Below are 57671 nucleotides of genomic sequence, written 5' to 3'. Positions count from 1 at the left end.
CCTAAAAAATCAGCTTTCAGTTGAATAACTGTTTCATTTTTATTCCCGGTATTACTATCAGTAAACCCACAATGGGGTAAATTGCTGCCGATTAATATTAGATCCCCATCTGTATAATAAGAAATGTGGCTACCAATTTGTCGTTTTCCAGCACCACCATTTACAAAAACAATTTCAATTTCGGGGTGATAATGCCAAACATGCGCTTTGTTATTAGCATTTTCGATATATTTTGAATAGTAAAAGGAGCTTCCGAAAGAGGGTTCGACGATTTCGAAGCTAGGTTTAATTTTCTTCATTGCCATAAAAATACAAAATATTTATGCTTTTTTAGCCTATTTAATGTGTATTATCTTTTTCAGGGTTAATATAGCATATAAATTAGCAAATATTCAATAAAAATAGACTTTAAATCACCCGTATTTTTGGGTATTACTATTTATTAACTCTTTAAATCCAGGCACATATGAAAAATTTCTTAAAAATCGGTTTCCTAGCGACAGCATTATTTACCTCTTTAGGAGCTATTGCAAATGAAGATTCGTTTGTAGTTAAAACTAACAACGAGGACGAAAAATCAATTGTTTTCTTGGTTAATGAAGCACAAAACATCAAATTATCTATTGTGGCTCAAGATGATGAAATTGTTTATGAGCAAAACATCCATACTACAAAGGCAGAAAAGAAAGTATATAATTTAAATGCTTTTCCTGATGGAAATTATACACTTAAATTAGAATCTGCGTTGAAGTTAACTTCTTACCAAATTCTAATCGAAAACGGTAAAGCTATTTTGTCTAGCCCAACTATTAAAACGTTCTTTAAACCGGTTATTGTTAGGGAAAAAGGCATGTTGATTTTAGATTTAAAAACGCCAATTGAAGGCGCGGTAGATATCGTTGTTTTAAATGAGTACAATGATGAACTATTCAAAAAGGAGTTTTTACAGGCGAAATCTATTCATAAATTTGATGTGACTAATACTAATGCAAGAGAACTTACTTTTGTTGTTAAGCATAAAGATCAAGAGTATATCGAGACAATTCGTCTCTATTAATTATTACATAGGTTCTATATAGATAGGATAGAGGTTGACCGAATGAATGGTCAACCTTTTTTATGATCAAATGGGCAGGCTCATTAACACTTTGATTTTTAAAAATATATCACTACATTTGCAACCCGTTTTAGTGACGGAATTAAAATATTAAACAACAATTAAATAACAAAGATGAATCAGTACGAAACTGTTATCGTTCTTACCCCATTGTTATCAGAAGATGTTGCGAAAGAGGCATTAGCTAAATTCAAAAGCATTATTACTGATAGCGGAGCCGAAATTGTCGCAGAAGACAATTGGGGTCTGAGAAAATTAGCGTATCCGATTGAAAAAAAAGCAAGCGGATTTTTCCACCTTACAGAGTATAAATCTGACGGGGAATTTATTAACAAGTTTGAATTAGCGTTAAAACGTGATGAGCGTGTTTTACGTTTCTTAACTGTAAGATTAGATCGTCATGCGATTGCTTATAGCGAGAAAAAACGTAGTGGAGCTTTCAACAAAAAACCTAAGAAAGAGGAGGCTGGAGCATAATGGCAAAGGATCAAATACAATATGTTACCGCTCCAAAAGTGGACGATAACAGAAAAAAATATTGTCGTTTTAGAAAAAATGGTATTAAATATATCGATTATAAAGACGCAAACTTCTTATTGAAATTCATCAATGATCAAGGTAAAATTTTACCTCGTCGTTTAACTGGTACTTCATTAAAGTTTCAACGTAAAATAGCTCAAGCTGTTAAACGTGCTCGTCATATCGGTTTATTACCTTTCGTAACTGACCAATTAAAATAAGCGCAGAGAAATGGAAATTATTTTAAAGCAAGATATCAAATCACTAGGTGAGAAAGATGATATCGTTACAGTAAAACCAGGTTACGGTCGTAATTATCTAATTCCTCAAGGATTTGGACAATTGGCTACACCATCTGCTAAAAAAGTATTGGCAGAAAATTTAAAGCAAGCTGCTTTTAAACAAGATAAAATTAAGAAAGATGCTGAAGGTATTGCTGAGCGTTTAACTGATGTGAAATTAAGCATTGGTGCTAAAGCTGGCGAAACTGGAAAAATCTTTGGTGCTGTAAATACAATTATGATCGCTGATGCATTAAAAGCTAAAGGTTTTGAGGTAGATCGTCGTCGTATTACTTTCGAAACAGAACCTAAAATGGTTGGCGAATACGTAGCTAACTTAAACTTGCACAAAGAAGTGAAAGTTAAGGTTCCTTTCGAAGTTGTAGCAGAATAATATCAAAAACTTGTCACCCAACGCTCAAGTGAAGGGTCTGATGATAAATACTAGCCGTTCTTGAATTTCAAGAACGGCTTTTTTATGGACGTTCGTTGTTACGAGCTAATCTATCATTGCGAACTAATCTATCATTGCGAGGTAATCCCGTCATTGCGAGGTACGAAGCAATCTTAACCAAGTCTTAATTACCTGCTGCAAATCTTTTTCTTTTGCTTTTATATCCTCCAGATCGGTAAAAACAACAATCTTTCTTTCATCTGTAAACTTTCCATCCAATAAACCGCTAGTGTCATTCACCTTCGCACCAGAGGGAAAGACAAGCATAATCTTCCCTTTGTGTAAGTTGAAAACAATCATATCCCGTTTATATTCTTTGGGATCAAAAGCTTTCATCTCTCCCGAATAATAAAAACTTGGATTATTCCATTTAATTTGTTCACCAATTTCCGGATCGACTTGTAAAATGAACTGCCTCAAATATTCAATCGATTCTTTAAGAGGACTACCCAGCTTGGTTATATATTCATTTACTTGTTCTTTGTCACTTAACTTTGCCACTTACTTTTTATTTGGAGTTAAATCTTTGATCTCTATATTTTTAAAATCTATTGGCTGCCCTTCACTCTGTAGTGCGATAAAACCACTTTTTAGCATTTTACCATCTATTTTAATCTTAGGGTCATACCTGTTGGCAATATCACCGCCAATTTGAGGTTTCGAATACTTTAATACGGTATCACCATTAATAATGTGTGTGATGAGCGAATCTCCTAATACGATCAGTTCCGCTTTTACCCACTGGTCGCCCTCATAGGTTTTGGAAATAGAGTTGATGCAGTGAGTAGCGGCAATTTTGCCTTGATAAACAACGTGAGTACCCGGTGAGCACATATTGCCCGTTGGTCTCGGTTTGCCATCACCTAGACCAGCTAAAAATTGCATTTCAATAGAAATAGGCCAATCTTGCTCTTTCGGCATTGTTTTAGGGTCTTGCGAGTGGAACATCACCCCGCTATTAAGTAAAGTATAATCTGGTGCTCCTTTTTGTAATTTGCCAACAAACCGGTATTCCAGTTTAAGGTGGTAGTAAGAAAATGGAGTTTTGTAGTATAAATGCCCGAACTGATCATTAAAGTCATCATACTGATCATACCTCACTTTAATCAGACCGTCTTCCACCCTAAATGTATTACCGAAATTTACATTATAGTCGTGGTGATGAATTTTGACATTCCAATCTTTTATATCCTTGCCGTTAAATAAAGGTTTCCATTGAGGCTTATTTGGGTCTTCGGGTAACGCGGCCGCTACACAAAACATTAAAACAGTAATTGCAAGTAAATAGGATATGTTTCTCAGCATTGGGATATTATTTATACCAAAATAGATAAAATTTTAAATTAACTGCACTTAAATTCGTGCATACTAATGATTCGGCAGCTCGAAAAGGTTAAAATAATTTCCTTTCGTTGCGTTTAAGGTACGTGAGATCAGTTCAAAATTGTGCTGATTTGGCTTCAAATCAACGAATTTTGCTACAATTTTTCTATGCTTATACATAACAAAGGTATTCGATACATCGGGATTAATCTTGTTAAGGTGAGCTTCACTTTTAGTATCAGCAAATGATGGTACAAAAGTGAGCGCAAGCTGGGTTAGCCCAAGCTCTTTACCTATTTTTTCAAGCATCGCCTGCACGGTCGCCTTATGATAGTGTAGTTCGTTTCCGTAGATAAAATAAACCTTTAAATATTGTTTTCGACTTAAGCTTTCCTGCTCTAAAAAACGCAACCATTTCTTTATTTCCTCCCAGTTAGGTAAATTTCCTACAAAATAAAGTAATCCATGATAGCGACCATATTTACAAACTGGGCAGGTTGTAGAACCTTTGTCAGGCCCCCATGCGTGAAAGGGCATAAAAGAGGGGCTATCTTCTCCAATTGCTAAACCAGATAGATTTGGCTTTTCGCTTGGATAGTTTGGGATGTTTAACCCTAATATAATATTATGTTCGGCAATTTGTAAGCTGCCTTGTTGTAAAACTCTGAGTATACCGCTTCCGCCCCTGTTCTTTGGTTTAGTGTTTCTCATTTTTTTCAATAATATTATATCATCATCAAATACCAAATCGTCGATGTAATACGCAGTGGCAATATTGGGCTCCTTAATTGAAATATGAATATGGGCAGGTTCCGATCCGTCGGGATAGGCAGTTGGCCTGTTCGTGTAAATAGTATATTTTCCATCTGCATTTGTTTTTACCCAACCCCGAACATGTCCGTGACGTGAGGCCTTTTCTGGCACATCTTTACGAGGAGAGTAGTACCCCTTGGTGTCGGTTTGCCAATAGTATAGAATTACGTTTTTTGCTGGTGTCTTGCCATCTAATTTTAATACTTTTCCAGTAACCATTAATTGTTGCCCATACTCCTTCCAACCACTACTTGTATCTATCGAGGTAATATTTTGGGGTATGCCGATGTACATGAGTTCACAGCCATCACAAAAGCCGCCGACTACTTTTCTTTCAGGACTATCAGGTCTTGTGTTCGTGGTATTTTTGTGCTGACCGCTGCACGAGTTCAAGAAAGCAACATAAATGAATAAGCGAAAAAGGGTAAGTTTATTTAGGTTCATAAGAATTAAATTTCTTCAAACCTTGAATAAAATAATGAGCAGCGCAAATTCAATAGGTTAACCCGTGTGAATTTTATGCTAAGCTGTGTTAATGCTAAAATAGGCTTTAAACTCAGCACTATAATTTCTACTTAATCTTACTATCGTACCATCGATTAATGATATATCGTAATCACCGTTCGACCTAGATTTATAGGAAATAACCTTTTGTAGGTTGATGATCGTAGATTTATGCACCCTGATGAACTGCTTGTTTGCTAATTTTTTGCCAAAAGACTTTAAGGTTTCATTATGAAGATATTGACCCCCATCAATATGCACGAGAATATATGGCGCTGATGTTTTAATATAAATGATTTCGTCCACCGAAATGGTTACATACTTTTTCCCTGTATTGAAAGTCAATTTTTTGGGCAGCTCATTAGATGGTTGTTTAGACTGGGACCTTAAATTTTGAAGATAATAATTGACAAATGCTCCCAGACTATATATAGCTATATACTTATAAAAATCTTCAGCTATAGTATAGCCAAATGTTCTGCTGTAATAATAGGTATGATCGAAAAATGACTTTGAAAGCAACCAGATGCACAAGGGGAATAGTGCTAAATGCAGTATTGTCGGCGTTAAAATAGAAATTAAGCCAGTTAAGATTTTATTTTGCCAAGAAAGTAAATCCTCCATTAAATAATGTTGGAATAATAAGATTGGGAGAAAGAGTAGCCAAAATGTTTTGAACAGCAATGATTCTGAAAGGAAAAATGAATAGCCATTAATATGGGACTCCAAAAAATCTTGAAATACCGTAAAAGCAATGAAAAGAGCAAAAACTAGGGCTAAATACCTAACCCTTTTATGCGAAGCAATAGAATGGAAACTGTTTGCTGTCATAAAGTAAAGTTACAAACTTTATATACCTTTGCCATCATGACAAAAAGAAAAGCGAAGCCCACCCAGCAAAAGCAACTCTTATTTAAGCGCATTAGCATTATTACCGGAAAGGTTATCCTGTGGTTTATACTGGTGAGCGTAATTTGGGTGTTAGCTTACCGCTTCATTAATCCGCCAATAACCTTATTAATGGTAAAACGAAATTGGGAGCGTAAGGCTGATGATAAGAAAGGAAAAATTGAGAAAAAATGGGTAAAGTTTGAGGATATTGCTGATAATATGAAACGGGCTGCAGTTGCTGCCGAAGATCAATTGTTTTTAAAGCATATCGGTTTTGATATCAAAGCCATAGAAAAAGCCTATCAAAGTAATGCGAAAGGTAAAAAAGTAAAGGGTGGGAGCACCATTTCTCAACAAACAGCGAAGAATGTTTTTTTATGGCCAGGAAGGTCTTACATCCGAAAAGGCTTCGAAGCTTATTTTACCTTGTTAATAGAATTGCTGTGGAGTAAGGAGCGCATTTTAGAAGTTTACCTGAATGTAATTGAAATGGGCGATGGAATTTACGGTGCCGAGGCCGCAGCACTGGCTTATTATGGTAAATCATGCAAAAATCTTTCGCGCGCTGAAGCATCTTTAATTGTAGCCTGCTTTCCAAATCCAAGACGCTGGACCCCTAAGAAAGCAACAAGCTATATTTATCACAGACAATATCTTATTATGAAAAATATGAGAAGATTGGGGCCGTTGGATTTTTAGTCTCTATTTCTATTCCATCTTACTTTTATACCTCCTTTGCCATCGTCAATTGCTCTAAGATGGAGTACAATACCCTTCATCCTGGCAAGTTTAAGCTCTTCTTTGTCTGTTATTCCCTCGTTCTTCTTTGGGTTTCGTAGCGGAACATCTAATGCGATATCTGTGCCATCACTCAAACCATAAATACCTTTCATGTTAAAGTTTAACACACTGGTGTTAATTTGCATCGGACTAATGGCTATTCTATCTCCATTTAAGGTCATCGTGCCGTCTAAATTGTTGATGATAATGTTAGAAAAATCTCTGTTAGGAAATGCGAATTTCTGAACTTTTTGAAGTGGCTCAAAACCTATCAACGCTGCATTGTTGAGATTGAATATTACCTGGCCATACATTGCCCGCGAAACTATGTTTCCTTTATCGGTAATGCTGCCTGTTGTGTTTACTTTAGCCGATAAATAGCCTCTTAGGTTTTGACTGGTAATAGAGGTTTGTCCGAAGTTTTCAAAGGCATAGAAAAACTCTTTAACATTTACCCGCCTAATAATTGCATTGAGAACAAATTTATTAACTGAACCCGATTGCTTAATGTTTCCGGTTAAGTTTAAGTTTCCACCCGCATGGCTGATGTTAATTTTATTGAAATAGATTCCGTTCCCTATCATTGAAACATTAGCGTTTAAATTATTTGCCGTAAATCGTTTGTAGATGGCTTTATTAACGTTGAGCTTAATATTTACTTTCGATGCTTCTAGAACGGCTGCTAATTGATCAGAAACTTCTTTAGGAGCGTTTTTTATTGCCGGCTTTTTAACCGTTGTTTTTCTCGGCCCTAAAAAGGACATGAATTCGCTCAATGATAAAGTGGGACTGCTTAGATTAAGGTCGACCACTATCTTTTCTGGGTCTGTATAATAGAAATTCAGGAAGTTGGCAATGGAACAGTTCATGTTCAGGATGCTTTTTCCAAGCTGAAATCTACTATTAGTGATGTTTAAGTCTTTATGGTTAAAATTTAACGTTAGGTTACTGTTTACTAAATTCATATTCCGAGGTATATAGGTAATATCAGCCTCTTTTATCACGATGTTACCGGAAAGCACTGGTTTGGTAAATCTAAAATTATCAATATCTGTTTTACAGTAAAGCCTTACATCGGCTGTTCCATTCTTAAAATTAAAGGTTTCTCCGCCAAAAGAACTGTTTAGCTTTGCTAATGGGAATTCTGAGGTTATGAAACCTGCAGCAATAGGCCTTTCCAAATTAGTAACTGCAAATGTGTCAATTTTTAACGGGGCATTATAGTAATCGCCCCTCAATGCGAAGAACCGGATAGCGGAGTTGCGGTCGCCTATTGGTTTATCTACCGTATCTCTGTTGGTAAATGTACCAGTAAAACTACATTTTGTTAACCGTCCCGACGGAATGGTTATCCCATTATCTTTTACCTGTATTCGTACGTCAATTAGGGGATCCCTATTGGCTTTAGTGCCATCATCGATAATGTGGCCAACAACTGAAATGGGTTTGTCGATTACAAACTTTAAAAGTTTAGTTGAGATGTTTGGTGAAAGGAGCAAGGCAATGTTCTGGTATAAGATTTTGTCGGCCCGTACATCTATAGCGAAGGCTGATTCATTTTTTGCCAGGCTAATTTTTGCCCCAATTAGAAATTCATCGCCACCAATATTGAGCTTCTTCTGCTCAATAGTTATTTCTTTTCGAGCATTATTATAGTGGGTCACTAAAGTTCCTGTTAATGTTTTTCCTTCCAAAAAGCTACCTTTTTTGGTGTTGAAGGCAAAACTTTTGATTTTGGTTTTTACCTTAAGGCTACCATTCCAGCCAGAATCAGGATAATCTATTTTGCCTTTTAATTCATCCACTAAAAAATTGAAAAGTTTAAACCTTCTGCGATTATCTACAATAAGATCAACCTTGTTAAAGTCTATCCGTTTTATTTCAAAAGCTTGCTGATCTTTTTTGTTCACTGGAGCTTTGGTCTTACGTGCAAACATACTCGTGTTGCTATAACCAGTGCTATCTGTATAAAGGTAAATACGTGCATTGTTAATGCCAATTTTGCTAATAGCGACGTTTCCCGTAATGAGTGAAAAGATGTTTAGTGAAACGGCTATATCGTTCGCATTTAATAAATCGTTATGGTGTTGTTGCCATAAACTATCTCTTAATATGACCTTTTTTAGGGAAACTGAAACTCCCGGGAACCCTTTAAGTAAGGTAGTCTCCATTTTTGCGACTTCAATTTTTCCATTTACGTTGGCATTAAGTTGCTTAAGGATCGTATTTAGGATAGCTTTATTATTATGATTAATATAGTAGGCAGCACAAAGCCACACTACTACAACCAAAGTAAAAAATATAGCCAGTATTTTAAGGGAGATTTTGAGCCAGCGTTTCATGGTTAGTTGTTTGGATAACAAACAAACTAACTATTCAATTGTTCAGCGAATATCATATTATGCCAACTTTGAACCAATGGTACTTCCCATTTAGTCTCGTATTCTGCTAAGGTTTGAACCAGGTTATTGAATACGATCGTTTCTGAAGTAACATTTTTAATGCTAATTAGGGTTTCAAAGTCTTCTTTTGAATTTACATAAACTTCATCGTTAATTTTGTAGGCCACATTAAACCGGTCAAATAAATCCACATTATAGGTTTGTTCGATTTCTTTGATCACCCTTACCGATGAATCGATAGAACAACCTGTGGCATTCGCCGATTCTTGATCTACAATTAAAACAATGAAAAAGTTATAGCGGATCTCGGCTTTGGCTTTTAATTGATGCCCATGAGCCGTCCATTGCGCAGTAAATTCATCCAGTTTTTGCTGGATTTCTATCACCTCGTTAGCGGTAAAGGCACGATTGCTTTGATAGATCCAAATTTTAGATTGTGGAGAAAAAATCATATTCAAATTTATCAATTTATTTAATTTACATTTACTTAAAATTGTAAATCATGCAAAAGTTTACACTATCCTTAAAAAAGTCGGTTTTCTTTTCCATTTGTTTAGTTTTTTTAATCTGTGTCGGGTTCCAAGGTACTGAGGAAAGCATTCAAAACACTTTAACGAAATATTATGATTCCACAAGTGATGGGAATGCTTTAAAGCGCTATGAGTTTAATGTTACTAACACTGGTTTCTGTAAGTGTAAGAAAGTTTACACCAATGGAAAGACGGAGTTTTTTTCGTTTAATTTATCACGATTTAAGTCGATCGAGTATTACGGCAACGATAGGCGTGGAGAACTACATTTATATACCAATGGTGATGATGTGATTGTTCAAACACATAACGATCGTAAAGGGGATATAGACTCCATGGCCACAAAAATGGTAATTCCGTTAAAAGAAGTTGATCAGTATATATTAAATAACTTAGCTGATCAATTTAAACAGGTTAATATTGCGTTAGCAAAGAAGTAAGGATTTTCCAATAAATCCCTAAAGTCCATTAGCACGCGCAGTAATCTCTGCAATATCCAACACTTTTATTTCCTGTTCTTTGTCCTTTAGCTTAACGCCGTCACTTAGCATCGTCATACAAAACGGACAACCGGCTGCAATTACCTGTGGCTGCGTGGCTAGGGCTTCTTCAATTCGTTCAATGTTGATGTCTTTATCTCCTCTTTCAGGTTCTTTAAACATTTGTGCCCCACCAGCTCCACAGCACAGCCCATTGCTTTTGCAACGTTTCATCTCTACTAATTGCGCATCTAGTACTTCCAATGCCTTACGAGGTGCTTCGTAAACATTATTTCCTCTACCTAAATAACAAGGGTCGTGGAAAGTAATTTTCTTACCTTTAAAGCTTTCCCCGCCTTCGGCTTTAAGTTTACCCTCGTTTATGAGGTCTTGTATAAGTTGGCTATGATGAATCACTTCATACGTACCGCCCAACCCTGGATATTCGTTTTTTATGGTATTAAAGCAATGTGGACAGCCTGTTACAATTTTTTTGATATTGTATCCGTTCAACACTTCGATATTCGTCATAGCCTGCATCTGAAATAGAAATTCATTGCCTGCTCTCTTAGCGGGATCTCCAGTACAACTCTCTTCGGTGCCTAAAACAGCGTATTTAATACCTACATGATGTAAGATTTTACAGATGTCACGGGTAATTTTTTGTGCGCGTTCATCGTAACTCCCTGCACAACCAACCCAAAACAAGATCTCTGGCTCTTCGCCCATAGCCATCAGTTCGGCCATCGTAGGTACTTTAAATTCCATTTTCTTTCAATATTTAGTAATTAGTATGTAGTAACTATCAACTCCCTTCTACCCAATTAAATCTATCAGCAGGAGCATATTTCCAGGGAGCGCCATTGTTCTCTACATTACCTAACATAGCATTGATGCTTGAAGGAGCATTAGATTCTTCCATTATTGCAAATCTGCGGAGCTCTACAATAATAGCCAACGGATCAATATTAATTGGACAAGCTTCTGTACAGGCATTGCAGCTTGTGCATGCCCATATTTCTTCTCTGGTAATATAATCATCTAATAATGCCTTGCCATCTTGGTGATCAATACCATGTTTATCTACGTTCTTGCCAACCTCTTCCATTCTATCGCGTGTATCCATCATAATTTTACGGGGAGACAGTAATTTGCCTGTTATATTAGCCGGACAAACAGAGGTACACCTGCCGCATTCAGTACAGGTGTAGGCATTCATCAAATTAATCCAACTCAGATCGTTGATGTCTTTAGCTCCAAATTTGCCTGGAGCTGCCTCTAAGGGAACAAAAGCCGGATCAAGCATTGCCTTTACCTCATTTGTTACACTGGCCATATTGGTAAATTCGCCTTTTGGTTCTAGGTTCGAGAAATAGGTATTAGGAAAAGCAAACAAGATATGGAAATGTTTAGAGTAGGGTAGGTAATTTAAAAAAGCAAAGATGCCTACGATGTGAAACCACCAACAAATTCTTTCAATCATTACCAAACTACCTGCGTCTGCAGGCAATAAGCCTTGTAGCCATGCGCTAACTGGAAATGCGCCTGCATTAATGTAATGCGCTTGTCCGAGTGCCTGTAACTTAGCATCAGCTGCATTCATTAATAAAAAGGCTGTCATTAAAAGTATTTCCGTAATTAAAATGTAGTTGGCGTCTGATTTTGGCCAGGATTTCATTTCTACCCCACTAAAGCGTTTAAGTTTTAAAACGTTTCTTCTGATTAAGAAAATGGCGCAACCTAACCATACCCCTAAGGCTAAGAGTTCGAAAGAACCGATTAAGAAATTATACAAGCCGCCGAGTCCGGCAAATACGCGATGAGTACCGAAAATACCATCGATCATGATCTCTAAAACCTCGATGTTAATGATGACAAAACCAAGGTAAACCACCAAATGTAATAAGAATGGAATAGGTCTGGCAGCCATTTTTGTCTGACCAAAAGCCACTTTAAGCATGGTAAGCCATCTTTTGGCGGGTTGATCATTTCGACTTTCAGGTTTTCCTAACTTAATGTTACGGATTACTTTGCGCGCATTTAGGCTAAATAGTGCAATACCTGCAAGGCAAAGTATGATAAATATAATTTGAGAAGCCATAGTTCTGGGTTAATGGTTAGGCTAAGGTAAAAGTTTTAGCATTAAAAATTATTATTATGCATGCATAAAATTAAAAATTTAGAATGGATATGAATAGAAGTCATTTATTTTTGATTGTAAATGGTTGATTTATAGCGGAAATTATGGCTTTGACTACGATTTAGAAAAGAAAAATTAAAAAATGTTCGTAATTAAAAAAAGAAAAACTACATTTGCAATCCCAAACGGGAAGTAGGTACGGTAGCTCAGTCGGTAGAGCAATGGACTGAAAATCCATGTGTCGCCGGTTCGATCCCGGCCCATACCACTTAAAAACCTCAGAGCAATCTGGGGTTTTTTATTTTAAAATGAATTTTGACAATAGCGCGGTGCAAGCGGTTTCAATCAGTAATTTTTATCGAATTATTGGTTAAAAAAATTCTCCATAATGGCAATGAAAAGATCTTGAACCAGAGAGGTGGAAAGTCAAATCATTGGCTCGATTTCGCTTTTGTATTTCGAAGTAAAAGCTCCAAAGAACATTTCCCGATAAGATTGCCTTCGTATGTTACACCAACCGATTTCATGAAATGTGAATATTTTTGTAAGGAATTAAGGTAATTTACGACTAAGCTCATAAAACAGTATGAAGAACTCTTATAACAGACGCTCAGTTTTCAGGAAATTTTTATTCGCTTTGCCGGTTTTAGGCCTTTTTGTGCTTAATGACTATTCCATTGTTGTAGCACAGCCTTTACCGCCCAATGAAAAGGGGTTATCGAAGCCCAATGATACGATAAAGATGATTGCTGGGGTGCCTTTGAAAGCTGAAGATATCAGCCCATTGCTAGCCGGAGAGCAAATCCCAGTTGTGAAGTTGCCTACATCAAGCGGGAAAATGTTCGATTTGAACCTGTCGGTTTCCCAGACTCCAACCATTCTGGTGTTTTATCGTGGAGGCTGGTGCCCGTATTGCTCTAAACAACTTTCGGGCTTACAGGAGATTGAAAAGGAACTCAAAGATTTAGGTTATCAACTTATTGCTATTAGCACGGATAGTCCGGAAAACTTAAGTAAAACCATGGATAAGGGAAAACTTGGCTATACACTGCTTTCGGATGCAGACCTGAAAGTAGCAAAAGATTTTGGAATCGCATTCAAAGGGCCGAAAAGCTATGATAAATTTCTGCCGGGAACTTCTGGAGGAAAAAACGTCGATAAGTTGCTGCCTGTCCCTTCGGTGTTTATCCTGAACAGAAAGGGCCGCATCCTTTTCGAATATATTAATCCTGATATTACCCAGAGGCTTAGTGCGCCATTGATGAAGGCAGCAGCAGCAGCAGCACTCAGGTCAGAAATCTGAGGCAATTGGCAAAAGTAACATGGTAAGATAGAAAAAGCTTAAGATAGTGTCAATGAATATTAAAACGATAAAAATTATAAAATATCAGTCCTTGTTATTTGGAGTGCTCCTGTGCTTAAGCGCATTTTCGTACCCGGACAAGATGAGTGAGCTACCTAAACACAATCCAGTGGTTGGTAACCGATCAATAGCCTTTATTAAAAATGACTATGTCACTGCCTTAAAAAAAGCTAAGGCGGAAGGTAAATACCTGTTTGTTGATGCTTATGCGAGCTGGTGCGGACCCTGTAAGCAACTGAAGCAAACGACATTTAATCACAGCCCGACAGCAGATTTTTTCAATAAAAGTTTTGTTAATTTGTCTGTGGATATGGAAAGAGGACAAGGACCGGGCTTGGCTTCAAAATGGCGAGTGGAAGAGTATCCAACGCTCTTAATCATTGACATGAATGGAAAGATTCTAAGTCGAGCGATAGGTTATCTCAATGCAGACCAACTCACCGCTTTTGGGAAACAAGGTTTACAAGAAAAGTAAACAGAACGTTAAATTTACCTATGCTACAAAAAGATTCTGAATCTGATATTGTTGATAAGAAGGCAATTGACCCGCATCATTGGGTGAGCAGGTACGCTGATTATCTTTACTCCTATGCTGCTTCCCGTATCAAAGATCAAAATCTGGCAAGAGATCTGGTTCAGGATACCTTTCTGGCGGCGCTGGAACGCCGCGAAAAATTTGAAGGGAGAAGCTCTGAGAAAACATGGCTTACCTCAATCTTAAGAAACAAGCTGATCGATGTATACCGTTCCAGATCGTCGGGGTTCGATACACATGGCGTTCATACGGATATCAATGTGCCGGATGAAGACTTTTTTAACCAGGATAATGGCCACTGGAATGATCGGCACAGACCAGCAGAATTAGGGATCGAGACACACGATGCTTTGGAAAATAAAGAATTTGAAAGGATATTGAAGGCCTGTATGAATAAGCTTCCCGCCTTATGGCTATCCGTCTTCTCTATGAAACACATTGATGAAGAGCGAAGCGAGCTGATTTGCAAGCAGCTCAAAATCAGTTCATCGAATTTTTGGGTAATTATTCACAGAAGCAAGGTGAGCCTGAGGTCCTGTCTTCAAAAAAACTGGATTTAATTAGAAAGAGATGAAAGAGCTAAGTAAAACAGATTTAACAAAAATAGCTTACGATTGCCGGAAGGCGACTTTTCTAATCGAAAAGCAGCAAATTTACAAAATCACGTTAAGAGAAAAAATGGAACTGAAATTACACTTGACGGGATGTTCGATTTGCGTCACTTTCATGAAGCAAAGTGCTATAATTAATCAAATGGCAAGAAAACTGGTGAATGCTGATTCCAATGCATTAAAGCTGGATGAAGGATTTAAGGCGCAGCTTCAAAAGCAAGTCGACAATTACCTGAACAAAATTTAATGCGCCCAGTATCAGCATCTGTGCTGATTACTGCTTTCCTTCTTTTGAGCAATCGCTCACTTTAAATGGCAATGACCTCGCTGCTAAGTCGTTTCAATAACCTTTATCAATCAAGTTCTTTCGAACAAAGGAATCTATTGTTAACACTTTATCATTTTTTTTACTAAATTGAACATAATTACCCAAATTCAGTCTAACTATGCAATCTACCTCACATAGTGGCAGTTCTGGTGGTCAAGGTTATGAAAACGTTCCAAATTACAGATATCACCTTGCGCTATCTCAAAAGATGGCAAAGATTGGAAGCTGGGAATTGGATTTATCTGTTGATGATCCTGACGCACCACAATATTGGTCGGAAGAGACTTTTCGAATCCTTGGTTATGAGCCAGGTGAAATCGTTCCTTCTTTCACTGCGTTTATTAACTCCGTCCATCCTGATGACAGAGAAGTTGTAATGGCAGCAGCACAAATTTCTATAAAGGAGGGAAGAGAATATGACCTAGAACAGCGGCATATTTTACCAAACGGACATATCATAGTGACAAGAAGCATCGCTGAGGTTGTAAGGGACATCAATACCGGTCTGCCCTTGAAGCTATGCGGCGCGATGAAAGATATTACCGAAAACAAAGAAGCCAGCGAGGCGTTAGACAGGGTAAATAGAGAGATGGCTATATTTTTCGAAAAAATAGACGAAGTTTTGTACTCGGTAAACATGCAGGAGTATCGATTACTGCAGATGTCTCCGGCCTGTGAAAAGGTATATGGTTATACAGCTGATGAATTTTACCAGGACAACTACTTATGGATGGACGTGATTTTAGAGGAAGACAAACACATTATTCACCAAAGCGACCCCATAATGAGACGCGGAGAGGTAGTAACGAACGAATACCGCATACGCCATAAGGATGGTAGTATCCGTTGGCTTGGTGGCACGCTAACGCCTACACTAGATCAAGATGGGAATTTACTACGTATTGATGGCGTATGTTCTGATATTACTGCCCGAAAGGATGCGGAACTAGCTTTAATAACCAGCGAGCAAAAGTTCCGGACGCTGATTGAAAATTCCTCAGATGGTATCGCTGTCACTAGCCTAGATAGAAACCTTTTATTTGCATCAAACTCCATGTTACGTATCACTGGATATAGCCCTGAGGAGTTACATTACGTGGACATGCCGTTTTTGTTTCATTCCGACGATCAAAGCGCGCTGATAGCGGTGCGGGAGAAAATATTGGAAAAGCCAGGCAACATCGCGAGGTTTGTCGCCAGGTTCCGAAGGAAAGAAGGAGACTGGATATGGTTGGAAGGGGTGAGCCAGAACCTTTTGCATGAACCTGCCGTAAATGGACTTATTACCAATTTCCGTGACGTGAGCGAAAGGATTACATACGAGGAAGCATTAAGTTCTGCAAATAAGCATTTAAAGAAAACCAATACTGAACTAGACCGCTTTGTGTATAGCGTTTCCCATGATCTGAGGGCGCCGCTCGCATCAATCCTGGGTGTTATAGAGTTTACGGAAGCAGAAACTGACCAAAGTGATGTGGTCAAAAATCTCTCAATGATAAAAGACAGTGTGAAAAAGCTGGACGGATTCATCTTGGACATCTTGGACTATTCGAGAAATGCGCGTTCAGATATCAAGAGCGAAATTATTGACTTTAACCAGATGTTGACTGATTCGGCCAGCAATCTTAAATTTATGAGCGGAGAGAATGGAAAGGTAGCCATCAAATTTAATGTCATTGAAAATAGCAGTTTCCATTCCGATTGGAGCCGATTGTATATTATCCTTAGTAACCTCATATCAAATGCTATAAGATACTATAATCCGGATGTAGAAACTCCCTATGTATCAGTAACTATTGAAATTTGTGCGTCCGAGGCGATCATTGTTGTTAAGGACAATGGGATAGGTATTGATGAGAAATTCCATGAAAGAATTTTCGACATGTTCTATCGGGTGTCCAAAAAATCAGTTGGCTCGGGACTAGGCCTGTATATTGTTAAAGAGGCTGTTTATAAGTTGGGGGGAACCATTCACTTGGCATCCATACCTGGAAATGGGACTGAATTTAAATTAAGAATACCAAATCTATTGAAATAGAATCTATGACCTCTAAAGTTATGAAATATAGAAAAGTATTGATTATAGACGATGCTCAAATAGATCGCTACATGGCTGAAAAGATGATGAAAAAGTACGAATTTTCAAATGAAATAATCACTGTAGAATCGGCTATGGACGCACTGGAATTGCTTGAGAGTTTTAAAACTAATCCTGAGGCCTTGCCTGATCTGATTTTTTTAGATATCAATATGCCTCAAATGAATGGCTTCGATTTCCTTGATGAGTATGAGAAATTACCAGAGCTAATAAGGAAAAAATGTATCATTATTATGTTATCATCTTCTCTGCACCCCGAAGATAGACAGCGGGCGTTGCAAAACCCGCATGTTTTTACCTTTCTCAGTAAGCCTATAAATGCGGAAAAACTTAGGGAATTATGTGAGATGACCTCAACGGGATCCAATAATTTAATGTAGAAAATTAGCAATGTCGAATCGCCCAATTCAATCATATAACAATTTAATTGACAATATATTAGATTATATTAAAGAAGCCTATATCCAGGTAAATCGTGAATGGATCATTACCGGATGGAATACATCTGCCGCGCGAGTTTTTAGCATAACAAATAAGGCCCCAATGGGTACACATTTAATGGAGAATTGGCCAGGGGTTTTCTCGGCAATCTATGCCGAACTTGATGTCTATTTGCTAGCAGATACAGATATTAACCAAGAAAAAGTATTTGAATCAAAGTTCGAAGACGAGGACCTTATATTAGAAATTAAAGCAATTCTTAATCCCGCGGGTATTTCACTACTTGTAAATAAGCTTAGTCGATCCAAACAAACTGAATGGAATGATGAAAACGAACGCTTGAAGTGTGAAGCTGCATTTGAAAAAAGCCCCCTCCCAAAATGGATCTATGATTTGGAGACATTACAATTTCTTGATGTAAACCAAGCCGCAGTTGACTTATATGGTTATTCAAAGGAAGAGTTCCTGAAAATGAAGCTAAAGGATATTCGGACAGATGAGGAAAAAGTTGTTCTGGACGATATTATACAAAATCAAATTAAAAAAGACATGACCAACCAGTCGCTGGTTATCCACAAAAGGAAAAACGGTGAAGAGCTCTTTGTCTCTGTGAAGGGCACGTCAATGTATTATAACGATAAAGCTGCCCGAATGGTATTCGTTGTAGACCTTACCGGGTTACACACCATCGCTGGAGCACTTGCCTCTAGCGAGCAGCGGTTCAAACTACTTGTACAAGATGGCTCAGATCTGGTTACCATCTTCGATCAGCAAGGAGTTTATAAATTTGCTAGCCCTACAGCTGCCAGGGTGCTCGGAGTAGAACCCGAATTGCTGATAGGAAAGAATGTGTTTGATTTTGTACATCCTGAGGACCGGGAAACAGCAAGATTGCAGTTTAAGCTCGTGGAAACTCAAAACCGGGTTATTATGCCGCCATTTAGATATCGTCATTTTAATGGTGAAACAAGGTGGATGGAAACCATTATTACCAACCGCTTGAACGATCCGGTTATTAAAGGTATTATTACGAATTCCAGGGATGTTACCGAACGAATTCTGCAGGAGATAGAAAGGAAAAAAATCCTGGACAGGTTCAATACAGTGTCGAAAGCTACGAGTGATACGATTTGGGACCTGAACCTCACTACGAGTTCCATTACTTGGAACAAAGGCTTGCAGGGATTGTTTGGTTACAAACTCGATTTTACAACATTGGATTGGTGGAAAAGTAAAGTACACCCTGATGACCTTGAGCGAATCCTGGCACATTTCGTTAGTATGATAAAGCAGGGATTGGCGAAGTCTAAATTGGAATATCGGTTCCAATGTGCAAACGGTAAATACAAAGCGGTTTTCGATCGGTCGTATATACAATATGATGAGCATGGGCGCGGTAACCGGATAATAGGCTCAATGCAGGATGTCACTGAACAAAAAAGGTATATTGCAGAAATTGAAGTTCAAAATGCAAAGTTGCGCGAAATCTCTTTTATTCAATCTCACAAGCTCCGCGCACCCTTAGCCGCCTTTATGGGTTTGATTTCCTTAATAGATACCAAAGATAAAGATCCGGAAACTTTTTATGAGATACATCCAATGCTTTTACAAACAGCAAAAGAAATCGATATAGTAATCCGGACCATCACAGAGGAAGCAGAAAGGTAGAAAAGGAGTCAGCGCTTACGTTACTCAAATTAATAACAGGACTTTACTTCATGCTTATCACGTTATTACCTGCTCTGAGATTGAACAACCATGCAACACTATTGAAACTAGAAAAACTCCTAGTTGAGTCCCAGTTTAATGCAAAAAACTGTGACTCAAGTGGGACTCAAGTGGGACTCAACTGGGACTCACCCTATCTTAGATACCTATAAGGGCAGGAGTTGGTATCTCACTTTACCGAGCCAAACAGGAACCAAGAAATTCTACTGATTTTTTGCAGAGGGGTAGTTATGCAACAAATGGAGTACTAATATAGCTAAATTTCTTTATGGATTACTTATATTTAAACCATGGATCATTCAATACTTACTTTCTTACAAATTCTTGTCGGCTTATTTTTTGGCATTCTATTCCTGCAATCTGGGTTAGATAAAGTTTTTGATTATGATGGAAACAAGGGGTACATTAACAGTGTTTTCGAGAAAACTTTTTTAAAAAACTTCTCGCCCTTGCTCTTTATATTGATTACGTTGTTAGAAGTTGCAGCGGGGTTGTTAAGTTTTGGAGGTAGTGTTTACTATTTTTTTACCCAAGAAAGCATGCTGTTGTTACTCGGTTTGCAATTATCTGCTGTTAGTTTGCTGAGTTTATTTTTAGGGCAACGCATTGCCAAAGATTATGCAGGAGCAGGCGGGTTAGTTGCTTATTTTTTGTTGGCAGCGTTCGGAATTTTGTTATTTGCGCTATAGGTAATAGCATTACCAAACAATAAAACATAGCTTATCTTGCTTTAAAAACTATTTCTTAAGTTAAGAAACTTTTACTATTATTACATATAAAACTAATAGGTATGCATGGGCGTTGGATGCTGTTAATCAAAGTATTTTGTGTGGTTTTTTTTTGCATAAATCCTCTTTATGCCCAAACATCAAAAGAAGCACAACCGAATGGAAGTCCAATTGATAGAGTGGAGGCACTTTTTAAAACAGCCATTAAGCAACATTCCAGACTTTATAACGGGCCATCTTTTCAGAACTACGGTGCAAATGTAATCGGATCGCCCAATTTTCAGGATCAAACAGCTTTCGTAAATGGTTATGTGAAATATGATGGGGTAGGTTTTGATGATATCCCGCTTATGTACAATATTTACGAGGATAAGGTGATCACTTTGTATGGGAAATATGCGATGTTTAGCCTAATTAGCGAGAAGGTGTCTGATTTTTATATTAACAATCACCATTTCAAGTATATAGACGTTACTGACACAACGCGATCTATTATAAAGCCGGGTTTTTTTGATTACATTTTTGACGGCAACATCAAAATATTTGTAAAACGCTATAAAAAGCAACAGATAGGTTTAAAGGATAAAGAAGTGACTTATTATTTCATGCCAAAAACAAATTATTATATAGAAAAAGAGGGAAAATATTATGCGATTGAAAGTGAAAATTCATTCTTAAATCTATTTCCAGATAAAAAGAATGAACTAAAAAAGTATTTAAAAGAGCATAAAATTAAATTTAAGCAAAAGCCCGAGGAAGCCATGGTAGTTTTAGCAACTTATTATGAGAGTTTACACAATTGATCGGCGCCTAAGCTGCATCTTCATTTATTGCTTTCTGTTATTGAATTTTGCAACAGTCTTTGCACAAAATAATGCTAGTCGTAAGCTGGATGTAGATTTTAATCAAGCAACAATTAAAACCATTGTGAACGAGCTAGAATTTAAAAGCGGTTTCCAATTTTACTATGATGCTGCAAGTTTGGATAGTATGCGGTTCACTGCAAAAATAGCACAAAGAACCTTATCGGATGTTTTAAAAAGAATTTTTGAAAACACAGCCGTTAACTTCGTTATCTATAAGAATGAGGTATTTTTGATAAAGGATAAACTGATTAGCCTTGAAATGGGGGAAGGATATTATCCCAACAATGCAAAAGCATCCGATAGTGAGCCGAACAGCCGAAAGCCAATACGTATTGCCACTATAGAGGAAGTGGATAAAATTCTAGAGGCAGTTACACCCAATAAAATTTATGAAATTGGCATTAAAACCAATGAAATAAAAAAGGGAATAGCAACGATCGCTGGTTATATTAGAGATTTAAATACTGGTGCGCCAATTTTTGGGGCAACTATTCATACAGCCGATCTAAAGTATAGCGCTCGTACCAATGAAGCTGGTCTCTATTCCTTAAGCTTACCGAATGGTGCCCATACCTTAATGATAAAAGCAGGGGCGAACAGAGACTCCAAACGCCAAATTATGCTATATGCCGATGGAAGATTGAATATCAATCTTAAAGAACAATATATCGCATTAAAGGAAGTAAAGATTGTTTCCGATAAAACATCTAACACCAAAAGTTTAGAGATGGGAGTAAACAGATTGGACATTAAAACAATTAAAAAAGTTCCAGCTGTTTTTGGAGAGCCCGATATTTTAAGAGTGGTACTTACTTTACCAGGAGTACAATCTGTTGGAGAGGCGACCACTGGATTTAATGTTCGTGGTGGTTCGGCAGATCAAAACCTTATCCTATTAAATGACGCAACGATTTACAATCCCACACACTTTTTTGGATTTTTCTCAGCATTTAACCCTGAGCTAGTTAAAGAGGTGCAACTGTATAAAAGCTCAATTCCCGAGAGGTTTGGTGGACGATTAGCATCGGTATTAGAAGTAGTAAATAGAGACGGAGACAAGAATAAAATAACTGGAAGTGCTGGCATTGGATTGATAACCAGTAGGTTAAATATAGAAGGTCCCATTGATAGTGGAAAGACTTCATTTATTTTTGGTGGACGGGGTACTTATACGAATTGGCTACTTAAATTATTGCCAGACGCCTATAAGAATAGCAGTGCAGACTTTTACGATTTCAATTTAGGCCTAAGCCATAAAATAAATGACAAAAACGAGCTTTCTTTTTCTGGCTATTATAGTAAGGATAACTTTAAATTAAATAGTGATACGGGTTATAATTACAGTAATCGGAACTTCTCGCTAAAATGGAAAAACGCTATTAACCAAAAACTAAATAGTGCGCTAACAGTAGCGACTGATTTTTATGAATATAATATTAGGAGCGATGTAAATCCTGTGAATGCCTATAAACTCAACTTTAACATTAACCAATCAAGTGTTAAGTATGATTTTACCTATGGAGTAGCTGAAAAACATACCCTTAATTTTGGTTTGTCATCCATCTACTATCAACTTCAGCCTGGGAATTTTAATCCTGTGGGTAATGGATCATTGGTTACACCGAATTTGGTTCCAGCGGAACAAGCTTTAGAAAGCGCCCTATTCGTGGGCGATCAGTTCAACCTAAATGCTAATTTTTCGATTACGGCAGGCCTACGTTATTCCCTTTATAATTATCTGGGTCCTCAAAGCGTTAATAACTATGCGCCTGGGTTACCTATAACCGAAGCTAATTTGGTGAATGTTACAACGTATGGAAAAAATAAGTTGATCAAAACCTATCAAGGACCCGAATTTAGGGTGTCTGCTAGATATAATTTTAAGCCAGACCTTTCCATTAAAGCTGCATACAATACGCTGCGGCAATACATCCACCTCTTGTCAAATACCACCGCAATTGCCCCAACAGATGTATGGAAATTGAGTGATCCTAATATTAAGCCTCAGCTTGGCAATCAAATTTCTTTGGGAGTGTATAAAAACTTCGAATCTCAAATGTATGAGACTTCGGTGGAAGTGTACTATAAAACATTGAAAGACTACTTAGATTATAAAAGTGGTGCGAACCTCGTGCTAAACCATCATATTGAAACTGATGTAGTTAATACGAGGGGAAAAGCTTATGGACTAGAGTTTTTCGTGAAAAAGAATATCGGCAAACTAAATGGCTGGATGAGCTATGCATATTCCCGTACACTGTTAAAAATGGATGATTTAACAAATGGGGTGTCTATCAATGGTGGTAATTTTTATCCGGCTAATTATGATAAACCTCATGCGTTTAATTTCATTGGAAACTATAGGCTTAAACATCGGTATAATCTCTCGTTGACCTTGACTTATAGCACGGGTAGACCCATAACTTTACCTGTTGGGAAATATTATTATGCTGGTAGCGAGCGCGTTTATTACTCTGATAGGAACGCTTATCGAATTCCCGATTATTTCCGCTCAGATATTTCTTTCAACATTGAAGGAAACCATAAAGTTAACCAGTTGGCACATAACTCTTTCACTATTGGTTTTTATAACTTAACTGGAAGAAAGAATGCTTATTCAACCTATTTTACACAGGAAGGTGGAGTAATTAATGGATACAAACTCTCCATTTTTGCCTCAACCATACCTTTCATTAATTATAATATAAAGTTTTAACAACATATACGAATATAAAATGAGATTAAGCTATATATTGAAATTTGTGCTGATTGCGGCAGTTTTAAGTAGTTGCAAGGAAAGGTTTAAACCTGATGTTTTGCAGACGAATAGCAATTTGCTGGTTGTTGAGGGCTTTATTAATACTGGAAATGATTCTACTATTATTACATTAAGCAGAACGGTTTTTTTAGATGATAAGCAAGCTATTAAACCCGAAGCAGGTGCGACTGTTATGGTGGAAAGCGAAACAAATGAAACCTATGCATTAATAGAAAAGGGGAACGGCGTTTATGGTGCTCCTTCGCTAAATTTATCGGCTAGTAAGAAATATAGATTAAAGATTAAAACTTCCACTAACACAAATTACTTATCTGATTTTGTGTCGGCTAAAGAATCTCCCCCAATTGATGACGTGACTTGGAAAATTGGAGCTAATGGTCTGCAAATTGCAGTTAATACGCATGACGAAACTCAAAATAGCCGTTATTATCGTTGGGAGTATACAGACACTTGGATCTTCTATGCGCCGTTTCAGTCGGTTTTAATGTTTAACGGGGTTGAGGTTGTAGAGCGGAACTTAACCACGCATCAGATTTTTCAGTGTTGGGGCAATTATAATTCAAGTACCATTCTTTTGGGCTCTACTGCTAAACTTGAAAAGGATGTTATTTTTGAAAGCCCGATCACTTTAATCGACCATCATGCGGAAAGGTTGGGTGAAAAATATAGCATTTTGGTTAAACAATATGCGTTAACAAAGGAAGCTTATCAATTCTATGAGCAACTCAAAAAGAATACGGAAACGCTAGGCTCTATTTTTGATGCTCAACCCTCTGAGATTAAAGGAAATATACACAATGAAAATGTACCGGATGAACCTGTCCTGGGGTACATTAGTGCTGGCACGGTGCAACAAAAACGAATCTTCATAGTAAAGAAAGATTTACCCCCCTCTTTTTTTCTGAAGAAAAATCCAAGGTGTGTGAGACCTCCCTTTGTTGTGATACCTAAAAGCCAAGCCGAACTTGTCGGATTTTTTGCGTCTGGAATTAATATTCCAATAGATTATGCCCCGGAAGGAGGATATTACTCTTCGGGTAGAGAATGCGCTGATTGCACTTTAACGGGGACAAATAAAAGGCCATCATTTTGGCAGTAATAGCTTGATATATGAAGAGAATTTATCCAAAGTTGATTTTACTAAGTGTATTAATGGTTGTTAAGCTATCAGCCAGTGGGCAGGTATTAGAAAAAGTGCAAAGTGCTTTTAACAACTATCAGGATACTTTCCAGGAGAAGATTTTTATACAAACCGATAAGGAACAATACATAACGGGAGAGTTGCTTTGGTTTAAAGTCTATAATGTAGATGCCTTAACCAACAAAACGGTTGATTTAAGTAAACTCGTTTACATAGAAATAACCGATCGTAACAATGTTGCTGTTGCGCAAACAAAGGTGGAACTTAAAAGTGGTATGGCAAGTGGGTCGATGGTAATTCCATCCACGATTGGTAGTGGAAATTATAAATTTAGAGCGTATACAAAGTGGATGCAGAATTATGGGGTTAGCCATTTTTTCGAGAAACAGCTTACTTTGATAAATCCGCTTGTTGCTCCGGAACAGAAAAAGAATGGAAAAGCTGAATATGTAATGCAGTTTTTTCCAGAAGGAGGAGATCTGGTAGAGGGTGTAGCCAATAGTATTGGTTTTAAGGTAGTCGGATTGGACGGAAAGGGAGCTGAGATCAAGGGCGTAATTGTTAACCAGAAAAATGATACGGTAGCTCGTTTCCAATCTTTAAAATTCGGACTTGGTAAGTTTATTTTTACGCCGCTGGCTGATCAAACTTATAAAGCCATAGCGGGTGCGACGAAAAAGGAAATCATCATTAAGGATTTGCCTATTGCAAAGAAACAAGGCTATAATATAATGCTAACAGATGATGACCCTGATTTTCTAAGCCTTACTGTAGCGACTAATGTAAACGCCAATCAAGTATATCTTTTTGCTCATAATGGTAAAAAAACACTATCTGCATCAACGGGTAAACTGAGCAGTGGAAAAGTGATGTTTAAAATTGAAAAAGCCCAATTAAATGACGGGATTTCGCATCTAACTATTTTCAATGAGAATGGGCAAGCCGTAAGTGAACGTTTATATTTTAAAAGACCGGCACAACAACTAAAAATTGAAAGCAAAACAGATTTAACTACATATAGCACTAGGAAAAAAGTGACTGTAGATCTTAGCTTGAAGAACGAAAAGAATGAGCCTTCAAATGCAGATTTATCCATTTCAGTAAGGCAAATTGATTCTCTACAAGGAATCGATCAACAAGATATCTTAAGTTATCTCTGGTTAAGTTCTGAATTAAAAGGGCAGATCGAATCTCCTGCCTATTATTTTTCAAACAATGAGGAAGAAACGAAGAGGGCCTTAGATCATCTTTTGCTCACCCAGGGTTGGAGACGGTTTGCCTGGAATGAGGTTTTAAACAGCAATCCTCCCGTTGTAAAGTTTTTGCCAGAAGTAAGAGGACATTTAATAAATGGTGTATTGAAGGGAGTAAACGGCAAACGAAGAATTAATGAACATGTGTATTTGGGAGTTCCTGGTACCCGACTTCAATTTTTCACCTCTGTAACGGATACCCTTGGTCAGTTCTTTTTTAATACGAAGGACTTCTATGGTACGAATGAGATTGTTATACAAACCAATACAAGAAGTGATACTGTTTCAATCATCGATGTTGAAAGTCCATTTTCTGACCAATCCAGTAAATTTGAATATCCAGAGCTGGTTATCAAACCAAGTTTGTTGAATGATATTCAAACCCATAGTTTGAGTTCGCAAGTTCAAAACGCTTATTTTGCCAATGAGCGGAAGCGATTTAACACTCCGAGAGTGGATACTACGAACTTTTTTGGAAAACCTTATAAAACTTATAGACTTGATGACTATACACGGTTCGATCTTATGGAAGATGTGCTTCGGGAATATGTAAGCGAGGTATTTATCGCTAAACCGCAAAAAGATTATACCATTCGGGTTTTAGGGAAAGCAGACTTTTTAGATGGAACACCTTTGGTTTTGTTGGATGGAGTACCCTATTTTAACATGAACAAGGTAATGGAAATTGATCCTAAAAAGGTTAAGAAGTTGGACATTGTACGCGAGCGCTATTATTATGGCACTGCGGTATTTGATGGGATATTAAACTTCACCAGCTTTAAACCTAACTTTGGAAGTAGCTATATTAACCCGAATGCGGTGGTATTAGATTATGAAGGGATGCAATTACAGCGCGAGTTTTATAGTCCCACTTATGAAACAGATCTTCAGGTAAATAGCCGGTTACCCGATTTTAGAAATGTATTATATTGGTCTCCCACTATAAAAACAGATGCCAGCGGGAAAGGCAGTTTTAGTTTCTTTACTTCCGATCTACCTGGAACTTATATGGGAGTTATCAATGGGTTGTCTGCTAATGGCGTGCCAGGAACGAGGATTTTTACTTTTGAGGTCAGAAAATAAGGCAGATTTTCCAAATGGAAAATCTGCCTGCCAATTTAAATTATTTTAATACTGATTCCCTTCAAGGTTTGCCACCCTTCTTTGTCGGTCAGTTTAATTAGAAAATGATAATCGCCAGCATCAATATCTGCAGGAATTGTGAGCTGATTATTCGCTTCATACATTGTTTGTCCCGCCGGAATTTGAAAAGTTTTAATCAATAAAAAAGGTTTGATAGGAGTTTTTACAGCTTCGGCGGTGCAATTTGATACCTCTGTACTATGAGAATGGTGGTCGAAATTGTGATGAATGTCTAAACTGTAAGACCCGAGTGCTGCGTTATCGGTAAATTTTGCTTTAAATGTAATTGTTTGCCCCCGTGTAAATGTGCTACACTGAATGGGAAAAGCATCTGCAAAAGCAATATCAATTATCGGATATTCGATATCTACCTCGCCTTCATCTTTTTTACACCCAACTGCAAAAATGCCAATGAGATAAAATAAAACAACTAGTTTTTTAAATTTTTTCATGTTATGAAGTCGTTTTTTAGTTTTTGTCGAAGTGTTGTTCGAATTCGTTTTCTTTACCTGCCTGGTCTACAATCTTAAGATGAACATGGTAGTGGCCTTTTGGTGCATCCGTTACATTAACGTGTTTGTGTAAATTGTAAGTAGTTGAACCAACCATTGCGGCATCAGTGTACTCGACTTCTTTTTCATAAGTACCTCCATGAACCTCGACAATGATTTTGGCAATTTTGTTCACAGCGGTAATGTTCGCTTCCAGGTGCAAATCGTTACCGGCGGTATTTAGACCAACCTCAAAATTGGTAGCTTGTGGTAGTGTTGGGTCATATTTTAATTCTAGTTCTGATTCTGAAGTGGTAACCTGTCCTTTTTGATCGGTTAACGTTAAAACTATCCGATATTTTCCAAGCTCAGCATCAGTAGGAATATCTACATGTTCGTGGAATTCTGAGTTTTTGCTGCCAATATAGCCTGCTGTGAATTCCTCGTTAAGTGTCCATCCTGTTGCTGAGATAGGGGTAATGGCAAGCTTTACGCTGGAGATCGTTTCTTTAGCATCGAGTTTAGCTTCAATATGTAAATCGGTGCCTGGAAAAGCTACCTTGCTGTTGGCGGTACCAACTTCCATGTCAGTAATGGTTGGCATTTCAAGAATTTTGTCTTTCTTGCAAGCCGTAAATAGTGCTGCTATTGTAGCCAGCATTAAAAAGAATTTAGTGATTTTCATAGTGGTTGTTTTTGTGTTAATAATTTGCATAATGGATTTTTTAATTTTAATGATGATATATTAATTGTGATTGTGTTTAACTAATTTGAAAGGGATTTTCAAGGACAGTACAATGTCCCTCCCTGCCTCGGGTAGTGCGATTAAGCGGTAAAAGCTGGTATGGTTCATGTATTTTTTATTCGTCAGGTTTTGGGCTTGCAGACTTACCCTAAGCGGTTGATTATAAAAATGTAGGCTCGTTCCAATTTGCAGGTTGATAACTTGATAGCCTTCGGTTTTTTTCTCCGGTGGGACAATGTGGTGCTGCTTGCCAGTTATTCGATAATCTGCAGAGAAATAAGAATCTTTAAATAGTTTAGTGTCTTTTGGAGAATAAGTGAGATTTAACAATAGCGATGGAGGGGGAGAAAAAGGGAGGGTAAATCCTTTTTTGACCCCAGATATTTGCATTGCATAAAGGTATTCACCCAATATTTCGGCGTTTAGGAAGCTTGTTAATTTGTAATTGAATTCAAGTTCTCCACCATAGCGGATCACCTTACTTTGTGCGTACTCAAAAACCTGATTTCCGGCGCCATAGAAGTAATCATAGTTAGCCGTGGGGTTTAGATAGATGTAATTCGGAAAGTAATTGTAAAAAGGACTGATATTTAGCGACCAGCTCCTCTCTTTCCATCCTAAAGTTGCATCCAACTGATATGATTTTTCCGGAGAAAGACCAGGGTCTCCTTTTTCGTAGCTGAAATAATGATAATTTACCCCGTTTGCGCCGAGTTCTTTTGCAATGGGTATTCTGAAGCTTTTGCCAATATTTGCTTTGAAAAATAACTTTGACGGGTTGTAATTTACACCGAGCGACCAAACTAAACTATTGAAATTACGGGTAAGATTCTCTGCCCGAACCAGTTTTTGGGAATCGTTAGATTCAAACCAATCGGTATATTTTGCGAGTTTCATTTTCCCGTAATCGTAACGAATTGCACCCTGGAGTATAAGTGTTTCATTCAGTTTTAATTGGTCGTAGATAAATATGCCAGCAGTATATTGCTTAAATGATGGCACAAGAAAAGTCCACCCGTTTATGAGGTTGTCCTGGAATTCTAGGTTTGTTCCAATGGTGAATTGATGTGCATTTAAAATGAATTTATTGCGGAGGTTCGCTGAGAGTACTTTCTTATCGAACTCACGCTCAAGATCTTTTGGGATTTGGAGGTTGCTAGGGTAATTGGCAGGCATATAGCCATGGTTTACATACTGATTAAATTCTTGCCTAAAATTTCGTTGAAAGCCTAGCTCTAGCTCAATTTTGTGCTGCTCAAATTGGTAAGCCGTTCTATTGATAAGTTTTAGGTGATTTACTTCCTGACTTGGCAATTGGATGTCGCTATTCGAACGATCATGAAATTCAGCAGCTACTTTTCTGGGTTCTAATCCATGAGCATTGGCAAAGAAGCCACTTTTACTATGAACATTACTGAAGTAAAAAACAGTATTTGATTTTTCACCAATTACTCCAGCACTCCAATGTATTCCAGTTTCTTTTCCTGCTGTATTTCTCAGGTAGTTGTTGGTTATCGGTACTTCAAAGTCATAAACGTATACCCGATCTGTCGGTACCCGATAGTCGTCATAATCCTGATAGGTAAACCTGGTGTCAAAGAAGAATTTATCATTTCTTCCGAGTAAGTTGACCGAGGTTCCGTATAAATTGTTGTTGGTTTTCCCAATCAAATCTACATTACCGGCAATTGTATGTTTTAAAGGGGGCCGGGAGGGTTTTACATTTATTACACCAGCAATGGCATCAGATCCATACATAAATGAAGTTGCCCCTTTTAATATTTCAACCTCTCCGGCAGCAAATTGATCAAGCTCGAGGCCGTGATCGGCTCCCCATTGTTGTCCTTCATGTTTGATGCCTTTGTCTACCGCCACCACTCTGTTAAAGCCCAGCCCCCTGATAAGCGGTTTCGACTGACCTGACCCAATACCAATGGTTTTTATACCGGGTAACCGCTCCAGCGTTTTCATTAAGCTTCCCCCTAGGTTACGCTGAATGAAATCCGAGTTAACTACTGCTACATTTAACACTTCCTCTCCTTTTCTAATCAAATTCCGGTTCTCTTTAACAAGTACTTCATCTAGTTGATGGCTTAACGTAGCCAGACTAATGGTTAACGATTGATTTTTGGACTCTAACTTTATTTGTCTGTTTTCATTGAGATATCCTTGTTTGCTAATACGAAGGGAGTAAGTGGCGCCTACGATGCCGCTGAGCACGAATTGACCAATTGAGTCTGTATAAATTTGTCGAGTGCCATTAATCGTCACCCTCGCATCATTGATAGCAAAACCACGGGCACCTGTTACGTGTACGGTGAGCTGAGCTTGCTGGGCAAAAACAAAGGTCTGCAAAAACAGCATGAAGCTGAGGATACTGAATTTCTTCATTATCATAAAAACATAAACTTGCTAACGAAAGAAATAGCCTTTAAAGGAGTTTCTTAGCCATAGCAGGGAAAAAGAAAAGATGTGTGAATTATCAGTAGGTTCGGGCTATGCCGAAATACCGGAGGAGAGATTAGCAGAGAGGGGTTGGGGGACCCTTATTTGTAAAACCGTTTAAGGTAAAAGTGTAATTGCCCGAAATTAAGTTTGTGCAAGTTTTAACAGGCTGTACAATTGGGACAACTAATTCAATTGAGTTCGACATATGAAACTCTTTGAGCTGTTTATGTGCCAGAAAGTCACAAATTTTGCATTGTTCAGCGATGTTGTCTATCACTAACTTGCTATCATTATGAGTGGTGATTTTGGAAGCGTGCGCATGCCAATGGACAACTTGAACAATAGGAAAGGCAAGAAAAAGCAATACCATAAAATAGCTAACCAACTTATGAAGGGCATTGAGTGTATGTTTTTCCTTGTCTTTCATTAATGCATCAAAGTTGCATTTAATTTTTTTAAAATCCAAATTAACCTACCAGCTAGTAAAGCTTAAAACAATGAACGCAATGTTACAAAACGAGATCACCACGGTATAAAAAGAATATTCTTTTAACCTAAAACTATCTTTTATCCAATAAATTAAAGCCGCAACACAGAGGCCGAATTGAGCAAACATAATTGGGATTGTAGCCAGTTCTTGGATAAATCCTATTAAAAAAACATCAGATTTAATGATATAGTTGTTAAGAAGTAGCAGGAGGAAGTATACCGAACTTAACCAACTGGCATGAAATAAAATTTTACTAACTTTCGTCATTTTTGAGAAGCTTTAAGCTAAGCATAAATATCTATTTCTTAAATATAAAAAATAATTTCAAATGCTGTCACGTATGGTTGTTGGTATTCGTTTAATTGTTAAACAGGTTAGCTAGCCGTTAATTATTAATATTAAAAACATAGAACAATTATGCAATACTTTAAAATATCTATAAAAGTAATCCTTCTCGCACTTGTAACATTAACCCTTGCAAGCTGCAAAAAGGATCCTATTGAAAATCCTGCTGTTTCGGCTCTTTCATTTGTAAATGCTGCTGCAGGGGCTCCAGATCTAAGGGTATTTATTGGACAGAATCAGGCAAATAACGACATTTTTAATTTTGGCAAAAATATCGGTTATCTAAATGCTTATTCTGGCGAAAGAGAAGTTTCTTTTTTTCAAGGAAGTGAGAAAAAAGCTACTGGAAAGTTTAATTTGAGAGATGGTAGATTTTATTCTTTATTTTTGGCTGGCAAATGGCCAGAAACAGAATTGGTACTTTTACAAGACAGCTTAACCAGGCCAGCGGCAAATAAGGCTCATATTAGATTTGTTAATATGAGTAAAGACGCAGGGCTCTTGAACCTCGGTTTAACAAATGGTTCGACATTGGTGAGTGAGAAAGCCTATAAAGCGGCGAGCGATTATATTGAGGTTAATGGGAATGCTGCCTATACTTTTGTAATTAGAAACCATGCTGCGCTTACCGATACGGTTAGTATTCCGGCTGTAAATTTAGAGGCAGGTCACAGTTACACAATTTGGGCAAAAGGACTAAAAACCGAAGTAGGGAATGATGCACTTGGAGTTGCTGTTATCAAAAACTATTAAAATAAAACAGTTAATCAATTTATATTATAATCTTAACCATTGCCTAAAAGGCAATGGTTTCTAATGTTTAAAAGTGCAGAAAAAGGAGCCAGACCTAAGACGAATTATCGAAGGTTGTGTGAATAAAGAGTTTTCATGTGAACAGCTGCTATATAAAACCTTTTATGGTTATGTTTCTGGCGTGGCTTTTAGATATTTAAAGGAAAGGGAAATGGTGAGAGAGGTTGTAAATGATGTGTTTGTAAAGATTTTCAATAAGATCTCTACTTTTCATTTTGATGGCGAAGAGCCTGGACTTTCAAAAGTTTTTAAAGGATGGATTGGGAAAATTACTGCCAATTTAGCAATTGATAGGTTTAGGGCACAGAAGCAGATTTTGTATGCGGAAGAGGTTCCCGAAGAGAGTATTTTAGAAATGTCGGTACAACCGTCAGACAGGTTATCGTATAATGATATTATGAATTTATTAAATCATTTGCCTCCTATTCAACAAGTGATATTCAATATGCATGCCATAGAAGGATTTTCGCACGAAGAAATTGCAAAAGAGTTAAATATGCTGCCCAATACTAGTAGGGTGTACTTAAAGCGGGCAAGAGAAAAGTTGATTACCTTGTATCAAGCAGGATGAAAAAGAAAATAGAAGAAGAGGAAGCGTTTTTTAATCAGGTAGAGGAAGTTCTTCAAGGCCACGAGGATGCTTATGAGGTTGGTGCGTGGGAGGAATTTGTGGTGACTAGGAAGAAGCGGATACGGAAATGGCCTGTGTATGCCTGGACTGCAGCTGCAGCGGTTTTGCTGCTCTTAAGTTTTGGATTGTTTGAAGTTATTAAAAAAGATCCGTTACAAACCAAGGATTCCCTTGTGAAGAATGAAGTGCAAACTCCTAAGAGGAATAGCGAAAGTGAATTTAAAGCAAATAATGATAATTTAATAGTGGAGGAAGAGGTAACAATCGCACATAAACAGGATGGAAATCCTAAGCGAGCTGCTGAAAAATCTATTGTTCCGATTATCAGCAAGGTAGATCCGCCTATTATTGCCGTAGCCCAAAACAAACCGGCAGAAAATTCTTCTCTGGTACCCGATTATACGCCTAAAGATGTTGCTGTCACAGGTTCACTGACTGATAAATTAGCGGAAAATTCGACCGTGCGTGCTGGCACCTATGATAGTTTAATGAACCGCAATCGTGTGGCTAACGTTGATGAAAAAAGTACTAAGAAGCTTTCTTATGCGCTGGTAGTTTCGCCTGCAATAGGCAATCAGAAAATGAATTTCGGTGGGGGAATGGAGCTTTCCTATAAATTAGGGCGCCATTTGTCCATTAGTAGTGGACTGATGTATACAGCCATTACGGCTAAATCTGATGGAAGTTCTCTAGTCGCTTCCTCTAATAGCATTGCGCAAGATGCAAATTTGGCCTTAACGGGTATCGAATTACCATTGGGTATTCAATATCACACTAAGGGTGGATTTTACGCAGCCGCCGGTGTTTCGGCCTTAGGCCTCATCAATGATAAGTTGGAATATACTTATTCTGCTGAAGGACTGGCCTCCATGCCGCAGTACGCTGCCGGCAGTAGAAATGAAGTATTGGTAGCAGTTAATGAGAACCAGACCGAAAAAAGTATAGAGCCATTGAACAATTACATGGGATTTTTTAATTTTTCTGCAGGAAAGAAGCAGAATTTCGGTAATGTAAACTTAAATATAGGACCGTTCGTGAAGGTTCCTTTTTCGAGTGTAACTTCCGAGAAAATTAGATTATTACAAGGAGGAGTTAAGATTAGCATCGAGTTTTAACTAAGAGGCTAATAAAAATGGCGCAAAATAGAGTTAATCCGTTCGGAAACATCATTGAGACGAGTGCTCGTGGTACTTGGCTTGGAAATCGGGGACAATTACATGGTAATGGAAAAACAATATTACGGCCATTTAAACATCAAGCTTGGATTATCTGCTTGCTCCAATTTAAAGATAGACAGCGACAAATTATGGCTCCAAACCTATGGACGGAGTTATTTTTCTTAGATGAAGCTACGGCCCTTGCCGCGGGGCACAGACCTTGTTTTGAATGCCGACGGGCCGATGCAAACCGTTTTAAACAAGCATGGCTTTCGGGAAACCCCCATTATGGGTATGACCGCAAAACAACGATTGGTAAGATTGATGCAATTTTACAGCGGGAACGCATTGATGTCCATCAGCAGAAAGTGACCCATACAGCCCTTATTTCAACACTACCAAACGGAACCTTTGTTGCTATTGCACAAAAGGCTTATTTATTAGTTGATGAACAAATCTTTCAATGGACTCCGTCGGGTTATTTAAACGGCAAAGAAACCTTAAATATTACAAGCGTAGCGGTGCTAACTCCTCAATCAGTTGTGAATGCATTAAGGGCTGGATACCTCCCGCAAATGAGCCATAAACAAAGCGATATTTAATTAAACCAATTTTTGATTTTTTCCATTAAGTTTGGCCGTTTTTTTTGTGGGCTTTCGGGACCTAAGAGAAATCCGTAAGGCTGCAATGAGGGGTAATTGTCGCATATTATTTTGATCATACCCAGTAGTGGCACAGCGAGAATCATCCCGGCGATTCCCAAACAAACTCTCCTAGTAAGATAGACATGATGGTAAACAAAGGATTTATGTTGACCTGTTCCCCCACAATAAGAGGTTCCAAGATATAAGTTTGAATAAACTGGACTAATAAGTAGGGGATTACTTTGCCAAGCTGGAATAACATTTCGCTAAGAAAAATGTTTAGCAGAAAGCTATTTGCTGAAATCCAATAGTTCGTCGAGTGTAACGTTTAAGGCTTCAGCAATTAAGACCAGGTTGTATGCGGTTGGGTTGGCGCCATTAATTTCGTAGTTGTTAACGATCTGTTTGTCTTTGAAACCAATTTTAGTGGCGAGTTCTGCCTGCGAAAGTTTCGCTTCTTTTCTGAGTTGGCGGATGCGTTTAGCTAGCTTTATTTTGAAGATTGCTATGGGCATTGGTTGCATTGTGCAAACTGTTGATAATTAGGGTAAAATAAGTCAATATAAATATTGACTTATCTAAAAAATTTATTACATTTGATTTATAATCAGGTATTAATTAAAGGAGTCTCGCTTGCTAAATTTCGACAATTGCAATTGAACGGGACAATAGATTAATGCCCATGGCAATATTTTGTGTATTTTGCACACACTATAGCGCTATGGGCTCTATTGTAATTCCGTTTCAAGGGTCGTCGAAAACCTAGCAAGATGGTATTTAGGGCCCGCTATGGTGTTTTATATATCAGAGACTCGTATAACCGATACGAGCTATGAAAAAACTAACCAAATCTGTAATCATTTTTATCTTAAGCTTTTTAAGAAAAGCTAGGTTTGGTTTTTGTTTTTCAGTTAATCACAACTCCACTTGTCCTTTTAACAGGCTTTATGCGCTAAAGCCTAAAAATCCTGTTTAATAAAAATACAAGCAGGCGGCAAGGCAATATCATTTTAGTTAGTAATAGTTAGGTACTTTAATAAAGTGCTGCCTGCTTTTTATTGTCAAAAATTTATCGATTAACTAAACCATTTCGACTGGCTTTTTACAAAGTTAGTTGAAGAACCAAATACAAACCATATGATGAAAAAAATAACGGCATTATCCGTACTGGCACTGCTTTGCCTAAATTTTTGTGTGAATGCGCAAGAAAATAAGGCAGTAGATGTGATTAAACGCGGGCTACAGATTGGACAGATGGTGCCAGAAGTAAAGCTTACCAATCTCTATAATTATAAAAGTACTACTGCTAATCTATCAGATTTTAAAGGAAGACTAGTAATACTCGATTTTTGGGCAACCTGGTGCCAGCCTTGTGTAGCTATGATACCCCAAATGGATAGCTTGCAGAAAGTTTTTGGAAATAAAATTCAGTTTATTTCCACAACCTATCAAACGGCAAATGAAGTAATACCTTTTCTGAAGAAATTTGAAAAACAGCAGGGTCGCCATTTCAGTATTCCTGTTTTAACCGACCAAAAGGAGCTAAATGCATTATTTCCACATGTTTACCTGCCGCACTATGTGTGGATAGATGGAGAAGGCAAAGTGATTGCCATCACTGATCATAAAGAAATTAACGCTAAGTCTATCCAAGAGGCACTTTTACGTCAGACCTCAAGTTTTCAGAAAAAAGCTGACATGCAGGTTGCTTACGATCCAAGATTACCTTTAGTAGCTTCTAGTGATTTAGGTGCAGTTAATAAAATCTATTATCAATCATTACTTACGGGTTTTATTGACGGTTTACATAGTGGTTATAATACCAGGTATACCATTAAGAGTGATTTGCCGCGAAAAGTAACTTTTACAAACATTAGCATTGAAACTCTTTTTTCTGTTGCTATGGGAGAACAGATTAGGTATTTCCGTAGAAATCAAATGATAGTTGAACTAAAGGACACACTGGCTTTTGGAAGGGTGCCTAAGTCACTAACCTATAAAGAATGGCGGAAAACAAATGCTTTCTGTTACGAATTGATTGTTCCCAATAATTTGAGGCTTGATGTATTTAAAATAATGACGGAGGATCTGCGTAGGGTTTTTAGCCAATATATAGTAGGGTTTGAAAAAAGAAAGGTCAAATGTTTAGTGCTTACCAAAACAGCCGACTTTGGTAAAATAGACATCAGTAAACTAGTACCTGTTTCTCCTGACGATAATAAACTCAAAAAATTTGCAAATGTAACGTTCACCAAATTTATATATCACTGTAATAGTTTTTATATGCAGCATAGTAAGTTGCCTGTTATAGATGGAACTGGTTATTTGGGAAAAGTAAATATTGAACTTACAGGTTTCGAAAATGTAAATAAAATTAATTTGGAACTTGCCAAATATGGTTTAGCCTTTGTTGAAAAGGAAGCAGAAATTGATATGCTCGTTTTCAGAGATAATCCTTTATATGTAGCAAATAAAACCCCGAGTAAAGATGAAAAATAGCCTAATAATTATTCTTTTGGTAGGTCTGTTTCAGTCTGCCATTGCTCAAAAGACGATGGTCTTTAACGGAACAGTTAAATCAGCAACGACCAAACTTCCTTTAAATGAGGTTAATGTTGCTATTGCTGGAAGTCAGCAGGTGATTGTGACAGACAATTCTGGGAGGTTTAGTATTTCAAGTTTAGGTAATGAATGGCTTACTTTTACCCATTTTGGATACAAATCGTTAACAGTTCGGCTTGGAACAGATCCTAATATGCCCATGCAAATAGAAATGGTAGAAACTGAACAACAGCTTCAGGAAGTTGTGGTCAATAGTGGATATCAACAAATCCCTAAACACCGGGTAACAGGTTCTTATTCGCAACTCAACAACCAATTGTTGACGCGAAAGGTATCCTCAAACATTCTGCAAAGTTTGGAAGATATGGTGCCAGGTTTGGCATTTAATAGATCGGGTTCGTCTGTAGACCGGTATTCGATTTCAATTAGAGGCACAGCCACTATTAATTCAAGTAATAATCCACTAATTGTGATAGACAATTTTCCATATGATGGAGATATAACCTCTATTAATCCTAATGATGTAGAAACCATCACTATCCTAAAAGATGCTTCAGCTGCCTCTATATGGGGTGCTAGGGCTGGGAATGGTGTGATTGTCATAACCACAAAAAAAGGTATGAATGGGGAACCTATTGTATCTACCACCGCAAATTATACTATTGGAGAACGGCCAAATCTTTTCTATAACAGTAGAATGAACTCGGGCGACTACATTGATGTTGAAAAAATGTTATTTGGGAAGGGTTACTATAATGCGGCTATCAGTTCCATTAACAACCAGCCTTTAACCCCGGCAGTTGAATTAATGTTGGCGCACAAAAATGGCAAAATCTCTGAGTCTGAAATGAACCAAGGTTTGGATGCTTTGAAAAAGATTGACTTAAGAAATGATTTGAGTAGCTATTTGAATCGTAATAATGTATCACAACAATATGCAGTTAACCTTAAAGGGGGAAGTATTTCAAATAATTACTTCCTGTCATTTGGTTACGATGGGGAATTAGCTAATTTGGTAGGTAATGAAAATAAACGGATCACGCTAAACGCTGCTACCAACTATCTATTTTTTAAAAACAAATTGGAGTTGTCTAATAGCTTTAATTATTCAAACAATAATGGTCAGTTAAATAATCCAGGTAATTTATATTTTAGTGGAGCAACCGAGCTTTATCCGTATGCCAGATTGGTTGATGACCATGGAAATACGCAAAATGTTATCAAAAATTACCGTGCCTCTTTTGTGGAAAGTGCTACACAGAAAAAATTGCTCAGCTGGAATTACAATCCGCTTGATAATATTGGTCTCTCGGATAGAAATACTGGTCAGCAAGAATATCGTTTCAATACAGGATTAAAGTATAAATGGAATCAGGATTTAAATTTTGAACTCCGGTATCAATTTAATAGAAATGATACACACGATTATACTTTAAATAGTGAAAAAAGTTACTACGCCAGAAATTTGATCAACAACTTTACGCAAGTTGCCGCTGATGGTAAACTAACTTATAATGTTCCGATTGGAGGTATTTATGAAAAGACTATGGGCAAGCTTGAGGGGCATTATGCCAGAGCTCAACTTAACTATAACAAAACATGGAATGATATAAATAACATCACTGGGATAATTGGGACAGAAATTAAGGATTTAACTACCATAACAAACAGTTATAATCTTTATGGATATGACAGTGAGCACGCCACGAGTAGAGATGTTGATTATTTAACTCCTTTTGAACAATTGGCTTATCCTGGGCTTTTAGTAAGTGTTCCAAGTGGTGTAAGTAGTACTGAGTTAAGTGAGCGATACTTATCCTACTTTACAAATATTGTTTACAGTTACAAAAATCGATATACGTTTTCTGGGAGTGCTAGATTGGATCAGAGTAATTTATTTGGTGTAGATTATAACCAAAAGGGAGTTCCGCTTTATTCATTAGGAGCAGCTTGGAATATTTCATCAGAACCATTTTTCAAATCTAAGGTTGTAAATCATTTAAATTTGCGTAGCTCATTTGGGTATAACGGAAATGTAAATCGCAGCTTATCTGCTTATACAACTGCAAGATATTCTAATGGTAGCACTAGCGCCAGTTTATTGCCTTTTGCGGTAGTTGAAAATCCGCCAAACCCTTCTTTAAGATGGGAACGGGTTAAAATTATAAACTTAGGAGTAGACTTTGGCTTGTTTTCATCACGGATAAATGGAACCATTGATATATACCGTAAGAATGGAATTGACTTAATTGGAGCAATTCCATTTGACCCTACCACGGGTATTAAAACTTTCAATGGAAACACGGCCAATACGAAAGGACATGGGATTGATTTGTCCATTAACAGTAATAATATCGTTAGTGCTAGTTTTATATGGAATACGAATTTGCTCATGGCCTTTAACCGTGAAAAAGTAAGCTATTATGGTGCCAATGCCACGGTAGATAGCTACCTGCAATTTGCGGGTATTCCTAAAACAGGTTTTCCGATATTCAGCGTTTATAGTTATGATTGGGCAGGACTAGACCCTTTAACTGGTGATCCGAGAGGCTACTTGGATGGCGTGCCAAGCAAGGATTATGCAAAGGTAATTAGTGGCATAACACCAGAAAATTTGATTTTCCATGGTTCGTTAAGGCCTGATTTTTTTGGTACGATCAGGAACAGTTTTACTTTCAAGAATTTTACTTTATCGGCAAATATCTCTTATAAATTTGGACATTATTTTAGGCGACAATCCATCAGATACAATAACGTACTGACCGCTAAAGGTGGGCATGGGGATTACAGCTTGAGATGGCAAAAAGCAGGCGATGAACTGATAACTTCTGTTCCCTCTATGCCTACTGCACTTAACAATTCGAGGGACAACCTTTATCTTTATTCTTCGGTTTTAGTTGAAAAAGGAGATCACATCCGGTTAGCGGATGTTAGATTTAGCTATGCTGTAAAGAAAACTCTCCTTGGTGTTAAAAACCTTGAATTGTATGCATATGCGAGCAACCTAGGTATTATATGGAAGGCTACTAAATTTGCCATAGATCCGGAATATTTTAATATTGCACCTCTAGGGAAATCAATTGCAATGGGCCTTAAACTTAATTTTTAAAAGAAATGATTAAAAAATATACACAACTTCTAATAGGGATTTGCTTATTATCCTTATTTGCTTGTCAAAAAGATTTTTTGGACAAGAAACCAAATAAAGCCTTGTTGATTCCGCAGAAATTAGCAGATTTTCAAGCTTTGCTAGATAATATAACGATGAATCGTGTGCCAGACTTGCAACATATAGCAGCTGATGATTGTTTTGTAGATGATGGAGGTTTTAGTTCCTTAGATATAATAAGTCAGAATGCCTATATCTGGTCGCAAGATACTTATCAAAATATACCGATCATCAGTGGCTGGAATACTCCTTATTCCCAAGTTTTTTATTGCAATATTGTATTAGATGGTTTAGAGAAGATTAAGGATACTGAAACAGATAAAGTTGGGATGGGTCAAATACATGCCTCAGCATTATTTTATCGTGCATTTGCTTTCTTTAACCTGTTACAGGTTTTCGCTGCACCTTATGGTGGTGGAAATGAAAATTCACTATTGGGAGTTCCAATCAGGCTGTCTGCCGATGTGAATGAGGTGGTTCCGCGGTCAAATCTTAAAGAGAGCTATGATCTGGTGGTTAAGGACTTAGAACGCTCAATTGAGTTATTCTCAACTGGAGGATCCGCAAAATCGAGGCCATCTAAAGCAGCTGCTCAAGCATTACTTGCACGTGTGTATTTAGCGATGTCTAATTATAAAATGAGTAAGCAATATGCTTCAATAGTACTAGCAAGTAATGAGAAATTACTTGATTATAATCTTTTAGACTCTACTTCTACACGACCATTACCTAATCCTTTGCTTGCTGTTAATGATGAAGTTATCTTTTATGCAACTATACTAGATCTAACTTTCACTGGTTCATCTGTTGTTTGCATCGACTCTTCTTTAACTGCTTCTTATGGAAATGGGGATCTTAGGAAACCAATGTTTTTTCGAAAAAACGGAAAATATTGGTCGATGAAAGGGAACTATTCAGGCGCAAGGCAATATTTTAATGGGTTGGCTACTGACGAAATGATTTTAATTCAGGCAGAGTGTTTAGCAAGGGAAGGAGCTGTGGAAGAAGCTATGGCTAATTTAAATAAGTTATTGGTTAAAAGATGGAAAAAGAACCAATTTGTTCCACTCACTGCCATAAATCAAAAAGATGCGCTAAGTAAGATATTAGCAGAGCGGAGGAAGGAATTAGTTTGTAGAGGCTTAAGGTGGTCTGATTTACGCAGGTTCAATTTAATCAATGAGGATAAAATTACTATGAAAAGAAATATATTAAATAAAGAGTATCAACTGCTTCCTAATGATAAACGCTATGTTTTCGCAATTCCTAACGATGCTGTAATATTGGGGGGATTAATTCAGAACGAAAGATAATCAATAAAGGAGGCTGTTAGTTAGACAGCCTCCTTCTTACCCGGATATTAATCTGGAAGATATTCTCCTAAAACGGTATCAGTGCCATTTTCCTCCGGTGTTGGATTTGGATGGTCAAATACTTCACTGCAGATTTCAGTCTCCGCTTCATTACAAGAATATCCAGGTATCGCTGCTACCCATTCTCCTCCAACACGATAATAAGTATAACTTGTTTTCTCAGCTTTAAAAGCACTTTGGGTAAACACTAAACCTAAGCCTACTACTAAGGCAAACGCTGGTAACAATTTTTTTAAATTTTTCATTGTAATAGACTGCTATTTTGCATTTGAAAAAGCAGACGAAAAAGTTGGTTTTAAAATTTTAAGATTGATTTTTATATAGCCACTATGGTAGGCTTAATACCTGCTTTTAAATGTTCCCCGAACTTAAAAAAGCATTGTAGATTTATTCCTTATTCTTTTTTTGCTGTGCGCTGGGAAACGAGCCAAGAAAATCCCTAATCCGCTAAGTAATAAAAAGAAGATATTAAACCATAAATGCATTTGCCAGCTCATTTCTTTTAATACGCCACCACAGCTACAAGGTGTCCGCTCGTAAAAGCCTAGCAGTACCAAAGCAATATAGCCTGTAAACAAAAACATTAATAGGGTAGAGAGCATTAAACCAGCGTAACGGGTTTTGCGAAATAGCAAGAGAGCTGCTGCGGTAAGTTCACTAATGGGGATAAACCAAAATAAAAATGTAGCTGTGCTATTCCCAAAAGTTTGATTATCCAGCTGTTTTTTAAATTCTGTGAGATCAGACAGCTTACTAAGGGCGGTATAAATCCACAGAAAAACCAATATTGTACAGGTATAAATAAGTATTTGTTCTTTATGATCTAGTAAAAACGATTTCATATTTTTCATAGTTAAATGAGACAGATCAAAACTAACTCCAATACATTAGGCTTGTAACTGATATTGGGAAGTAAAAAAGGCAGACAACTATCAGTAAACCATTAGTGAACTTTATAACAGGTTATTGTAATGGCGTACAAAATTATCGTAGGGGATATGGCAATAATTGGCCATGTCTTTTTTTCTGATATAGGAAAGAAGAGGGCGGTAGTGCGCTATAAAAAGTTGTATTCTTTTGGTGGCCAATCTTTCTTCGAGTAAATTAAATCTAAAATCTATTCCTTCTTGATAATTGGTTAAAGCGGCATCATATACCGGTTTTAGTTCCTTGTAAATTAAGAATAGGGCAAGTAGGCTTTCAAAATCTAGATAGGCGATTGTAGTACCGGTAATAGCCTTTAAAAAGCGATTCTGATTATATCCTGTTGTAATGATAAAATTTTGGCTATCGATAAAATTCACGATAGCTGGTTTCTTGCGGGCTTGGATATCATGTTCTTTCATTAATCCATTGATCACATAAGCTAAGCTGCTATTTTCTCTATTAAAACGTTCATCTTTTTTTAGCACCACTAGCTTAAGTCGTGCGGAAATTTGAGCCCAAGCCTCGGGCCTTAACGCTGCATAAGTAGCTATTTTTAGTTTGATGGCCACTAAGGGAAAGTCTAACTCCATATATTAAATAAAAACCCTGTCTGCTTAGCAGGCAGGGTAAGTTTAGCTGATATAAGTCACCGCTATTTCAACCTCCCCATTTACGTCATAGGTGCCGTCGCTATGGCTTGTAACGGTTATGCTGCTTTTCGGTTCAAAGAGCTTGTCTTCTTCAGGAATTGGAGCACTGCTTTTTTGCTGATGCTGAATTAAGGTGATTAACTTTTTATACGCTGCCCCTAATTGGATCTTGCAAGCCAAATCACTTTTGGCTGTTTCACTTAGCTGATTAAAAAAAGTAAGCTGCGCTGTAGTAAGTTCCAGATGTGCTAATGACCAAGCTTCGAAGTTGGTATTCATTGTTAGGATCTCTTCATTAAATTGAAGTGGGGGTAGCTTATAGAGCCACTGCTGTAAGGCTAAAATACCGGCGGGTGTGAATGGTTGTTTCTCCATTTTTACGAAAATTAATTGAGCCAATGTATTTTAGCTCAAATCGAAAGTAATGCCTTTTGATGTGTTTAAAGGGCATTTTTAGACGGAGCTTTACCAAGCGGTAACATCTTTTTTGATGAACGGTACATTATCCATTTCAATAATTTGATTATTTATTTATTTAGGCTACGTTTATGAACATATCTTTAAATCCCGATTAAAATGTTAACTAGAAAAAGAATTTACCACTTGTTAATTCGTGTGTTTGTTGCTTTATTGGCTTCCCATTTTGTGGTTGTGCATGGCACCAAAAAGTCCTGGTTAGAATTGTTTAATAAGGGCTACTATTACGCTTCACTATTTTACAGTATGTTGATCGCTTATTTATTGATTGAATACATTTATATGGTAAGCCGAATAATAAACAAAGTCTTTGATGAACATGGTTCAGCTGCTAAGCGACTGAAGTACCAATTCATTTTCGGGTTTTTTTTTGCATCAGTTAATGCATTTTTACTCGCAATGATTCTATTCTGGATTAAGGATGAAAATATATTCACCTCTGGCTATTTTAAGAACCTATTTGTTTATATTCTACTTTTTATATTTACAATAAATGTGGTTTATTTATTGTACTACGAGTATGTAAAAGTACCGAAGATCCGCTATCAAATGATAGAGATAGACCCTGCAATGATGGGCTCTTTACGTAGTAGTGCACTTGAAGCAAACTTACCTGCTATCATTTACCATGAAAATAAAATTTGTTTTGCAGTGGATTTCAATGGTGTGAAAACTATTTGGCCCCATACAATAGCTGAATCGATGGGTTTTCTGAACCCTGCGGATTATTTTCAGATTAATAGAAAAGATATTGTGCACCGCGCAGCAATTGTGTCATTTAGTTCGTACCAATTACGATTTCTTAAAATAGCACACTGTATACCGAGTGCTAAAGAATTGATCACCAGTAGAAGGAAATCGGTAATTTTCAAAGAATGGTTGTCTGGCTAGGTTTATCCATTTGGACAATTATCGCACCTTTTCCCTTTCAGATACTTCTCACAGCATTCTTTTTTCTTTTTCTTCTTTTTTTTATCTTTATCCTTGTTCTTTTTGTCTTTTTTTGACATAATGTGAATATAACGAAAAAAGGGAACATTTTGACAATCATATAAAGATTGTCAAAATGTTCCCTTTTTATTAAATGTGACCGAGTGATTAGGCTTCAGCCGAATAGTTGATCTGACCAACATGTTTGTCGATCTGCCATCTGCCCGTTCCCTCTTCACCAATTACATCGAACAATTCGAGCGCACGACGAGCTTTGTATTCTTCTTCTCTTTGTTCTCTAAAGAACCAGTTTAAGAATTCTAACGTTACGTAATCTTGTTCTTTATGGCATCGTGCAGCAATGTTTTTAATAGATTGGGTAACACTAATCTCTTGATCCAGTGCTTCTTCAAAAACCTCACGAAATGAGTTATATTCTATTTTAATGTTGGTTATTTCTGGTGAAATGGCTGTACCGCCCATATCCAAAACATATTTATAAAATTTAAGTTGGTGCATTCTTTCCTCTTCAGACTGCTTAAAAAAGTAGTCGGCAGAAAAATCGTATCCATTGCGATTGCACCAAGATGCCATTGAAAGATAAATAGCAGAAGAATGAGCTTCTTTTTTAATTTGCTGGTTAATAAGTGCTTCTACATCTGATGAAATTAAGCACTTCGCGCGTATAATGTCTTTCATTTTCTTTGATATTTAGTGGTATTAATATATCAAAAATAGTGCTATAAAAGTTAGATAACGAATTTAAAGCCAATATGGAACTATTCTAATTCTAACTAAGAAAGAGGGGGAAGGAACTAGATGATAATTCTATAAAGGCGATCGTAAATGATATGATTAAGCTCAAGCATGGTAAAAGTACCCTGGAGTAACTCTTTTAGCTTAATAATTTGGATAAGCGATAAGACATAACAATGATCACAAGCGCAGATGAAAATGATTTCTAAATCAGCAGATTTAGTACTGTTCAAAAGCAGATCTTCAATATCAATTTGATAAACAGCTTTTTTTAATTTTAACAAATTGCGGTAATCAAATCGAGCTAACTTACCTGCAAAATCTATATACCAGCAATTTTCGCTATCAGATTGATAAATGGCACCATTATGAGTGCTAAACACTTCGGTAAAAACGGCAGAAGGTATTGGTAAGGTTTGCTGCATTTTAGCTATTTGCTTGTGGCTACAAAGATGCAAACTATTTAGACTAATTACAAATTAAAATACAAATTTGCTAAGGGAGACTTTAACTTGCATTAACGCCCATTGCATACAAAATGATATTCACTCCAAATTTGGTGTTATCTTCAGCTAAAAAACGCTTGTTTTTATAGTCATAGTCCCATTCGCATCCATAATCTTTATTACTATACAATACCCCAATTCTGTTGTTGATGGTCACCGCTTTTAAATAATCGTGAACGAGATCGTCGCCCCAGCCATTAAGCTCGAAGGAAGTAGTAGGGGGACCTTTTTCAAATTTAAAGAAGGCGCTGTATAGCGGGTGGTTATTAGGGATTTTTTTTAGCGATTGTGCGCCGAATAAATTGCTCATTTGTGCCTCAAATGATTTGGCAAAAAGGCCATCTATGTCATGATTACAATCGTCTACGAAAACGAATCCGCCGTTTTGTACATAGGTTTTAAAATTTGTCGCTTCTTGCTTGCTAAATTGAACCAATTTATGCCCACTTAAATAACAAAATGGATAGTTGAACAAGTCATTGCTGCTAAGTTCCACAATTTTTTCCTCCTCATTTAAGGGAATGGTGGTATACTCTAAAAGTGAATTCAAAAGATTTGAAGGCATCCGCTGATCCGTATCCCAATCTCCAGAGTTATATTTTATCCTCGCAAAAGTAAACTTGGCGCTTTGCATCGTTCTAAATTAGTGTCAATTTTTGTCATTTCAGATTTTTAACTTACATATCTTGTAAATTTTTTGATATTGTTACTTTTCGAAGCAAGAATAATTGCAATATGACCTATATTGAGGCACATTAGCTCAGTAAACTAAAAATAATGGTTTTGGATAACTCAGAAAGTAACGTAAAAACATTAATTGGCAAAATAGGTCTTTTAAAAAGCGAAATCCAAAAAGTAATTGTGGGTCAAGATGTCGTTATTGAGGAAATGTTGATTGCTTTAATGGCAGGTGGGCACTGCTTGTTGGAGGGTGTGCCAGGGCTGGCGAAAACGCTAATGGTGCGCACCCTATCCCAGGCGCTCAGTTTGTCGTTTAGGAGAATCCAGTTTACACCAGATTTGATGCCTACTGATATTGTAGGTACGGAAATATTAGAGGAAGATCATGCAACAGGCAAACGCTTCTTCAAGTTTAATAAAGGACCGCTCTTCGCTAACATCGTTCTTGCTGACGAAGTAAACCGTACTCCTCCAAAAACACAATCAGCTTTGCTGGAAGCCATGCAAGAATTTGAAGTAACTTATGGCGGACAAACTTATCCATTAGATCGTCCTTTCTTTATCTTGGCCACCCAAAACCCTATAGAACAGGCGGGTACTTACCCTCTTCCAGAGGCGCAACTAGATCGTTTTCTTTTATATATAAAGATTGGTTATCCCACGGCGGTGGAAGAAGCGCGAATATTAAGCACTACAACAGGTGCTCACAAAGCAATTGTTAGCCCTATTATTGGCGCCGACGAAATTAAACAGCTACAATCGTTGACAAGAGAAGTTAGCATTAATGATGAGTTAATCGCATATGTTAGTGAATTTATCCGAGCAACCCGTCCAGATACCACTTCGGTTGGTTTTGTAAAGGAATGGGTGCGATGGGGTGCCGGCCCAAGGGCTGGACAAGCATTGATACTAACTGCTAAAGCACGTGCGTTGTTTTATGGAAGATATTCGGTTATTATGGAAGATTTACAGACAATGGCTTACCCCGTTCTTAGGCATAGGGTGCTAATGAATTTTAAAGCAGAAGCTGAAAATGTATCCTCAGACCAAGTTACCGCTGAGTTGGTAAAAACTATCTCGCGACCAAAAAAAGTTATTTAAATGAGTAAACTGCTCGATCCGAAAGTAATGATGGCGATTAAAGATCTTAATTTGTCGGCAAAAACAACGATAGATGGATTCATGAGTGGGATTAATAAAAGCACCATAAAAGGCCCTGGATTAGAGTTTAGCCAATACAGAAGTTATCAGCCTGGAGACGATCTGCGTAGCTTAGATTGGAAGATGTTTGCCAGATCAGATAGATATTATATCCGCGAATCGGAGGTTGAAACCAATATTGCTGTTCGTTTTTTAGTTGATGCGAGTGCTTCTATGAATCATCACGACGGTGAGTTTACAAAAATTGATTATGCACGCTACCTAACCGCCTGTTTAGCATATTTGGCAAACTTACAAGGCGATGCGATTGGTCTGTATATTTTTAAAAACACCGAATTGTTTTCTATGGTAGCCAAGCAGGATTATCAGCACTTAGCGAGACTGTTTTTTCAGCTGGAGCAGCTAAAACCTGAAGGGGAATTTACAAAACCCATACACTACAAAGAGATTTTCTCAGGCACACAAAATCGTGAATTATTAGTTTTTGTTACCGATCTTTATCAAACCGCTGAGGAGATTTTCGATTTATTAGATACGCTGAATGCACTTGGGCATGAAATTCTAGTCTTCCATGTCTTATCTAGGAATGAAATTGAGCTCGATTTTAAAGGCTACTCCACTTTCGAAGATCTGGAAACTGGTCAAACGCTTCAAATAGATCAAACAAAAGCTAGATCAACCTATCAAACTAAACTTAGGAATTACTTAGACAAAACCCGAAATCACATGTTAGATCGGAGAATTTATTATAGAACAATTACGACCGATGAACCTTTAGATCAGGCATTGAGAGATTTCTTAAAACAGCGGAATAAATTGAAAGTTTAATGGCCTTACTATATCCCATCGGTTTACTAGCACTTGCAGGATTAATTGTTCCTGTAGTCATTCACCTTTGGAATGTAAAAAAAGGAAAAGTTTTAAAAATTGGCAGTATTGCTTTACTTGGCGAAAACGCCACTGCAAGTTCTAAAAATATTAAGATAACCGACATATTGCTGTTTATAGTTAGATGTTTAATAATCACATTGATAGCATTTGTATTAGCGCAGCCATATCATACGATAACATCGTCAAATCGTAAAAATGCAGGTTGGATTTTGATAGATAAAAGACAAATAGGAAAGGTTTACGAAGCTTCGAAACCCACAATAGATTCACTGATGAAGCTTGGCTTCGAAATGCGTGATTTTAATCTAGGCTTTGCTAAAATCTCATTGAAAGATAGTACAGCGGAATATTCCAGGACGAGAAGTGTAAGTTATACTGCTTTGCTTAAGGAGTTAAATACTCAAATTCCTTCGGGATATTCAGCAAATGTGTTTGCAGACCGTAGATTGCTCCATTTTGAAGGGAATTTACCTAAGCCCAGCTTTAGGCTGATTTGGAACGACCTTCCATCTGGAGATACCGTAAAAACCTGGACCACTAAGTTTTTAGCTAAAATTTATGAAGGAAAGTCGATCCCGACTTTAACAAGTTATACAAGTAGCTTGTTGCAAGATTTGCCTCCTATCAATGCGGTAATCTATGAGCCGAATGGCAGCGACTCGAAATATATCAAAGCTGCATTAAATGCAATTGCCAGTTTTACCAAAAGGAGCATTAAAATCGATAATTGGAACGGATCATCTGTGAAAGCTGATTTGCTGTTCTGGCTTTCAGATAAACCGGTACCATTAACTGGTTACAAAAAAGGAGCAAGTTTGATCAGTTATAAGAAAGGGAAAACCATCTTGGTTAACTCCACACTTCAAATAGCTTCAAGCCCAGGGCAAACCTTAGCGCTTAAAAAGAGGATCGCCGTCGATGACCAGAAAGGAACCACTGTTTGGGAGGATGGTTTTGGAGAACCAATCCTCATTAAAGATACTGATGCAAACTTTAATCATTTCTATTTTTACAGCCGCTTTAATGCTGAATGGACGGAACTGGTGTGGAATGAACAATTTATTAAGTCCCTTGTTCCGATTGTACTTGGGCAACCAAATGATCCTAATTTTGGCTTCGAAACGCATGATGCCGATCAAAGAATTCTAGCGCAGCAGCAAATACCCACAACTTATCATAACGCAACAATCGGCTTAACCATCAATAATCGTCAAGATCTAAAGGACTGGATTTGGGGGATAGCGTTTGTTTTATTGATTACCGAGCGGGTGCTGTCCTTATCAAAAAAAACAAGTGCGGATTATGGAAGAGGCTGAAGGTAACTATTGGATTACAAAGTTCAGGTTTAAACTGATTGTGATTTATTTTTTAAAAATCACTTTGTTGAGCCTGGCGATAGGAATACTGTTGACGTCTATGGCCACCTTTGTAGCAGTTAATTCTGTTATGATATTTGCAGTTACTTTTATGACAGTATTTTGCGGAATGCTAATATTCAAGCCAACGTGGGGAGTGACAAAATTGGAAGTTGCCAATTATTTAAATGTAGCCTATCCTGAACTTGAAGAAAGCGCAGGTTTATTGCTGAAACCCTTACAAGATTTGTCATTGTTGGAAAGATTTCAGAGAGACAAGATCAATGGCGCTTTTCCACTTCCCAATAGTTTGAAAAAAGCTTCTAAAGGAATTTGGGTTAACCTCATCTTACTGATCGGTGTATTAATTGTTCATCAATTTTTGCCTTTAAATACATTGGTCAGTCAACCTCCAGCCGCTCTTACCAACTTAAATGCTGTAAAGGAACAGCTATTGCCCGGGATTAAAGATTTTAATGTTCAAATATTGCCACCAGCTTATACGGGAAAAAAAACCAGAACTCAAAATCAATTTACCCTTAAAGCCGAAATCGGAGCACAGGTAGTTTGGCGAATTGAAACCACTGTTGCGGTTAAAAAACTTCGGTTAATTTTTAATGATCGTGAAATAATAACGTTAAACGAGGATGGTCGCTTTAGCAGGGTGATTAACCAAGCTGGTTTTTACCAAATAGAGCTGGATGGAAAAAAGTCGGATCTCTACCCCATAGAAATTATTCCGGATTTGCCCGTAAGTATTAAAATTATCGCTCCCACGCCATATACTACGATTGATGTTGGCCAAGTACCAAAAGTTAACCTAGCCGCTTTGCTAAAAGATGATTACGGAATTAGCGATGCATATATTTCGGCCACGCTTTCGAGCGGCAAAGGAGAGGGAGTGAGTTTCACGGAGAAGAAATTGAGTTTCAATACGGATGTTAATAACAAAATGGCAGTTAGGTTAACTAAAATACTTGATTTAACGGCTTTGGGTATGAAACCTGGCGACGAGCTGTATTTCTTTATCATGGCCAAAGATAATCATGGTCAGCATAGTAGGTCAGATGTGTATATGGTAACAATTGTTGATACCACTGAATTGATGAGCATGGCCGGAATGGCTAAAGGAATTGACCTGGTTCCAGCGTATTTTCGGAGTCAGCGACAGATTATTATCGATACCGAAAAGCTATTAAAGGAACAGGGAACACTGGCGCTTGAGGAATTTAAAAATAGAAGCAATTCATTGGGGATGGATCAAAAGTTGTTACGCCTGAGGTATGGAAAATTTTTAGGAGAGGAATCCGAAACTGCGATTGGGGGCGAACATGACCATGAGGAGGGCGAAGAGCATACAACAGCAGCCTTTGGGGATGTAAAGGCATTAATGGACGAGTATGCTCATAAGCACGATATTGCTGAAGATGCAACATTTTTTGAACCTGAGTTAAAGAAACAGTTGAAAGCTGTTTTGAATGAAATGTGGAGTTCTGAATTGAGATTGAGGACCTACAAACCGCAAGAAGCACTTCCTTATGAGTATAAGGCCCTTCGCTTATTGAAGGATTTACAGCAAAAATCCAGGGCTTATGTTGCGAAAACAACGCTTAAAACCACTAAGCTAAAAATGGAAAAACGCTTAAGTGGTGAGTTAACTAAAATTGTTCAACCTACACAACATGCGACCTTTGAGCATACGGATCGTTCAATAGAGGAATTGAAGATTCTTTTGTCGATTTTAGAATATCGGAAAACCGGTAGGGCATTTAATTATGGCGATCGCGAGTTGTTACGTGCCGGTGAAAAGCAACTCATTATTGCTGCTTCAACGCATCCTACTTCTTATTTGGCTGCGCTCAAGGCAATTCGTAAAATTAGCCTGGCCAATAATGTAAATGTAGCGGATATCGATATTGTACAAAGCACAATTCAAAAGTTGTTGGGAAAGGAAATATCAAAACCACAAGCGCCAGTCGCCTCACCAGAGGTTAATTTATACCGTAGTTATTTTAATCACCTCCAAAACGCAAACCAATAATGATGGAATTTAGCTATCTTATCATAATTTGCTGCCTGGCTTTTGCTTCATTTCTCCTCTACAAAGAAATAAGGCGTAGGGACAAATCAAGATTGTTATGGAGAATTGTTGCGAGTATGCTAATGGTGGGTGCTTTTGTGTTTCTAATGTTTCCAGTCAGGTATAATACCAAGAAGAACGAGCCCATACATGAGTTAAATCTTCTAACTGAGGGCGCATCTTTAGAGGCCATAAAAGCATTGAAAGCCAATGTTTATACGCTGGATTCGAGTGTGTTTTTAGTTAATAAAAAAAAGAAGATCACTTATTTAGCAGATTTAACATATCATTTAAAAACCCACCCAGACATAAGAAAAATAAATATTTATGGTTACGGACTTGCCGAGCAAGAATTAAAAACATTAGCAGACTATCAGATTTACTTTCATCCGGCAGTTATCCCAACAGGGATTCTCTCAGTTAGTTGGCCAAAGAAGTTAAATATTTCCGAAACTTTTATCATTCAAGGTAAGTTCCATAATCCTACTGAAAAGAAGATAAAGCTAAAGCTCTACGGTATGGGTAGAAGTTTGGATTCATTAACTGTTAAAACGAAAGGCATGAATAACTTTTCTTTTTCCACTCAGCCTAAGCACATAGGTAGGGCAGTTTTTAAGTTAATTGCCTTGCAGGGAAATGACACCCTATCTATAGATCCAGTGCCTTTTGAGATAGTGAGCGAAAAACCTATCAGTGTTTTAATTTTAGCTTCTTTTCCAGATTTTGAATATAAATTTTTGAAGCAATGGTTATACGAAAATCATTATCCGGTCGCTTTTAGAAGTCAGATTAGTAAAAATAAATACAGTACCGACTTTCTAAATAGGAAACCTGTAAATCTTAATCGACTTAATTCACCATGGCTTAAGGACATAGATTTGGTAATAATTGATGAGGATGAGTTAAGATCGTTGAGTTTAAGTGATAGAGCAACCGTGTACCGGGAGGTTAGCAATGGAATGGGTTTAATTATTAAGGCGGCTAAAACTGGGCTAGGGGAACAACCATTAATTTCTGATTCGACTGGAAAAACCATGGTGAGTATTAAGTTAAGCGGGATGGGGAAGATTTTAACCACTACTCAGTCGTCTACGTATCAATGGCAATTAGTGGGAAATCAAATGCGTTATGCCAAGTTTTGGTCGCACCTTTTTGAAAAAGCGTCAAGGAAAGAAATTCCATTCTATTCATTTGAGGTTACACCTAAGTGGCCGAGCGTTTATGAAAAATCAACAATAAAAATCAACTTAAATGATTACAAGCCACCACTGGTTTTGATCGATAGTATCCCGATTAGTCCGAGGCAAAACATGGAGCTTCCGTTTTTATGGGATGGCTATTTTTGGGCAGCGAAACCTGGCTGGTCAACAGTATCAATCAATCGCAAGGTGACTTACCTGTATCACTACAAAAGGACGGACTGGAAAGCAGCTAAAAATTTCGCTAAGTTAAATAGTACCGTAAATTATGAAGCAAGGCAACGTAATTCAGTAGTGAATTTCGACGAGGTTGAACTCCACGCTGAGGAAGAAATTAGCAAATGGTGGTTTTTTGGTATTTTTTTATTAAGCATTTCTTATTTATGGTATGAACAAAGGTTTTTAGCAAATAAATAGCGTTTACACAGTCTTGAGTCTAATGAAACTAAAATGTTATAATGTTTTAATATTAGAATTTGCTATCTTACTTTTTGAACCATTAAACTAAACCGTTTTGAAAAGAAAAGACTTTCTCTATTTGTCTGGAATGGGAATGGGGGCGATGCTGTTGTCGGATTTATCTGCTTATGGCAATTCAATAGACCCTTTACAAGCGCTGGATAAGATAGATGTTAAAATTAAAAAGGAACTGGCAGATGTTGCGTTAAATGCAGCAAAGGCTAAAGGGGCCACCTATACCGATGTGCGTATTGGCCGCTATTTGAATCAATTTGTTTCTACGCGGGATAAACGTGTGCAGGGTGTTGCCAATACCGAATCTTTTGGAGTTGGAATTAGAGTTATTGCTAACGGATGTTGGGGTTTTGCGGCAACCAATGCGGTAACTAAAGAATCTATTGCAAAAACTGCACAAGAAGCTGTTGCCGTTGCAAAAGCTAATGCAAAAATACAAGGTGAGCCCGTACAATTGGCCCCTCAAAAAGGTTTTGGAGAAGTGAATTGGAAAACCCCCTTAGCAATCAATGCTTTTGAAGTTCCCATTCAAGAGAAAGTTGATCTCTTATTGAATGTGAACGACATTGCCATGCAAAATGGTGCAAGTTTTGTAAATGCAGCTTTGTTTGCAGTAAATGAGCAAAAATACTTCGCCTCAACAGACGGATCTTATATCGATCAAGATATTCACCGTATTTACCCTTCGTTTGGAGTGACTGTTATCGACAGAGCTTCTGGTAAGTTCAAAACTCAATCCGCATTAAGTTCGCCAATGGGTATGGGCTACGAATATATGAATGCACGACCTGAAGATAAAATTAGTGGGGTAGTTACGCGTTACAAGGGAAGGTATGATATATTGGAAGATGTTAAACAGGCAACCCGCGTTGCTAAAGAGAAGATTACTGCGAAATCAGTTGAAGCCGGTAAATATGATCTAATCTTGGATCCGTCACATTTGTGGCTAACCATCCACGAATCTGTCGGCCACCCAACAGAATTAGATCGTGTATTAGGCTATGAAGCCAACTATGCAGGTACAAGTTTCTTAACTTTAGATAAGTGGCAATCGAAAAACTTTAAGTTTGGTAGCGATAAGGTAAATATTATTGCCGATAAAACCCAGGTAGGTTCGCTCGGTGCGGTTGGCTATGACGATGAAGGAGTAAAGTGTAAAAAGTGGAATCTCATTAAAGATGGGGTATTGGTAAACTATCAGACCATTAGAGATCAGGCCCATATTATCGGATTAACGGAATCGCAAGGTTGTTGTTATGCACAGGGCTGGGATGATGTACAGTTCCAAAGGATGCCAAATGTTTCTTTAGAGCCTGGCAAATCGAAACTAAGTGTAGCGGATATGATTAAAGATGTAGAAAAGGGGATTTACATTATTGGCGATGGCAGTTATTCGATAGATCAGCAGCGTTACAACTTCCAGTTCGGGGGACAACTATACTATGAGGTAAAAGAAGGCAAAATTGTTGGAATGCTTAACGACGTGGCTTACCAATCGAATACTCAAGAATTTTGGAACTCTTGTTCGGCAATTTGCGATGAAAGTGACTATCGCCTAGGAGGCTCATTTAACGATGGCAAAGGTCAGCCCGGTCAAAGCAGTGCCGTGTCTCACGGTAGTTCTACGACGAGGTTTAAAGGAGTTAATGTTATAAATACAGCTAGAAAAATATAATTATGGCCATATTAAGTAAAGAAGAAGCCCAGACAATATTAAAAAAAGTACTCAGTTTTTCTAAGGCAGACTCATGCGAGGTGAGTTTAAACGGATCCAATGGAGGTAACATCCGTTATGCGCGTAACGCGGTGTCTACAGCGGGACAAATTGATGTAATGAGTTTATCCGTAAATTCCACTTTCGGTAAAAAAACAGGTAGTGCATCTATCAATGAATTTGATGATAGCTCGCTTAAGAAAGTAGTAAGTAGAGCAGAAGAATTAGCTAAGCTTGCACCAGAGAATCCAGAGTTTATGCCTTTATTAGGGACTCAGAATTTTCAAGAATCAAAAACTTTTAATGAGCATACTGCGGCGATGACTCCCGATACTAGGGCAGAAATGGTTGGTAAGAGCTTAAATGTGGCTAAGGCGGCTAATTTAGATGCTGCAGGTTTCTTAGAAAATTCTACCCGTTTCAATTCGGTTATGAATTCTAAAGGATTGTTTGCCTATAATAAATCTACCAGTGTCTCATTTTCTGTTACGATTAGAAATAAAGAAGGTACTGGTTCTGGCTATGTTGAACAAGATTTTAATGATTTAAGTAAAATGGACGTGCTTGCTTTAAGCAAAATTGCTGCGAGCAAGGCAACAGGGTCGGCGGGTGCCAAAGCGATTGAACCAGGAAAGTACACTGTTATCCTAGAGCCTTTGGCAGCGAGTGACATTTTAGGGAGTATGTTTAGAGGTTTCGATGCCAGAAGTGCTGATGAAGGGAGAAGTTTCATGAGTAAGAAAGGTGGAGGCACGCGTCTAGGTGAGCAATTATTTTCTGAAAATGTGAATATTTATTCAGACCCGATGAATCCAGAGCTACCCTCAGCTACCTGGAATGGCGATGGTTTGGCACTTAAAAGAACCGATTGGGTAAAAAATGGAGTGGTTAAAAATTTAGCATACTCTAGATTTTGGGCAGCGAAAAAAGGTGTAGAGCCTTTACCATTTGCACGAAGTATGGTGATTGAAGGGGGAACACAATCTTTACAAGATTTAATTAAAAGTACGGAAAAAGGAATTTTGGTTACTCGGTTTTGGTATATACGTTCAGTAGATCCTCAAACCTTATTATTAACAGGTCTTACACGTGACGGTACTTTCTACATTGAAAATGGTGAAATCAAATTCCCAATCAAAAACTTCAGGTTCAATGAAAGCCCGGTAATTATGTTAAACAATGTTGAGGCACTTGGCAAACCAGTTAGAACAGGTAGCGGAATGATTCCTCCCATGAAAATTAAAGACTTTACTTTTTCGTCACTATCTGACGCGATTTAGGAATTGCCGACGAATTGCCGACTTCGTAAGTCGGGGTGTCTTACCCCGACTTACGAAGTCGGAATAACACGAATTCGAAATAAAAAAAATGAGAAGAAGAGATTTTTTATACCTGACGAGTTTAGGTGCAGGCGCTGCCATGCTACCTAGTTTAAATACTTTTGGAAGGACAATTTCAGTTGAAGAGGCTTTAATTCCAGTGGATGTAAAGCTGAAGAAACAAATGGCAGATATAGCTTTAAATGCAGCCAAATCTAAAGGAGCCACTTATGCCGATGTGCGGATTGGAAGATACTTAAATCAGGTAGTAGCTACTAGAGATGCCAGAGTAGAGAATGTAGCCAATGGTGAATCTTTTGGGTTAGGCGTGAGGGTATTGGCAAATGGGTCATGGGGTTTTGCAGCTACTAACAATCTGGATAATGCCAGTATTGCCAAAGCAGCAGAATTAGCGGTTGCCATTGCAAAAGGAAAT

Annotated in this window: 55 protein-coding genes and 1 tRNA gene (2 of these 56 running past the window's edge); 35 read left to right on the top strand and 21 right to left on the bottom strand. The window is 37.5% G+C overall.

Going from position 1 to position 57671, the window contains the following annotated elements:
* Window positions 1-299, bottom strand: the start of a protein-coding gene (locus BM207_RS12070; protein ID WP_090994440.1) for an AraC family transcriptional regulator. It extends 574 nt beyond the left edge of the window; the window shows 299 of its 873 coding nt (coding positions 1-299); the start codon lies at window positions 297-299; its stop codon lies beyond the left edge, outside the window.
* Between the two features lie 167 nt (window positions 300-466).
* Between BM207_RS12070 and BM207_RS12065 the strand changes: the two genes are divergently transcribed.
* From BM207_RS12065 to rplI, 4 genes are all read left to right on the top strand, one after another.
* Window positions 467-1057 carry a DUF3244 domain-containing protein gene (locus BM207_RS12065; protein WP_090994312.1) on the top strand — a complete coding sequence of 197 codons (591 nt, stop codon included), beginning with the start codon at window positions 467-469 and terminating at the stop codon, window positions 1055-1057.
* 174 nt (window positions 1058-1231) lie between these two features.
* A complete protein-coding gene (rpsF, locus tag BM207_RS12060; protein ID WP_090994310.1) occupies window positions 1232-1594 on the top strand; it encodes a 30S ribosomal protein S6 in 363 nt (120 codons plus the stop codon).
* The gene (gene rpsR, locus BM207_RS12055; RefSeq protein WP_090994309.1) at window positions 1594-1857 is read left to right on the top strand and encodes a 30S ribosomal protein S18; all 264 of its coding nucleotides are present in this window, start codon (window positions 1594-1596) and stop codon (window positions 1855-1857) included. Before rpsF ends, rpsR begins: the two co-directional genes overlap by 1 nt.
* 10 nt (window positions 1858-1867) lie before the next feature.
* The gene (gene rplI, locus BM207_RS12050; RefSeq protein ID WP_090994306.1) at window positions 1868-2311 is read left to right on the top strand and encodes a 50S ribosomal protein L9; all 444 of its coding nucleotides are present in this window, start codon (window positions 1868-1870) and stop codon (window positions 2309-2311) included.
* A 150-nt stretch (window positions 2312-2461) separates the two neighbouring features.
* Here the strand turns inward: rplI and BM207_RS12045 are convergent, their stop codons facing one another.
* From BM207_RS12045 to BM207_RS12030, 4 genes are all read right to left on the bottom strand, one after another.
* Window positions 2462-2872, bottom strand: a complete 411-nt coding sequence (locus BM207_RS12045; RefSeq protein ID WP_090994304.1) for a DUF1801 domain-containing protein — start codon at window positions 2870-2872, stop codon at window positions 2462-2464.
* Entirely contained in the window at window positions 2873-3676 is an 804-nt protein-coding gene (locus BM207_RS12040) for a 3-keto-disaccharide hydrolase (protein ID WP_090994302.1), read from the bottom strand.
* 63 nt (window positions 3677-3739) lie between these two features.
* Window positions 3740-4951 (bottom strand): dioxygenase family protein, encoded by a 1212-nt coding sequence (locus tag BM207_RS12035; protein WP_090994300.1) that lies wholly within the window; start codon window positions 4949-4951, stop codon window positions 3740-3742.
* Between the two features lie 78 nt (window positions 4952-5029).
* A complete protein-coding gene (locus BM207_RS12030; RefSeq protein ID WP_090994298.1) occupies window positions 5030-5842 on the bottom strand; it encodes a LytR/AlgR family response regulator transcription factor in 813 nt (270 codons plus the stop codon).
* Between the two features lie 36 nt (window positions 5843-5878).
* Between BM207_RS12030 and mtgA the strand changes: the two genes are divergently transcribed.
* Window positions 5879-6601, top strand: coding sequence for a monofunctional biosynthetic peptidoglycan transglycosylase (gene mtgA / locus BM207_RS12025; RefSeq protein ID WP_090994439.1), 723 nt, complete (start codon window positions 5879-5881; stop codon window positions 6599-6601).
* Here mtgA and BM207_RS12020 read toward each other — a convergent pair.
* A complete protein-coding gene (locus tag BM207_RS12020) occupies window positions 6598-9024 on the bottom strand; it encodes an AsmA family protein (RefSeq protein WP_090994296.1) in 2427 nt (808 codons plus the stop codon). The two genes, mtgA and BM207_RS12020, sit on opposite strands and share 4 nt — an antisense overlap.
* 26 nt (window positions 9025-9050) lie before the next feature.
* Window positions 9051-9536 (bottom strand): ABC transporter ATPase, encoded by a 486-nt coding sequence (locus tag BM207_RS12015; protein WP_090994294.1) that lies wholly within the window; start codon window positions 9534-9536, stop codon window positions 9051-9053.
* A 50-nt stretch (window positions 9537-9586) separates the two neighbouring features.
* Here BM207_RS12015 and BM207_RS12010 point away from each other — a divergent pair, with 50 nt between their 5' ends.
* Window positions 9587-10054: a hypothetical protein gene (locus BM207_RS12010; RefSeq protein WP_090994293.1), complete on the top strand. Its 468-nt coding sequence runs from the start codon at window positions 9587-9589 to the stop codon at window positions 10052-10054.
* Between the two features lie 18 nt (window positions 10055-10072).
* On the opposite strand, the gene BM207_RS12005 is transcribed toward BM207_RS12010, so the two are convergent.
* Both BM207_RS12005 and BM207_RS12000 read right to left on the bottom strand, forming a co-directional pair.
* Window positions 10073-10861 (bottom strand): (Fe-S)-binding protein, encoded by a 789-nt coding sequence (locus BM207_RS12005; RefSeq protein ID WP_090994290.1) that lies wholly within the window; start codon window positions 10859-10861, stop codon window positions 10073-10075.
* A gap of 37 nt (window positions 10862-10898) precedes the next feature.
* On the bottom strand, window positions 10899-12194 hold the full coding sequence (locus BM207_RS12000; protein ID WP_090994289.1) for a 4Fe-4S dicluster domain-containing protein: 1296 nt from the start codon (window positions 12192-12194) through the stop codon (window positions 10899-10901).
* 234 nt (window positions 12195-12428) lie between these two features.
* On the opposite strand from BM207_RS12000, the gene BM207_RS11995 reads away from it, so the two are divergent.
* From BM207_RS11995 to BM207_RS11935, 13 genes are all read left to right on the top strand, one after another.
* Window positions 12429-12501 (top strand) — tRNA-Phe (locus tag BM207_RS11995).
* Between the two features lie 318 nt (window positions 12502-12819).
* Window positions 12820-13536, top strand: coding sequence for a peroxiredoxin-like family protein (locus tag BM207_RS11990; RefSeq protein WP_245768090.1), 717 nt, complete (start codon window positions 12820-12822; stop codon window positions 13534-13536).
* A 52-nt stretch (window positions 13537-13588) separates the two neighbouring features.
* Window positions 13589-14071: a thioredoxin family protein gene (locus tag BM207_RS11985; protein ID WP_090994288.1), complete on the top strand. Its 483-nt coding sequence runs from the start codon at window positions 13589-13591 to the stop codon at window positions 14069-14071.
* Window positions 14072-14154: 83 nt separating this feature from the next.
* Window positions 14155-14691: a sigma-70 family RNA polymerase sigma factor gene (locus tag BM207_RS11980; protein ID WP_245768089.1), complete on the top strand. Its 537-nt coding sequence runs from the start codon at window positions 14155-14157 to the stop codon at window positions 14689-14691.
* Window positions 14692-14701: 10 nt separating this feature from the next.
* Entirely contained in the window at window positions 14702-14989 is a 288-nt protein-coding gene (locus BM207_RS11975; RefSeq protein WP_090994285.1) for a hypothetical protein, read from the top strand.
* A gap of 199 nt (window positions 14990-15188) precedes the next feature.
* The gene (locus tag BM207_RS11970) at window positions 15189-17108 is read left to right on the top strand and encodes a PAS domain-containing sensor histidine kinase (protein ID WP_090994284.1); all 1920 of its coding nucleotides are present in this window, start codon (window positions 15189-15191) and stop codon (window positions 17106-17108) included.
* 20 nt (window positions 17109-17128) lie between these two features.
* On the top strand, window positions 17129-17548 hold the full coding sequence (locus BM207_RS11965) for a response regulator (RefSeq protein ID WP_218155051.1): 420 nt from the start codon (window positions 17129-17131) through the stop codon (window positions 17546-17548).
* A gap of 10 nt (window positions 17549-17558) precedes the next feature.
* Complete coding sequence (locus tag BM207_RS11960; protein ID WP_090994282.1) at window positions 17559-19277, top strand: PAS domain-containing protein; 1719 nt, start codon at window positions 17559-17561, stop codon at window positions 19275-19277.
* Between the two features lie 350 nt (window positions 19278-19627).
* Entirely contained in the window at window positions 19628-20026 is a 399-nt protein-coding gene (locus BM207_RS11955) for a DoxX family membrane protein (protein WP_090994281.1), read from the top strand.
* Window positions 20027-20142: 116 nt separating this feature from the next.
* On the top strand, window positions 20143-20868 hold the full coding sequence (locus BM207_RS11950) for a hypothetical protein (protein ID WP_218155050.1): 726 nt from the start codon (window positions 20143-20145) through the stop codon (window positions 20866-20868).
* The gene (locus tag BM207_RS11945) at window positions 20849-23647 is read left to right on the top strand and encodes a TonB-dependent receptor domain-containing protein (RefSeq protein WP_218155049.1); all 2799 of its coding nucleotides are present in this window, start codon (window positions 20849-20851) and stop codon (window positions 23645-23647) included. Before BM207_RS11950 ends, BM207_RS11945 begins: the two co-directional genes overlap by 20 nt.
* 19 nt (window positions 23648-23666) lie before the next feature.
* Window positions 23667-24809, top strand: coding sequence for a DUF4249 domain-containing protein (locus BM207_RS11940; protein ID WP_090994278.1), 1143 nt, complete (start codon window positions 23667-23669; stop codon window positions 24807-24809).
* An 11-nt stretch (window positions 24810-24820) separates the two neighbouring features.
* Window positions 24821-27187 carry a hypothetical protein gene (locus BM207_RS11935; RefSeq protein ID WP_090994276.1) on the top strand — a complete coding sequence of 789 codons (2367 nt, stop codon included), beginning with the start codon at window positions 24821-24823 and terminating at the stop codon, window positions 27185-27187.
* A gap of 35 nt (window positions 27188-27222) precedes the next feature.
* Here the strand turns inward: BM207_RS11935 and BM207_RS11930 are convergent, their stop codons facing one another.
* The 4 genes from BM207_RS11930 to BM207_RS11910 form a co-directional block, all read right to left on the bottom strand.
* Window positions 27223-27699 (bottom strand): DUF4625 domain-containing protein, encoded by a 477-nt coding sequence (locus tag BM207_RS11930; protein WP_090994275.1) that lies wholly within the window; start codon window positions 27697-27699, stop codon window positions 27223-27225.
* A 16-nt stretch (window positions 27700-27715) separates the two neighbouring features.
* Entirely contained in the window at window positions 27716-28423 is a 708-nt protein-coding gene (locus BM207_RS11925) for a DUF4625 domain-containing protein (protein WP_177217111.1), read from the bottom strand.
* Window positions 28424-28483: 60 nt separating this feature from the next.
* Entirely contained in the window at window positions 28484-30874 is a 2391-nt protein-coding gene (locus BM207_RS11920) for a TonB-dependent receptor (protein WP_090994272.1), read from the bottom strand.
* Between the two features lie 529 nt (window positions 30875-31403).
* A complete protein-coding gene (locus BM207_RS11910; protein WP_090994269.1) occupies window positions 31404-31688 on the bottom strand; it encodes a hypothetical protein in 285 nt (94 codons plus the stop codon).
* A 150-nt stretch (window positions 31689-31838) separates the two neighbouring features.
* Here BM207_RS11910 and BM207_RS11905 point away from each other — a divergent pair, with 150 nt between their 5' ends.
* From BM207_RS11905 to BM207_RS11890, 4 genes are all read left to right on the top strand, one after another.
* Window positions 31839-32519: a DUF4397 domain-containing protein gene (locus tag BM207_RS11905; protein WP_090994267.1), complete on the top strand. Its 681-nt coding sequence runs from the start codon at window positions 31839-31841 to the stop codon at window positions 32517-32519.
* Between the two features lie 73 nt (window positions 32520-32592).
* On the top strand, window positions 32593-33150 hold the full coding sequence (locus BM207_RS11900; protein WP_090994266.1) for an RNA polymerase sigma factor: 558 nt from the start codon (window positions 32593-32595) through the stop codon (window positions 33148-33150).
* Window positions 33147-34325, top strand: coding sequence for a hypothetical protein (locus tag BM207_RS11895; protein WP_090994264.1), 1179 nt, complete (start codon window positions 33147-33149; stop codon window positions 34323-34325). Before BM207_RS11900 ends, BM207_RS11895 begins: the two co-directional genes overlap by 4 nt.
* A 17-nt stretch (window positions 34326-34342) precedes the next feature.
* Entirely contained in the window at window positions 34343-34969 is a 627-nt protein-coding gene (locus BM207_RS11890) for a hypothetical protein (protein ID WP_090994262.1), read from the top strand.
* A gap of 332 nt (window positions 34970-35301) precedes the next feature.
* Here the strand turns inward: BM207_RS11890 and BM207_RS11885 are convergent, their stop codons facing one another.
* Window positions 35302-35526: a helix-turn-helix domain-containing protein gene (locus BM207_RS11885; protein WP_218155048.1), complete on the bottom strand. Its 225-nt coding sequence runs from the start codon at window positions 35524-35526 to the stop codon at window positions 35302-35304.
* Window positions 35527-36148: 622 nt separating this feature from the next.
* Between BM207_RS11885 and BM207_RS11880 the strand changes: the two genes are divergently transcribed.
* From BM207_RS11880 to BM207_RS11870, 3 genes are all read left to right on the top strand, one after another.
* A complete protein-coding gene (locus BM207_RS11880; protein ID WP_090994260.1) occupies window positions 36149-37510 on the top strand; it encodes a TlpA family protein disulfide reductase in 1362 nt (453 codons plus the stop codon).
* Entirely contained in the window at window positions 37500-40682 is a 3183-nt protein-coding gene (locus tag BM207_RS11875; protein WP_090994258.1) for a SusC/RagA family TonB-linked outer membrane protein, read from the top strand. Before BM207_RS11880 ends, BM207_RS11875 begins: the two co-directional genes overlap by 11 nt.
* 77 nt (window positions 40683-40759) lie before the next feature.
* Window positions 40760-42055, top strand: a complete 1296-nt coding sequence (locus BM207_RS11870) for a RagB/SusD family nutrient uptake outer membrane protein (RefSeq protein ID WP_177217110.1) — start codon at window positions 40760-40762, stop codon at window positions 42053-42055.
* 47 nt (window positions 42056-42102) lie between these two features.
* Here the strand turns inward: BM207_RS11870 and BM207_RS11865 are convergent, their stop codons facing one another.
* From BM207_RS11865 to BM207_RS11850, 4 genes are all read right to left on the bottom strand, one after another.
* Entirely contained in the window at window positions 42103-42360 is a 258-nt protein-coding gene (locus BM207_RS11865; protein WP_090994255.1) for a DUF6520 family protein, read from the bottom strand.
* Window positions 42361-42483: 123 nt separating this feature from the next.
* Window positions 42484-42957 (bottom strand): MauE/DoxX family redox-associated membrane protein, encoded by a 474-nt coding sequence (locus BM207_RS11860; RefSeq protein ID WP_090994434.1) that lies wholly within the window; start codon window positions 42955-42957, stop codon window positions 42484-42486.
* Between the two features lie 111 nt (window positions 42958-43068).
* Entirely contained in the window at window positions 43069-43632 is a 564-nt protein-coding gene (locus BM207_RS11855; protein ID WP_090994253.1) for a cyclic nucleotide-binding domain-containing protein, read from the bottom strand.
* A 42-nt stretch (window positions 43633-43674) separates the two neighbouring features.
* The gene (locus BM207_RS11850) at window positions 43675-44067 is read right to left on the bottom strand and encodes a hypothetical protein (RefSeq protein ID WP_143095950.1); all 393 of its coding nucleotides are present in this window, start codon (window positions 44065-44067) and stop codon (window positions 43675-43677) included.
* Window positions 44068-44268: 201 nt separating this feature from the next.
* Between BM207_RS11850 and BM207_RS11845 the strand changes: the two genes are divergently transcribed.
* Window positions 44269-45060 (top strand): hypothetical protein, encoded by a 792-nt coding sequence (locus BM207_RS11845; RefSeq protein WP_090994249.1) that lies wholly within the window; start codon window positions 44269-44271, stop codon window positions 45058-45060.
* A gap of 207 nt (window positions 45061-45267) precedes the next feature.
* Here BM207_RS11845 and BM207_RS11840 read toward each other — a convergent pair whose 3' ends face one another.
* The 3 genes from BM207_RS11840 to BM207_RS11830 all read right to left on the bottom strand — a co-directional run bounded on the left by BM207_RS11840 (window position 45268) and on the right by BM207_RS11830 (window position 46995).
* Complete coding sequence (locus tag BM207_RS11840) at window positions 45268-45798, bottom strand: ferritin (RefSeq protein ID WP_090994247.1); 531 nt, start codon at window positions 45796-45798, stop codon at window positions 45268-45270.
* A 116-nt stretch (window positions 45799-45914) separates the two neighbouring features.
* Entirely contained in the window at window positions 45915-46280 is a 366-nt protein-coding gene (locus BM207_RS11835; RefSeq protein ID WP_090994246.1) for a hypothetical protein, read from the bottom strand.
* An 82-nt stretch (window positions 46281-46362) separates the two neighbouring features.
* Entirely contained in the window at window positions 46363-46995 is a 633-nt protein-coding gene (locus BM207_RS11830; RefSeq protein WP_090994244.1) for a DUF4159 domain-containing protein, read from the bottom strand.
* 143 nt (window positions 46996-47138) lie between these two features.
* Between BM207_RS11830 and BM207_RS11825 the strand changes: the two genes are divergently transcribed.
* From BM207_RS11825 to BM207_RS11790, 8 genes are all read left to right on the top strand, one after another.
* Window positions 47139-48143: an AAA family ATPase gene (locus tag BM207_RS11825; RefSeq protein ID WP_090994242.1), complete on the top strand. Its 1005-nt coding sequence runs from the start codon at window positions 47139-47141 to the stop codon at window positions 48141-48143.
* Window positions 48144-49031: a DUF58 domain-containing protein gene (locus BM207_RS11820; protein ID WP_245768087.1), complete on the top strand. Its 888-nt coding sequence runs from the start codon at window positions 48144-48146 to the stop codon at window positions 49029-49031.
* Entirely contained in the window at window positions 49031-50410 is a 1380-nt protein-coding gene (locus tag BM207_RS11815) for a BatA domain-containing protein (RefSeq protein WP_090994241.1), read from the top strand. Before BM207_RS11820 ends, BM207_RS11815 begins: the two co-directional genes overlap by 1 nt.
* Window positions 50397-52490 (top strand): DUF4175 family protein, encoded by a 2094-nt coding sequence (locus BM207_RS11810; protein WP_090994239.1) that lies wholly within the window; start codon window positions 50397-50399, stop codon window positions 52488-52490. The genes BM207_RS11815 and BM207_RS11810 overlap by 14 nt, the downstream gene beginning before the upstream one ends.
* Window positions 52490-54145, top strand: coding sequence for a hypothetical protein (locus BM207_RS11805; protein ID WP_090994237.1), 1656 nt, complete (start codon window positions 52490-52492; stop codon window positions 54143-54145). Before BM207_RS11810 ends, BM207_RS11805 begins: the two co-directional genes overlap by 1 nt.
* A 97-nt stretch (window positions 54146-54242) precedes the next feature.
* Complete coding sequence (locus tag BM207_RS11800; RefSeq protein WP_218155047.1) at window positions 54243-55877, top strand: TldD/PmbA family protein; 1635 nt, start codon at window positions 54243-54245, stop codon at window positions 55875-55877.
* Window positions 55878-55879: 2 nt separating this feature from the next.
* On the top strand, window positions 55880-57196 hold the full coding sequence (locus tag BM207_RS11795) for a TldD/PmbA family protein (protein ID WP_090994234.1): 1317 nt from the start codon (window positions 55880-55882) through the stop codon (window positions 57194-57196).
* A gap of 88 nt (window positions 57197-57284) precedes the next feature.
* Window positions 57285-57671, top strand: partial view of a TldD/PmbA family protein gene (locus BM207_RS11790; protein WP_090994233.1) — the beginning only. It continues 1254 nt past the right edge of the window; the window shows 387 of its 1641 coding nt (coding positions 1-387); its start codon is at window positions 57285-57287; the stop codon falls past the right edge of the window.

Source organism: Pedobacter insulae (genome assembly GCF_900113525.1).
GTDB lineage: Bacteria > Bacteroidota > Bacteroidia > Sphingobacteriales > Sphingobacteriaceae > Pedobacter > Pedobacter insulae.
Note: the sequence above shows the minus strand (reverse complement) of the source record. Positions and strands in the feature narration are given on the sequence as shown.

What these genes read in the sequence shown, in the direction of transcription:
- BM207_RS12040 (WP_090994302.1), bottom strand. Translation starts at nt 3,676, where the DNA reads ATGCTGAGAAACATATCCTATTTACTTGCAATTACTGTTTTAATGTTT.
- BM207_RS11925 (WP_177217111.1), bottom strand. Translation starts at nt 28,423, where the DNA reads ATGAAAATCACTAAATTCTTTTTAATGCTGGCTACAATAGCAGCACTA.
- BM207_RS12030 (WP_090994298.1), bottom strand. Translation starts at nt 5,842, where the DNA reads ATGACAGCAAACAGTTTCCATTCTATTGCTTCGCATAAAAGGGTTAGG.
- BM207_RS11985 (WP_090994288.1), top strand. Translation starts at nt 13,589, where the DNA reads ATGAATATTAAAACGATAAAAATTATAAAATATCAGTCCTTGTTATTT.
- mtgA (WP_090994439.1), top strand. Translation starts at nt 5,879, where the DNA reads ATGACAAAAAGAAAAGCGAAGCCCACCCAGCAAAAGCAACTCTTATTT.
- BM207_RS11935 (WP_090994276.1), top strand. Translation starts at nt 24,821, where the DNA reads ATGAAGAGAATTTATCCAAAGTTGATTTTACTAAGTGTATTAATGGTT.
- BM207_RS11960 (WP_090994282.1), top strand. Translation starts at nt 17,559, where the DNA reads ATGTCGAATCGCCCAATTCAATCATATAACAATTTAATTGACAATATA.
- BM207_RS11830 (WP_090994244.1), bottom strand. Translation starts at nt 46,995, where the DNA reads ATGCAAAGCGCCAAGTTTACTTTTGCGAGGATAAAATATAACTCTGGA.
- BM207_RS11950 (WP_218155050.1), top strand. Translation starts at nt 20,143, where the DNA reads ATGCTGTTAATCAAAGTATTTTGTGTGGTTTTTTTTTGCATAAATCCT.
- BM207_RS12015 (WP_090994294.1), bottom strand. Translation starts at nt 9,536, where the DNA reads ATGATTTTTTCTCCACAATCTAAAATTTGGATCTATCAAAGCAATCGT.
- BM207_RS11965 (WP_218155051.1), top strand. Translation starts at nt 17,129, where the DNA reads ATGAAATATAGAAAAGTATTGATTATAGACGATGCTCAAATAGATCGC.
- BM207_RS11805 (WP_090994237.1), top strand. Translation starts at nt 52,490, where the DNA reads ATGATGGAATTTAGCTATCTTATCATAATTTGCTGCCTGGCTTTTGCT.
- BM207_RS12010 (WP_090994293.1), top strand. Translation starts at nt 9,587, where the DNA reads ATGCAAAAGTTTACACTATCCTTAAAAAAGTCGGTTTTCTTTTCCATT.
- BM207_RS11840 (WP_090994247.1), bottom strand. Translation starts at nt 45,798, where the DNA reads ATGAAAGACATTATACGCGCGAAGTGCTTAATTTCATCAGATGTAGAA.
- BM207_RS11895 (WP_090994264.1), top strand. Translation starts at nt 33,147, where the DNA reads ATGAAAAAGAAAATAGAAGAAGAGGAAGCGTTTTTTAATCAGGTAGAG.
- BM207_RS12035 (WP_090994300.1), bottom strand. Translation starts at nt 4,951, where the DNA reads ATGAACCTAAATAAACTTACCCTTTTTCGCTTATTCATTTATGTTGCT.
- BM207_RS11865 (WP_090994255.1), bottom strand. Translation starts at nt 42,360, where the DNA reads ATGAAAAATTTAAAAAAATTGTTACCAGCGTTTGCCTTAGTAGTAGGC.
- BM207_RS11855 (WP_090994253.1), bottom strand. Translation starts at nt 43,632, where the DNA reads ATGGAGTTAGACTTTCCCTTAGTGGCCATCAAACTAAAAATAGCTACT.
- BM207_RS12005 (WP_090994290.1), bottom strand. Translation starts at nt 10,861, where the DNA reads ATGGAATTTAAAGTACCTACGATGGCCGAACTGATGGCTATGGGCGAA.
- BM207_RS11850 (WP_143095950.1), bottom strand. Translation starts at nt 44,067, where the DNA reads ATGGAGAAACAACCATTCACACCCGCCGGTATTTTAGCCTTACAGCAG.
- rpsR (WP_090994309.1), top strand. Translation starts at nt 1,594, where the DNA reads ATGGCAAAGGATCAAATACAATATGTTACCGCTCCAAAAGTGGACGAT.
- rpsF (WP_090994310.1), top strand. Translation starts at nt 1,232, where the DNA reads ATGAATCAGTACGAAACTGTTATCGTTCTTACCCCATTGTTATCAGAA.
- BM207_RS11910 (WP_090994269.1), bottom strand. Translation starts at nt 31,688, where the DNA reads ATGACGAAAGTTAGTAAAATTTTATTTCATGCCAGTTGGTTAAGTTCG.
- BM207_RS11795 (WP_090994234.1), top strand. Translation starts at nt 55,880, where the DNA reads ATGGCCATATTAAGTAAAGAAGAAGCCCAGACAATATTAAAAAAAGTA.
- BM207_RS12000 (WP_090994289.1), bottom strand. Translation starts at nt 12,194, where the DNA reads ATGGCTTCTCAAATTATATTTATCATACTTTGCCTTGCAGGTATTGCA.
- BM207_RS11860 (WP_090994434.1), bottom strand. Translation starts at nt 42,957, where the DNA reads ATGAAATCGTTTTTACTAGATCATAAAGAACAAATACTTATTTATACC.
- BM207_RS11825 (WP_090994242.1), top strand. Translation starts at nt 47,139, where the DNA reads ATGGTTTTGGATAACTCAGAAAGTAACGTAAAAACATTAATTGGCAAA.
- BM207_RS12065 (WP_090994312.1), top strand. Translation starts at nt 467, where the DNA reads ATGAAAAATTTCTTAAAAATCGGTTTCCTAGCGACAGCATTATTTACC.
- rplI (WP_090994306.1), top strand. Translation starts at nt 1,868, where the DNA reads ATGGAAATTATTTTAAAGCAAGATATCAAATCACTAGGTGAGAAAGAT.
- BM207_RS11955 (WP_090994281.1), top strand. Translation starts at nt 19,628, where the DNA reads ATGGATCATTCAATACTTACTTTCTTACAAATTCTTGTCGGCTTATTT.
- BM207_RS11815 (WP_090994241.1), top strand. Translation starts at nt 49,031, where the DNA reads ATGGCCTTACTATATCCCATCGGTTTACTAGCACTTGCAGGATTAATT.
- BM207_RS11920 (WP_090994272.1), bottom strand. Translation starts at nt 30,874, where the DNA reads ATGAAGAAATTCAGTATCCTCAGCTTCATGCTGTTTTTGCAGACCTTT.
- BM207_RS11820 (WP_245768087.1), top strand. Translation starts at nt 48,144, where the DNA reads ATGAGTAAACTGCTCGATCCGAAAGTAATGATGGCGATTAAAGATCTT.
- BM207_RS11975 (WP_090994285.1), top strand. Translation starts at nt 14,702, where the DNA reads ATGAAAGAGCTAAGTAAAACAGATTTAACAAAAATAGCTTACGATTGC.
- BM207_RS11940 (WP_090994278.1), top strand. Translation starts at nt 23,667, where the DNA reads ATGAGATTAAGCTATATATTGAAATTTGTGCTGATTGCGGCAGTTTTA.
- BM207_RS11835 (WP_090994246.1), bottom strand. Translation starts at nt 46,280, where the DNA reads ATGCAGCAAACCTTACCAATACCTTCTGCCGTTTTTACCGAAGTGTTT.
- BM207_RS11875 (WP_090994258.1), top strand. Translation starts at nt 37,500, where the DNA reads ATGAAAAATAGCCTAATAATTATTCTTTTGGTAGGTCTGTTTCAGTCT.
- BM207_RS11990 (WP_245768090.1), top strand. Translation starts at nt 12,820, where the DNA reads ATGAAGAACTCTTATAACAGACGCTCAGTTTTCAGGAAATTTTTATTC.
- BM207_RS11845 (WP_090994249.1), top strand. Translation starts at nt 44,269, where the DNA reads ATGTTAACTAGAAAAAGAATTTACCACTTGTTAATTCGTGTGTTTGTT.
- BM207_RS11810 (WP_090994239.1), top strand. Translation starts at nt 50,397, where the DNA reads ATGGAAGAGGCTGAAGGTAACTATTGGATTACAAAGTTCAGGTTTAAA.
- BM207_RS11885 (WP_218155048.1), bottom strand. Translation starts at nt 35,526, where the DNA reads ATGCCCATAGCAATCTTCAAAATAAAGCTAGCTAAACGCATCCGCCAA.
- BM207_RS11880 (WP_090994260.1), top strand. Translation starts at nt 36,149, where the DNA reads ATGATGAAAAAAATAACGGCATTATCCGTACTGGCACTGCTTTGCCTA.
- BM207_RS11945 (WP_218155049.1), top strand. Translation starts at nt 20,849, where the DNA reads ATGAGAGTTTACACAATTGATCGGCGCCTAAGCTGCATCTTCATTTAT.
- BM207_RS11890 (WP_090994262.1), top strand. Translation starts at nt 34,343, where the DNA reads ATGGCGCAAAATAGAGTTAATCCGTTCGGAAACATCATTGAGACGAGT.
- BM207_RS12020 (WP_090994296.1), bottom strand. Translation starts at nt 9,024, where the DNA reads ATGAAACGCTGGCTCAAAATCTCCCTTAAAATACTGGCTATATTTTTT.
- BM207_RS11930 (WP_090994275.1), bottom strand. Translation starts at nt 27,699, where the DNA reads ATGAAAAAATTTAAAAAACTAGTTGTTTTATTTTATCTCATTGGCATT.
- BM207_RS11905 (WP_090994267.1), top strand. Translation starts at nt 31,839, where the DNA reads ATGCAATACTTTAAAATATCTATAAAAGTAATCCTTCTCGCACTTGTA.
- BM207_RS11970 (WP_090994284.1), top strand. Translation starts at nt 15,189, where the DNA reads ATGCAATCTACCTCACATAGTGGCAGTTCTGGTGGTCAAGGTTATGAA.